58 protein-coding genes (2 of these 58 only partly in view) are annotated in these 52,902 nt (G+C 68.2%); 34 read left to right on the top strand and 24 right to left on the bottom strand.

Going from position 1 to position 52,902, the window contains the following annotated elements:
• From ACIPRI_RS04780 to ACIPRI_RS04770, 3 genes are all read right to left on the bottom strand, one after another.
• Nucleotides 1-539: the 5' portion of a hypothetical protein gene (locus ACIPRI_RS04780; RefSeq protein WP_446620383.1), read on the bottom strand. 388 nt of this gene lie to the left of the window's left edge; only the first 539 of its 927 coding nucleotides appear in the window; it begins with the start codon at nucleotides 537-539; the stop codon falls past the left edge of the window.
• 236 nt (nucleotides 540-775) lie between these two features.
• A complete protein-coding gene (locus ACIPRI_RS04775; protein WP_446620233.1) occupies nucleotides 776-1,132 on the bottom strand; it encodes an SPW repeat protein in 357 nt (118 codons plus the stop codon).
• Between the two features lie 118 nt (nucleotides 1,133-1,250).
• Nucleotides 1,251-2,312, bottom strand: coding sequence for a class I SAM-dependent methyltransferase (locus ACIPRI_RS04770; RefSeq protein ID WP_446620232.1), 1,062 nt, complete (start codon nucleotides 2,310-2,312; stop codon nucleotides 1,251-1,253).
• Between the two features lie 134 nt (nucleotides 2,313-2,446).
• Here ACIPRI_RS04770 and ACIPRI_RS04765 point away from each other — a divergent pair, with 134 nt between their 5' ends.
• The 6 genes from ACIPRI_RS04765 to ACIPRI_RS04740 all read left to right on the top strand — a co-directional run bounded on the left by ACIPRI_RS04765 (nucleotide 2,447) and on the right by ACIPRI_RS04740 (nucleotide 9,983).
• Nucleotides 2,447-2,734 carry a response regulator transcription factor gene (locus ACIPRI_RS04765; protein ID WP_446620231.1) on the top strand — a complete coding sequence of 96 codons (288 nt, stop codon included), beginning with the start codon at nucleotides 2,447-2,449 and terminating at the stop codon, nucleotides 2,732-2,734.
• Nucleotides 2,735-2,814: 80 nt separating this feature from the next.
• Nucleotides 2,815-5,439 carry an alanine--tRNA ligase gene (gene alaS / locus ACIPRI_RS04760; protein ID WP_446620230.1) on the top strand — a complete coding sequence of 875 codons (2,625 nt, stop codon included), beginning with the start codon at nucleotides 2,815-2,817 and terminating at the stop codon, nucleotides 5,437-5,439.
• On the top strand, nucleotides 5,439-6,095 hold the full coding sequence (locus ACIPRI_RS04755; protein WP_446620229.1) for a hypothetical protein: 657 nt from the start codon (nucleotides 5,439-5,441) through the stop codon (nucleotides 6,093-6,095). Before alaS ends, ACIPRI_RS04755 begins: the two co-directional genes overlap by 1 nt.
• A complete protein-coding gene (locus ACIPRI_RS04750; protein WP_446620228.1) occupies nucleotides 6,092-7,315 on the top strand; it encodes a PrsW family intramembrane metalloprotease in 1,224 nt (407 codons plus the stop codon). The genes ACIPRI_RS04755 and ACIPRI_RS04750 overlap by 4 nt, the downstream gene beginning before the upstream one ends.
• Nucleotides 7,316-7,380: 65 nt before the next feature.
• Nucleotides 7,381-8,394: a 2-dehydropantoate 2-reductase gene (locus ACIPRI_RS04745; protein WP_446620227.1), complete on the top strand. Its 1,014-nt coding sequence runs from the start codon at nucleotides 7,381-7,383 to the stop codon at nucleotides 8,392-8,394.
• 17 nt (nucleotides 8,395-8,411) lie between these two features.
• Nucleotides 8,412-9,983, top strand: a complete 1,572-nt coding sequence (locus ACIPRI_RS04740; protein ID WP_446620226.1) for a phospholipase D-like domain-containing protein — start codon at nucleotides 8,412-8,414, stop codon at nucleotides 9,981-9,983.
• 4 nt (nucleotides 9,984-9,987) lie between these two features.
• Here ACIPRI_RS04740 and ACIPRI_RS04735 read toward each other — a convergent pair whose 3' ends face one another.
• Nucleotides 9,988-10,731 (bottom strand): transporter substrate-binding domain-containing protein, encoded by a 744-nt coding sequence (locus tag ACIPRI_RS04735; RefSeq protein WP_446620225.1) that lies wholly within the window; start codon nucleotides 10,729-10,731, stop codon nucleotides 9,988-9,990.
• A 190-nt stretch (nucleotides 10,732-10,921) separates the two neighbouring features.
• On the opposite strand from ACIPRI_RS04735, the gene ACIPRI_RS04730 reads away from it, so the two are divergent.
• Genes ACIPRI_RS04730 through ACIPRI_RS04660 form a run of 15 tightly spaced genes read left to right on the top strand, consistent with a single transcriptional unit; the run spans nucleotide 10,922 to nucleotide 25,367 of the window.
• Entirely contained in the window at nucleotides 10,922-11,905 is a 984-nt protein-coding gene (locus tag ACIPRI_RS04730; RefSeq protein WP_446620382.1) for a Bug family tripartite tricarboxylate transporter substrate binding protein, read from the top strand.
• A gap of 1 nt (nucleotide 11,906) precedes the next feature.
• Nucleotides 11,907-12,725: an SDR family oxidoreductase gene (locus ACIPRI_RS04725; RefSeq protein ID WP_446588994.1), complete on the top strand. Its 819-nt coding sequence runs from the start codon at nucleotides 11,907-11,909 to the stop codon at nucleotides 12,723-12,725.
• 33 nt (nucleotides 12,726-12,758) lie between these two features.
• A complete protein-coding gene (locus tag ACIPRI_RS04720; RefSeq protein WP_446588992.1) occupies nucleotides 12,759-13,304 on the top strand; it encodes a cupin domain-containing protein in 546 nt (181 codons plus the stop codon).
• Between the two features lie 11 nt (nucleotides 13,305-13,315).
• Nucleotides 13,316-14,242, top strand: coding sequence for an alpha/beta fold hydrolase (locus tag ACIPRI_RS04715; RefSeq protein ID WP_446588990.1), 927 nt, complete (start codon nucleotides 13,316-13,318; stop codon nucleotides 14,240-14,242).
• A complete protein-coding gene (locus ACIPRI_RS04710; protein WP_446588988.1) occupies nucleotides 14,239-15,081 on the top strand; it encodes an IclR family transcriptional regulator in 843 nt (280 codons plus the stop codon). Before ACIPRI_RS04715 ends, ACIPRI_RS04710 begins: the two co-directional genes overlap by 4 nt.
• 19 nt (nucleotides 15,082-15,100) lie before the next feature.
• Nucleotides 15,101-15,946, top strand: coding sequence for an SDR family oxidoreductase (locus ACIPRI_RS04705; RefSeq protein ID WP_446588984.1), 846 nt, complete (start codon nucleotides 15,101-15,103; stop codon nucleotides 15,944-15,946).
• Entirely contained in the window at nucleotides 15,939-17,633 is a 1,695-nt protein-coding gene (locus ACIPRI_RS04700) for a thiamine pyrophosphate-binding protein (protein ID WP_446588982.1), read from the top strand. The genes ACIPRI_RS04705 and ACIPRI_RS04700 overlap by 8 nt, the downstream gene beginning before the upstream one ends.
• Nucleotides 17,634-17,641: 8 nt before the next feature.
• On the top strand, nucleotides 17,642-18,442 hold the full coding sequence (locus ACIPRI_RS04695; RefSeq protein WP_446588980.1) for an aspartate dehydrogenase: 801 nt from the start codon (nucleotides 17,642-17,644) through the stop codon (nucleotides 18,440-18,442).
• 1 nt (nucleotide 18,443) lies between these two features.
• Complete coding sequence (locus ACIPRI_RS04690; protein ID WP_446588978.1) at nucleotides 18,444-19,922, top strand: aldehyde dehydrogenase; 1,479 nt, start codon at nucleotides 18,444-18,446, stop codon at nucleotides 19,920-19,922.
• Nucleotides 19,919-20,893, top strand: coding sequence for a VOC family protein (locus ACIPRI_RS04685; RefSeq protein WP_446588976.1), 975 nt, complete (start codon nucleotides 19,919-19,921; stop codon nucleotides 20,891-20,893). The genes ACIPRI_RS04690 and ACIPRI_RS04685 overlap by 4 nt, the downstream gene beginning before the upstream one ends.
• A 23-nt stretch (nucleotides 20,894-20,916) precedes the next feature.
• Nucleotides 20,917-21,918, top strand: coding sequence for a Bug family tripartite tricarboxylate transporter substrate binding protein (locus ACIPRI_RS04680; RefSeq protein ID WP_446620381.1), 1,002 nt, complete (start codon nucleotides 20,917-20,919; stop codon nucleotides 21,916-21,918).
• A 38-nt stretch (nucleotides 21,919-21,956) separates the two neighbouring features.
• Nucleotides 21,957-22,175: a recombinase-like helix-turn-helix domain-containing protein gene (locus ACIPRI_RS04675; protein WP_446588974.1), complete on the top strand. Its 219-nt coding sequence runs from the start codon at nucleotides 21,957-21,959 to the stop codon at nucleotides 22,173-22,175.
• A gap of 20 nt (nucleotides 22,176-22,195) precedes the next feature.
• Nucleotides 22,196-23,218, top strand: a complete 1,023-nt coding sequence (locus tag ACIPRI_RS04670; protein WP_446588972.1) for a Rieske 2Fe-2S domain-containing protein — start codon at nucleotides 22,196-22,198, stop codon at nucleotides 23,216-23,218.
• Between the two features lie 49 nt (nucleotides 23,219-23,267).
• Nucleotides 23,268-24,239: a PDR/VanB family oxidoreductase gene (locus ACIPRI_RS04665; protein WP_446588970.1), complete on the top strand. Its 972-nt coding sequence runs from the start codon at nucleotides 23,268-23,270 to the stop codon at nucleotides 24,237-24,239.
• A gap of 33 nt (nucleotides 24,240-24,272) precedes the next feature.
• A complete protein-coding gene (locus ACIPRI_RS04660) occupies nucleotides 24,273-25,367 on the top strand; it encodes a porin (RefSeq protein ID WP_446588968.1) in 1,095 nt (364 codons plus the stop codon).
• A gap of 43 nt (nucleotides 25,368-25,410) precedes the next feature.
• Here ACIPRI_RS04660 and ACIPRI_RS04655 read toward each other — a convergent pair whose 3' ends face one another.
• Both ACIPRI_RS04655 and ACIPRI_RS04650 read right to left on the bottom strand, forming a co-directional pair.
• Nucleotides 25,411-25,734 (bottom strand): hypothetical protein, encoded by a 324-nt coding sequence (locus ACIPRI_RS04655; protein WP_446588966.1) that lies wholly within the window; start codon nucleotides 25,732-25,734, stop codon nucleotides 25,411-25,413.
• Nucleotides 25,735-25,854: 120 nt separating this feature from the next.
• Nucleotides 25,855-26,889 (bottom strand): RNA methyltransferase, encoded by a 1,035-nt coding sequence (locus ACIPRI_RS04650; RefSeq protein WP_446588964.1) that lies wholly within the window; start codon nucleotides 26,887-26,889, stop codon nucleotides 25,855-25,857.
• A gap of 91 nt (nucleotides 26,890-26,980) precedes the next feature.
• On the opposite strand from ACIPRI_RS04650, the gene ACIPRI_RS04645 reads away from it, so the two are divergent.
• Complete coding sequence (locus ACIPRI_RS04645; protein ID WP_446588962.1) at nucleotides 26,981-27,400, top strand: hypothetical protein; 420 nt, start codon at nucleotides 26,981-26,983, stop codon at nucleotides 27,398-27,400.
• 17 nt (nucleotides 27,401-27,417) lie between these two features.
• On the opposite strand, the gene ACIPRI_RS04640 is transcribed toward ACIPRI_RS04645, so the two are convergent.
• A complete protein-coding gene (locus tag ACIPRI_RS04640) occupies nucleotides 27,418-28,110 on the bottom strand; it encodes an isochorismatase family protein (RefSeq protein ID WP_446588959.1) in 693 nt (230 codons plus the stop codon).
• Nucleotides 28,111-28,144: 34 nt separating this feature from the next.
• The gene (locus tag ACIPRI_RS04635) at nucleotides 28,145-29,014 is read right to left on the bottom strand and encodes a pirin family protein (protein ID WP_446588957.1); all 870 of its coding nucleotides are present in this window, start codon (nucleotides 29,012-29,014) and stop codon (nucleotides 28,145-28,147) included.
• Nucleotides 29,015-29,126: 112 nt separating this feature from the next.
• Between ACIPRI_RS04635 and ACIPRI_RS04630 the strand changes: the two genes are divergently transcribed.
• Nucleotides 29,127-30,038, top strand: coding sequence for a LysR family transcriptional regulator (locus ACIPRI_RS04630; protein ID WP_446588955.1), 912 nt, complete (start codon nucleotides 29,127-29,129; stop codon nucleotides 30,036-30,038).
• A 57-nt stretch (nucleotides 30,039-30,095) separates the two neighbouring features.
• Nucleotides 30,096-30,347 (top strand): hypothetical protein, encoded by a 252-nt coding sequence (locus tag ACIPRI_RS04625; protein ID WP_446588953.1) that lies wholly within the window; start codon nucleotides 30,096-30,098, stop codon nucleotides 30,345-30,347.
• Nucleotides 30,348-30,360: 13 nt separating this feature from the next.
• Here ACIPRI_RS04625 and ACIPRI_RS04620 read toward each other — a convergent pair whose 3' ends face one another.
• Complete coding sequence (locus ACIPRI_RS04620; RefSeq protein ID WP_446588951.1) at nucleotides 30,361-30,780, bottom strand: CBS domain-containing protein; 420 nt, start codon at nucleotides 30,778-30,780, stop codon at nucleotides 30,361-30,363.
• Between the two features lie 47 nt (nucleotides 30,781-30,827).
• Nucleotides 30,828-31,211 (bottom strand): DUF427 domain-containing protein, encoded by a 384-nt coding sequence (locus ACIPRI_RS04615; RefSeq protein ID WP_446588949.1) that lies wholly within the window; start codon nucleotides 31,209-31,211, stop codon nucleotides 30,828-30,830.
• Between the two features lie 274 nt (nucleotides 31,212-31,485).
• On the opposite strand from ACIPRI_RS04615, the gene ACIPRI_RS04610 reads away from it, so the two are divergent.
• Complete coding sequence (locus ACIPRI_RS04610; protein ID WP_446588948.1) at nucleotides 31,486-31,881, top strand: TraR/DksA family transcriptional regulator; 396 nt, start codon at nucleotides 31,486-31,488, stop codon at nucleotides 31,879-31,881.
• Nucleotides 31,882-31,911: 30 nt separating this feature from the next.
• Here the strand turns inward: ACIPRI_RS04610 and ACIPRI_RS04605 are convergent, their stop codons facing one another.
• The 10 genes from ACIPRI_RS04605 to ACIPRI_RS04560 form a co-directional block, all read right to left on the bottom strand.
• Complete coding sequence (locus ACIPRI_RS04605) at nucleotides 31,912-32,490, bottom strand: DUF2894 domain-containing protein (RefSeq protein ID WP_446588947.1); 579 nt, start codon at nucleotides 32,488-32,490, stop codon at nucleotides 31,912-31,914.
• Nucleotides 32,487-33,143, bottom strand: coding sequence for an OmpA family protein (locus ACIPRI_RS04600; protein ID WP_446620380.1), 657 nt, complete (start codon nucleotides 33,141-33,143; stop codon nucleotides 32,487-32,489). The genes ACIPRI_RS04605 and ACIPRI_RS04600 overlap by 4 nt, the downstream gene beginning before the upstream one ends.
• A gap of 2 nt (nucleotides 33,144-33,145) precedes the next feature.
• A complete protein-coding gene (locus ACIPRI_RS04595) occupies nucleotides 33,146-35,161 on the bottom strand; it encodes a DUF802 domain-containing protein (protein WP_446588945.1) in 2,016 nt (671 codons plus the stop codon).
• 18 nt (nucleotides 35,162-35,179) lie between these two features.
• Nucleotides 35,180-35,959 carry a DUF3348 domain-containing protein gene (locus tag ACIPRI_RS04590; RefSeq protein ID WP_446620379.1) on the bottom strand — a complete coding sequence of 260 codons (780 nt, stop codon included), beginning with the start codon at nucleotides 35,957-35,959 and terminating at the stop codon, nucleotides 35,180-35,182.
• Nucleotides 35,960-36,046: 87 nt separating this feature from the next.
• The gene (locus ACIPRI_RS04585) at nucleotides 36,047-36,853 is read right to left on the bottom strand and encodes a class I SAM-dependent methyltransferase (protein WP_446588943.1); all 807 of its coding nucleotides are present in this window, start codon (nucleotides 36,851-36,853) and stop codon (nucleotides 36,047-36,049) included.
• A gap of 70 nt (nucleotides 36,854-36,923) precedes the next feature.
• Nucleotides 36,924-38,075, bottom strand: coding sequence for an ABC transporter substrate-binding protein (locus tag ACIPRI_RS04580; protein WP_446588941.1), 1,152 nt, complete (start codon nucleotides 38,073-38,075; stop codon nucleotides 36,924-36,926).
• A 69-nt stretch (nucleotides 38,076-38,144) separates the two neighbouring features.
• The gene (gene trmB / locus ACIPRI_RS04575; protein WP_446588939.1) at nucleotides 38,145-38,882 is read right to left on the bottom strand and encodes a tRNA (guanosine(46)-N7)-methyltransferase TrmB; all 738 of its coding nucleotides are present in this window, start codon (nucleotides 38,880-38,882) and stop codon (nucleotides 38,145-38,147) included.
• Nucleotides 38,879-39,769: a tRNA glutamyl-Q(34) synthetase GluQRS gene (gluQRS, locus tag ACIPRI_RS04570; protein ID WP_446588937.1), complete on the bottom strand. Its 891-nt coding sequence runs from the start codon at nucleotides 39,767-39,769 to the stop codon at nucleotides 38,879-38,881. Before gluQRS ends, trmB begins: the two co-directional genes overlap by 4 nt.
• Nucleotides 39,766-40,854, bottom strand: a complete 1,089-nt coding sequence (locus tag ACIPRI_RS04565; protein WP_446588935.1) for an NAD(P)/FAD-dependent oxidoreductase — start codon at nucleotides 40,852-40,854, stop codon at nucleotides 39,766-39,768. Before ACIPRI_RS04565 ends, gluQRS begins: the two co-directional genes overlap by 4 nt.
• 56 nt (nucleotides 40,855-40,910) lie before the next feature.
• A complete protein-coding gene (locus ACIPRI_RS04560) occupies nucleotides 40,911-41,864 on the bottom strand; it encodes a LysR family transcriptional regulator (RefSeq protein WP_446588933.1) in 954 nt (317 codons plus the stop codon).
• Between the two features lie 163 nt (nucleotides 41,865-42,027).
• On the opposite strand from ACIPRI_RS04560, the gene ACIPRI_RS04555 reads away from it, so the two are divergent.
• The 5 genes from ACIPRI_RS04555 to ACIPRI_RS04535 all read left to right on the top strand — a co-directional run bounded on the left by ACIPRI_RS04555 (nucleotide 42,028) and on the right by ACIPRI_RS04535 (nucleotide 45,055).
• On the top strand, nucleotides 42,028-42,729 hold the full coding sequence (locus ACIPRI_RS04555) for a pirin family protein (protein WP_446588931.1): 702 nt from the start codon (nucleotides 42,028-42,030) through the stop codon (nucleotides 42,727-42,729).
• A gap of 52 nt (nucleotides 42,730-42,781) precedes the next feature.
• The gene (locus tag ACIPRI_RS04550; protein ID WP_446588929.1) at nucleotides 42,782-43,225 is read left to right on the top strand and encodes a DoxX family protein; all 444 of its coding nucleotides are present in this window, start codon (nucleotides 42,782-42,784) and stop codon (nucleotides 43,223-43,225) included.
• 18 nt (nucleotides 43,226-43,243) lie between these two features.
• A complete protein-coding gene (locus tag ACIPRI_RS04545) occupies nucleotides 43,244-43,792 on the top strand; it encodes a flavodoxin family protein (RefSeq protein ID WP_446588927.1) in 549 nt (182 codons plus the stop codon).
• A gap of 14 nt (nucleotides 43,793-43,806) precedes the next feature.
• Nucleotides 43,807-44,709: a pirin family protein gene (locus ACIPRI_RS04540; protein ID WP_446588925.1), complete on the top strand. Its 903-nt coding sequence runs from the start codon at nucleotides 43,807-43,809 to the stop codon at nucleotides 44,707-44,709.
• A 133-nt stretch (nucleotides 44,710-44,842) separates the two neighbouring features.
• On the top strand, nucleotides 44,843-45,055 hold the full coding sequence (locus tag ACIPRI_RS04535) for a hypothetical protein (RefSeq protein ID WP_446588923.1): 213 nt from the start codon (nucleotides 44,843-44,845) through the stop codon (nucleotides 45,053-45,055).
• 18 nt (nucleotides 45,056-45,073) lie between these two features.
• On the opposite strand, the gene ACIPRI_RS04530 is transcribed toward ACIPRI_RS04535, so the two are convergent.
• Nucleotides 45,074-45,859 (bottom strand): sulfurtransferase, encoded by a 786-nt coding sequence (locus tag ACIPRI_RS04530; RefSeq protein ID WP_446588921.1) that lies wholly within the window; start codon nucleotides 45,857-45,859, stop codon nucleotides 45,074-45,076.
• Nucleotides 45,860-45,958: 99 nt separating this feature from the next.
• Nucleotides 45,959-47,500 carry a hypothetical protein gene (locus ACIPRI_RS04525; protein ID WP_446588919.1) on the bottom strand — a complete coding sequence of 514 codons (1,542 nt, stop codon included), beginning with the start codon at nucleotides 47,498-47,500 and terminating at the stop codon, nucleotides 45,959-45,961.
• A 293-nt stretch (nucleotides 47,501-47,793) separates the two neighbouring features.
• Here ACIPRI_RS04525 and ACIPRI_RS04520 point away from each other — a divergent pair, with 293 nt between their 5' ends.
• The 4 genes from ACIPRI_RS04520 to ACIPRI_RS04505 are packed head-to-tail and all read left to right on the top strand — an operon-like array spanning nucleotide 47,794 to nucleotide 51,198.
• Entirely contained in the window at nucleotides 47,794-48,828 is a 1,035-nt protein-coding gene (locus tag ACIPRI_RS04520; protein WP_446588917.1) for an ABC transporter substrate-binding protein, read from the top strand.
• Entirely contained in the window at nucleotides 48,828-49,634 is an 807-nt protein-coding gene (locus tag ACIPRI_RS04515) for an ABC transporter ATP-binding protein (RefSeq protein ID WP_446588915.1), read from the top strand. Before ACIPRI_RS04520 ends, ACIPRI_RS04515 begins: the two co-directional genes overlap by 1 nt.
• Before the next feature lie 2 nt (nucleotides 49,635-49,636).
• Nucleotides 49,637-50,509 carry an ABC transporter permease gene (locus ACIPRI_RS04510; protein ID WP_446588913.1) on the top strand — a complete coding sequence of 291 codons (873 nt, stop codon included), beginning with the start codon at nucleotides 49,637-49,639 and terminating at the stop codon, nucleotides 50,507-50,509.
• Nucleotides 50,510-50,514: 5 nt separating this feature from the next.
• Nucleotides 50,515-51,198: a cysteine hydrolase family protein gene (locus ACIPRI_RS04505; RefSeq protein ID WP_446588911.1), complete on the top strand. Its 684-nt coding sequence runs from the start codon at nucleotides 50,515-50,517 to the stop codon at nucleotides 51,196-51,198.
• An 8-nt stretch (nucleotides 51,199-51,206) separates the two neighbouring features.
• Here ACIPRI_RS04505 and ACIPRI_RS04500 read toward each other — a convergent pair whose 3' ends face one another.
• Both ACIPRI_RS04500 and ACIPRI_RS04495 read right to left on the bottom strand, forming a co-directional pair.
• Entirely contained in the window at nucleotides 51,207-51,986 is a 780-nt protein-coding gene (locus ACIPRI_RS04500; protein WP_446588909.1) for an SDR family oxidoreductase, read from the bottom strand.
• 8 nt (nucleotides 51,987-51,994) lie between these two features.
• Nucleotides 51,995-52,902, bottom strand: the 3' portion of a protein-coding gene (locus ACIPRI_RS04495) for a 2Fe-2S iron-sulfur cluster-binding protein (RefSeq protein WP_446588907.1). Its footprint extends 103 nt past the window's final position; 908 of the gene's 1,011 nt are visible here — the last part of the coding sequence; its start codon lies beyond the right edge, outside the window; it ends in the stop codon at nucleotides 51,995-51,997.

The raw sequence follows: 52,902 nt of genomic DNA, 5'->3' as shown, positions 1-52,902 counted from the left end.
TCGAGCATGACGGCGCCGCCGAGGCCGTAGGCGTTCATGGTGCCGCCGTCGAGGAATTCGATGTTGCGGTCGAGGCGCTGCTCCAGCAGGAATTCCCCCACCTTCAGGTCGCTCGCCACCTTGCCCAGCGCGATGTCGAAAATCGGCCGGAAGACCAGTTCGTCGGTGATCGGGAAGTCCCAGCCGATGCCGCCCGTGCCGGTCACCGTGTTCCAGCGCGTCGGGATGCGGCGCGATTCGGTGCCGTTGCTGGCGATGAAGGTCGGGTCGTAGCGGCTATAGGCGATCGCGCCTTCCAGGTAGATCGGAATCGATTTGCTGATGGTGTCGCCGCCGCCCAGCTGGGTCATGTAGACGCCGGGGTTGTCGGTTTCGGCGTTCTGGACCGACAGGCTGCTCGAGGCCAGGTCCGGCACCACCGAATAGGCCATCAGCGACAGGATGCCGTTGGCCCGCTGCGAAATGCGGTTGTCGAGCAGGCGGAACTGCTGCGCCGACGCCTCGCTCATGCAGGCAAGTGCCGCGCCGGCCAGGCCCATCGCGGCCAACCAGCGCGCGGACAACAAGCCCGCGGTTTTCCTCCAGCCCAATCTCGCCCGCATCTTGAGTTCGCCCTTCTCGAACGTGTCATTGTCGCCATTCACGACAGCGGGTGATCCTACTGGCAAGCGCAATGCCGGACCGACAATGAACCACCGCACCCTGACACGAGGGCGTCATCTGCGGCGGCTCGGGATTCGGCGCCCCGCCGCGGGCGCCGTGCGGACCTTTCAGTTCAGTGGGCGGCCCGCCAGCCCATGTAGTCCTTGTCGGTGGCCAGCACCCACAGGGCGAGCACCAACACCGCGATGCCGGTCAGCACCGTGCTCATCATCGGGTTGCGCAGGGTCTCGAAAGCCAGTGCCCAGGGCGAGACGATCAGCCACACCCCGATCGCGCCTTCGGTCCATTCCTCCCAGGCGCGCGGCACGAAGGTGGCGCCGATGGCGGTTGCGATCAACGCAATGCCAAACACGACGGCGTTCACCGTGGGCGTGTTTTGCTCGGCAAACCCCAGGACCCAGGGCGAGCAGAGCAGCCACAGGCCCAGCACAGCGCTCAGCGGGTCCTGCCAATGCTTGATTTGCTTCATGGTTCTATGCCTCCTGCCGCCAAATGAAGGGATCGCCTCGCGGCGGCAGGGGTTCGATTGCGCCGGGTGAGGCGCGGTTCCCAGGCAGCCCGTGGCTTAGGGTGGCATGCCTAGAAATTCACACGGCGCGTGCTTCGTAGACCAGGTTGAAGGGCGTCTCCGCAGCGCGCCGGAACTGCGTGAAGCCGCCTTGGGCGGCAATATCGCGCGTGCGCGCCTCGCCTGCCTGCGCGCCCAGGCACATGGCGCCTTTTTGCGCGCGCGAAGCCGGCGTACAGATGAAGGTGGAGGCCGAGAAGAAGACCCGGCCCACCGGGTTGAGGTTGTCTTCCAGCTTGTCGTTGGCAAAGGGCTCGACGATGAGCCAGCTGCCACCAGGTGCCAGGCTCTGCTTCACATGCGCGGCGGCGCCGACCGGGTCGCCCATGTCGTGCAGACAGTCGAAGAAGGCCACCAGGTCGAAGCCCTGGCCGGGATAGTCCTGCGCGCTGGCGACTTCGAAGCGCAGGCGTTCCTCGGGCACGCCGGCCTGGCGCGCCGTGGCCTGCGCCTGTTCGATGGATGGCGCGTGGTAGTCGTAGCCGACGAAGCTCGAGGCCGGGAAGGCCTGTGCCATGAGCAGGGTGGAGGCGCCATGGCCGCAGCCCACGTCGGCCACCTTGGCGCCGGCCTGCAGGCGCTCCTTGATGCCCGTCAGCGCCGGAAGCCATTGGTCGACCAGGTTGGCCGCGTAGGCGGGCCGGAAGAAGCGCTCGGTGCCGTGGAAGAGGGCAGCGTCGTGCTCGTGCCAGCCCAGGCCGAGGCCGGTGCGCATGGCCTGCATCATCTTGGGGATGGTCTTGAACTGGTCGACCGCGATCTGGAAGGCGCCGGGAATGAAGGCCGGGCTGCCTTCCTCGGCCAGCGCAAAGGCCTGCTCCTCGTTCAGCGAGAAGCGCTGGCTGGCCGGGTCGTAGTCCACGTAGCCGCTGGCGGCCTGGGCGCTGAGCCATTCGCGCAGGTAGCGCGCGTCGACCTCCGCACGCTTGGCCAGTTCCTCGGCCGTGCCCGGGCCCTGGGCCAGCGATTTGTAGAGCCCCAACTGGTCGCCCACCACCACGGTGGCCGCGTGCATCACCGCGCCGATATCGCGCACGAACTCGCCCATGAAGGCGTTGAGCTTGTCTTCCTGAATGGCCATGGCGCACCTCCACTCGGCATGCGGCGAGTCGCTGCCGTGCATATACTGAAAAAGGTTTATCGTCCCGCCGGCGCGTAGCGGGGCCAATACGCAAGATTGCGTACAGCAAGCGCCAACAACGCGAGGTGTCCGCCATGAACCACCTGACGCGCAACGACCACTTCCAGGCCCAGGCGCTCGGCCCGCTGACCGCCTTGGAGGCAAAAAGCGCGTGGCCCATTGCACCCGACCTGACGCCGCGCGAGCGCGAGGTGCTGCGTTGGCTGGCCACCGGCAAGACCGACGCCGACATCGCGGCGATGCTGGGCATCAGCGCACGCACCGTGCAAAAGCACCTGGAGCACATGTACGTGAAGCTGGGCGTGGAGACGCGCACCGCGGCCGTGATGCGGACGCTGGGCACGTGGGGGCCAAACCTATAATCGAATGTTCAATCAAATCAAGCAGTTAGCCGGCGCGCCCGCCCGGCGCTTGGCGCCTCGAAGCGCAACCACGCAACACCATGAGCCAGCCCACGTTCACCGTCGCCGACATCCGCAAGACCTTCCTCGACTTCTTTGCCTCCAAGGGCCACACGGTGGTGGCGTCCAGCCCGCTGGTGCCGGGCAACGACCCGACCCTGATGTTCACCAACTCGGGCATGGTGCAGTTCAAGGACGTGTTCCTGGGTGAAGACAAGCGCAGCTACGTGCGCGCCGCATCGGTGCAGGCCTGCCTGCGCGCCGGCGGCAAGCACAACGACCTGGAGAACGTGGGCTACACCGCGCGGCACCACACCTTCTTCGAGATGCTGGGCAACTGGAGCTTTGGCGACTACTTCAAGCGCGAGTCGCTCAAGTGGGCCTTCGAGTTGTTGACCGAGGTCTACAAGCTGCCGGCCGAGAAGCTCTGGGCCACCGTCTACATCGAGGACGACGAGGCCTACGACATCTGGACGAAGGAAATCGGCCTGCCGCCCGAGCGCGTGGTGCGCATCGGCGACAACAAGGGCGGCCGCTACATGTCCGACAACTTCTGGATGATGGCCGACACCGGCCCCTGCGGCCCTTGCTCGGAAATCTTCTATGACCACGGCCCGGAGATCGCCGGCGGCCCGCCCGGCAGCCCGGACGAAGACGGCGACCGCTACATCGAGATCTGGAACAACGTGTTCATGCAGTTCGACATGCAGCCCGACGGCAGCGTGAAGAAGCTGCCGGCCCCCTGCGTCGACACCGGCATGGGCCTGGAGCGCCTGGCCGCCATCCTGCAGCACGTGCACAGCAACTACGAGATCGACCTGTTCGACAAGCTGGTGAAAGCCGCCGCGCGCGAGACCGGCGAGAAGGACCTGGCCAATGGCAGCCTGCGCGTGATCGCCGACCACATCCGCGCCACCGCCTTCCTGGTGGCCGACGGCGTGATCCCGAGCAACGAGGGCCGCGGCTACGTGCAGCGCCGCATCGTGCGCCGCGCCATTCGCCACGGCTACAAGCTGGGCTGCAAGAAGCCCTTCTTCCACAAGCTGGTGCCCGACCTGGTGGCGCTGATGGGCGAGGCCTACCCCAAGCTGGTGGCCGACGAGAAGCGCATCACCGAGACGCTCAAGGCCGAGGAAGAGCGCTTCTTCGAGACCCTGGCCAACGGCATGGAGATCCTGGATTCGGCCCTGGCCGACGGCGCCAAGGTGCTGCCGGGCGAGGTCGCCTTCAAGCTGCACGACACCTACGGCTTCCCGCTCGACCTGTCGGCCGACGTCTGCCGCGAGCGCGGCGTGGCGGTGGACGAGGCGGGCTTTGCGGCCGCGATGGATAAGCAGAAGGCAGCCGGCCGCGCGGCCGGCAAGTTCAAGATGGAACGCGCGGTGGAATACGCCGGCACCGGCAACGTCTTTACCGGCTACGAGCAGCTCGAAGGCCAGGCCAAGGTGGTGGCGCTGTACTTCGAGGGCTCGCCGGTCGAGAAGCTGAGTGAAGGCCAGCCCGGCATCGTGGTGCTCGACACCACGCCCTTCTATTCGGAAAGCGGCGGCCAGGTGGGCGACGCCGGCGTGCTGAGCGCGCAGGGCGTGCAGTTCGGCGTGGAAGACACGCAGAAGATCAAGGCCGACGTGTTCGGCCACCACGGCGTGCAGACGCAAGGCAGCTTGAAGGTGGGCGACACGGTCTTGGCCCAGGTCGACACCGCGCGCCGCGCCGCCACCGTGCGCAATCATTCGGCGACCCACCTGATGCACAAGGCTCTGCGCGAAGTGCTGGGCGGCCACGTGCAGCAGAAGGGCTCGCTGGTCGACGCCGACAAGACGCGCTTCGACTTCGCGCACAACGCGCCGGTCACGCACGAGCAGATCCTCGAGATCGAGCGCCGTGTCAATGACGAGATCCTGGCCAATGCCGCCACGCAGGCGCGGCTGATGGACATGGAGGCGGCCCAGAAGACCGGCGCCATGATGCTGTTCGGCGAGAAGTACGGCGATACGGTTCGCGTGCTGGACATCGGCACCAGCCGCGAGCTGTGCGGCGGCACGCACGTGGCCCGCACCGGCGACATCGGCCTGTTCAAGATCGTGAGCGAAGGCGGCGTGGCTGCCGGCGTGCGCCGCATCGAGGCGCTGACCGGCGCCAATGCGCTGGCCTACCTGCAGGACCTGGAATCCACCGTGCACAGCGTGGCTGCCACCTTGAAGGCGCCCACGGCCGAAGTGCAGGGCCGCCTGACGCAGGTGCTGGAGCAGGTGCGCAGCCTTGAGCGCGAGATCGGCGCGCTCAAGGGCAAGCTGGCCTCGTCCAAGGGTGACGAACTGGTGAGCCAGGCGGTCGACGTGAACGGCATCATGGTTCTCGCCGCCAAGCTCGATGGCGCCGACGCCAAGACCTTGCGCGACACGATGGACAAGCTCAAGGACAAGCTCAAGACGGCCGCCATCGTGCTGGCCGCGGTCGACGGCGGCAAGGTGCAGCTGGCGGCCGGCGTCACCGCCGACGCCATGGCCAAGGTCAAGGCCGGCGAGCTGGTCAACTTCGTGGCCCAGCAGGTCGGCGGCAAGGGCGGCGGCAAGGCCGACATGGCGATGGCCGGCGGCACCGACGCGGCGGCCCTGCCGGCTGCGCTGCAGTCGGTGCAGGCCTGGGTGGCGCAGCGCGCCTGATGAGCCAGGAGCGCGGCGGCACCGTCATGCCGTTGCCACCTGCCAGCACAACCAGCACAGCCGGCACAGCCCCGGCCGAAAGGCGCCGACCGCCGCCGGAACTGCCGCGCCGCGTGCCCTACGGCACCGCCTGGGTGTCGGCACTGATCTTCGCGCTGATCGCGCTCTTCGTCGGCGGCCTGACGGCCTGGAACGACAGCGTGCCGGGCGGGCGCACCATTGCGCCGGGCCTGGAACTGGAAGCGGGGCAGGGCGTGTACTACCAGCCGGCCGAGAAATGGAAGCTGGACGCCGCCAGAAGCCGCAGCGGCAGCATCTCGGCGGTCTTTCGCGACGCCAACCGTTTCACCATTCGTGTCGAGGACTGGCGCGGCGGCCCAGAGGGGCCCCTGGGCCGGCAACTGGCCCGCTTCGAGCGCGGCCGCCGCCTGCAGATCGAGGGCGATCCCGAGCCCTTCCATACCAGGAGCGGCCTGAGCGGCATGAGCTTCGCCTACTACGGCGCCAGCGCGGCGGGTCGCTACTGGCAGATCACGGATGTGGCGCACCAGCTGGTGATCCAGGTCGACTTTCACGGCGCGCCCGAGGGCGCCCAGAACAGCCTGGACGAAGCGGAGGCCATGGTCGACAGCCTGCGCCTGGAGCCCCTGCCGTGAGCGCGCAGCAGCCGACGCTGCAGCAAGCCGGCGAGTGGCCCGTCGGGCTCGACAGCTTCTTCCAGCCGCGCCGCGCCGCCTTCTGGCTGCTGATCTTCTTCCTGGCCAACGGCGCGCTCTACACCTTCAACCTGTTCGCCACCGGCTACCGCGTGGTGCCCACCACCGTGCTGGCCGGGCTGCTGCTGTGGTCGCTCTACACCGTGCCCTTCCTGCTGCTGTTTCGTCTGCTGGACCTGTTCGAGGAGCATCCGCCGCTGGCCTACCTGATGGCCTTTGCCTGGGGCGGGCTGGGCGCGGTCTGGCTGGCGGCCCCGAGCAATGTCGCCATGCTTGGCCTCGCGGCCAAGCTGGCGTCGCCCACCTTCGCGGCCGAATGGGGCGCGGCGCTGGCCGGCCCGACCAGCGAGGAATTCCTCAAGCTGATCGGTGTGGTACTGATCATGCAGATCGCACGCAACCAGTTCCAGACACCGCATTCGGTGCTGATCCTGGGCGCCTTGTCGGGATTGGGTTTCCAGGTGGTGGAGAACCTGGGCTACACGGTCAATTCCGCGGTGCACTTCGCCACCGACAGCCAGCTGGCGCCGGTGGCGCTGAACTTCGTCATGCGCGGGCTGTTCAACGGGCTGTGGAGCCACGCCGCCTACACCACCGTGGCAGCCTTCGGCGTGGTGTGCTTCATGTTCCGGCGCGACCTGTCGCTGACGCGGCGCTGCCTGCTCGCGCTGATGTATTTCCTCCTGGCCTGGGGCCTGCACTTCGTCTGGAACTCGCCGCTGCTCAACGACGCGATCCCGGGCAACGGCATCGCGTCCATGGCGGCGCTCACCTTCCTGAAGGGCCTGCCCGCGCTGGTGGCGGTCTGGCTGATCTGGCGCACCGCCTCGCGGGTGGAAGGCCGCCACCTGCGGGCGCTGGCCGAGCATTTCGTGCCCGAGCGCGAGCTGATCCGCGACGACGAACGGCGCCGCCTGGGCGCACCGCTGCGGCGCCTGGCCAAGCGCCGAGCCCTGGGCCGCGCTTTCGGCCCGCGCGCCGGCCGGCTGAAGGCACGGCTGCAGCGCGTGCAGTTGCGGCTGGTGATGCTGGCCGGCCAGCAGGGGCGCGGCGAACACACGCGAGCGCATGAGGCGGCCATCCGCCTGCTGCGCGTCGAGCTCGACTGGCTGTGCGCGCGCCCTCGCAACGACAAGTTGGACCTGGCGCCTGAGGCATGATCGGCGCCGCGCGGCCGGTGGCGCATCGCCGGCGCGCATCCAGAACAACACGAGGAACTCACTTCATGACCCCAGTCCCCGGTGATGTGCTCGTCATGGGCGCAGGCGCCATCGGCTGCTACCTGGGCGGCAGCCTGGCGGCGGCCGGCGTGCCCGTCACCCTGGTGGGCCGAGCACGCACCCTCGATGCGCTGGCAGCCCATGGCCTGGCGCTGACCGACCTGGATGGCCGCAAGGCCGCGCTGTCTGCCGCTCAATTGCGTCTCGCGCAGGACGTGCCGGCGGGCGCGCGGCCGGCGCTGGTCCTGCTGTGCGTGAAGAGCGGCGCCACGGCGCAGGCGGCAGCGCAGCTCGCGGCCGCACTGCCCGCGGGCACCCTGGTGGTGTCGATGCAGAACGGCATCTCCAATGCTGCCGTGGCGGCGCAGGCCGGTACCGGGCTCGCCGTGCTGCCGGGCATGGTGCCCTACAACGTGGCCGAACTGGCGCCCGGTGCCTACCACCGCGGCACGGCGGGGCGGCTGGTGGCGCAGCAGCATGAGGCGCTCGCGTCCTGGCTGCCCGTGTTCGAGCGCGCGGGCATTCCGCTGGACCTGGTGGGCGACGCGCTGCCGATCCAATGGGGCAAGCTGCTGCTCAACCTCAACAACCCCGTGAACGCGCTGTCGGGCCTGCCGTTGCGCGCCGAATTGATGGAGCGCGGCTACCGGCGCTGCTTCGCCGCGCTGATGGAAGAGGCGCTGGACGTGCTGGCGCGTGCCGGCATCCAGCCGGCGCAGGTGGCGGCCTTGCCGGTGCGGCGCTTGCTCGCCGTGCTGCGCCTGCCGTCGCCCCTGTTTCGCATCGTCGCCGCGCGCATGCTCAAGATCGACGCCAAGGCGCGCTCCAGCATGGCCGACGACCTGGCGCTGGGGCGCCGCACCGAGGTTGACGCGCTGAGCGGCGAGGTGGTGCGGCTGGCCCGTGCCCACGGGATGGACGCGCCGCGCAACGCCAAGATGGTCGAGCTGCTTGACGTCTGGCCGGCTAGGCCGCAGCCGCTGTCGCCCGCGCAGATGCTCGCGGCCCTGGGTCTTTAGGCGGCGCCCTGGGGTCGATGCAAATTCGCGCGCTGTTGCTTCGCGCCTGGCTGCTGGGCGTGCTGCTGGTCCTGGTGGGCTGCGCCTCGCTGCCGCCCTTCGAGGCGCAGCCACCCACGAGCGCGCCTGCCGTCGCCGAGGTGGCGCAGACGCCGCTGGCGCGCATCGCCCGCGCCGACCGGCCCGAGACGCCGGGCCTGTCCGGCTTTCGTCTGCTGGCGCAGGGGCCGACCGCCTTCAATGCGCGGCTGACCCTGGCCGAGCGCGCGCAGAAGTCCATCGACGCCCAGTACTACATCCTGCAGCGCGACGTCACCGGCCTGGCCTTCCTGCGCGGCCTGCGAGAAGCGGCCGCGCGTGGCGTGCGCGTGCGCCTCCTGGTGGACGGCCTCTATGCGCCGATCAGCGAAGACCTGTACGCGGCGCTGGCGGTGCAACCCAACTTCGAGGTGCGCCAGTTCAACCCCTTGCCCGCGCGCAGCGGCCCGCTGCCCTGGCGGCTGATGCGCTCGCTGGGCGAGCTGCGCCACGTCAACCGGCGCATGCACAACAAGCTCTTCGTGGTCGACAACAGCCTGGCGATCACCGGCGGGCGCAACGTGGCGGACGAGTACTTCATGCTCTCGGGCACGGCCAACTTCGTCGACATCGATTTGCTGGTGAGCGGGCAGGCCGTCGGCGAGCTGTCGCAAACCTTCGACGACTACTGGAACAGCGCCGAGGTGCGGCCCATGGCCAGCCTGCAGCCGGTGCCCGAACGCGAGGAGGCAGCGCGCCGCCTCGATGCCGCTTTTGCACCGCTCGCCAGGGATTTGTACGAGCCGGGGCTGGACGTGCTGGGCCTGCCCTCGGTGAAAACACAGCTCGATCAAGGCTGGCTCACCCAGGTCTGGGCCGATGCGCGGGTGCTGGCGGACTTTCCGGCCAAGATCCGGCAGGACGACCCGGAGGCCGCCTTTGCCGACAGCGTCACCCAGCGCACGCTGGCGCAGGTACAAGGCGCACGCGACGAAGTCTTCATTGTCTCGCCGTACTTCGTGCCCGGCGAGCGGGGCCTGGCGCTGGTCGAGGACGCCTCGCGCCGCGGCGTCCGGCTGGTGGTGCTGACCAATGCGCTCAATGCCACCGACGAGACCCTGGTCTACGGCGGCTACTCGCGCTACCGGGAGCGCCTGCTCAAGGCCGGCGTGAAGGTGTACGAGCTTGGCGCCGAGCTGGTGGTGCGCGACCGGCGCCTGGGCAACTTCAAGTCGTCGACCGGGCGCCTGCATGCCAAGGTGGCGGTGATCGACGGCCGACGCATGTTCATCGGCTCGATGAACTTCGACGGCCGTTCGGCCTGGCTCAACACCGAGCTTGGCCTGATCGTGGAGAGCACCGAACTGGCCGCGCAATTTCGCCAGCTGATCGACGAACGCGGCCCCGGTGCCTACGAGTTGCGCCTGGACGAAGCGGACGGCGCCATGCTGTGGGTGGAGCGCGATATCGACGGCGCCGAGACGGTGCGCCGCCAAGAGCCGGGCTTGAATCCGCTCTACCGCTTTCGCGACTGGCTGATGCTGCAGGTGCTGCCGGAAGAAATGCTCTAGGAGCTCAAGCCGCCGGTGCCACGCTGGCACCCTGCACCTTGTGCCGCGCCAGCGCATCGGCCACATAGCCTGAAGCCTTCATCTCCTCGACAAAGGCGCCCAGCGCAGCCGCGGCTTCAGCGCCGCGCGAGGCGGGCAGGCCCATCGCCTGCTGGATCACCATGAATCGGCCCGGCAGCAAGCGCAGGCCGATCGCGTCGGCTTGCGCTTCGGCTTGCAGCACCTGGCGAATGCCGGCGGCCACTTCGACGTGGCCGGCACGCAAGGCTTCCATCACGCCCTTGGCGCCGGCCACGCGCTCGATCTGCGCCTTCTTCAATTCGCGCGTCAGGAAAAGGTCGTAGGCGCTGCCGCTGCCCACGGCCACGCGCAGGCCCTCGCGGTCCACTTCTTCATTGCGCTTCAGCGCCGAGCCGGCTGGCACCAGGTAGCTGCCTTCGATCAGCACATAGGGCGCGGTGAACGACAGGCCTTCGCTGCGCGCCGGGTCGATCGCGAAGAAGCCGATGTCCGCCTCTTCCTTGCGCACCGCCTCGACCGAGGCGGCGGCTTTCTCGAACACCTTCAGCTCGACCCCGACCCCCAGTCGACCGGCGAAGGCGCGCGCCAGGTCGACCGAGACCCCTGCAGGTTCGCCGGTGCTCGCGTCGCGGCCGGCCAGGATGGGGTTGCCGAGGTTGATGGAGGCGCGCAAGACGCCGGTGGGGGCAAAGACGGCGACCAGCGCCGGGGGCAGGGAAGTCTTCATGGCGGAGCGATTCTGCCCGTGTAAGCGCAGGTAAACCAAGGGTTTTTACCTAATTGCGCCGGCCCCTTCGCGAAATATCCTTCGTGGGTCGTTTCAAGAATAAAACCGCGTTTCGTATATGGAACATCAAGATTCGAAGAAGCGACCCAAGAACTCCTTCCAACTTCGATCGCAAGAGTCCCACATCATGATGAACATCGCACGTCGTCGCGCGCTGGCCTTCGGCCTTGGCCTTGCGGCCGCGACGCTGGCCGGCCCGGCCCTGGCCCAGGCCAGCTATCCCGGCAAGCCGGTGACCCTGGTGGTTGCCTATCCCGCCGGCGGCGACACCGACGCGCTGGCGCGCGTCTATGCCGAAAAGCTCGCTGCCCGCATCGGTCAGCCGGTGGTGGTGGACAACAAGCCGGGCGCCAGCGGCGTGATCGGCTCCAGCTATGTGGCCAAGGCGCCGGCCGACGGCTACACGCTGCTGCTGGCGCCCAGCACCTTCTCGATCGCGCAACTGGTGCTCAAGACCAATGGCTCGGCCAGCTACGACGTGCTGAACGGCTTCACGCCGGTCATCCAGACCGGCACGCTGCCGCTGTTGCTCGTGGCAGGCCAGGCTTCGGGTCTGAAGAGCTTCAAGGACGTGCTGGCGGCCGCCAAGGCGCAGCAGCTTTCCTACGCCAGCCCGGGCGCCGGCTCGCCCATGCACATCCTGGGCGAGATGGTGAACAAGGCTGCCGGTGTGAAGATCAACCACGTGCCCTACCGCGGTGTCGCGCCGGCCGTGAACGACGTGCTGGGCGGCCATCTGCCGCTGACCTACATCACGTTGGGCCCGGTCGCGCCCTACCTGCCGAACGGCAAGATGCTGCCCCTCGCGGTGGCCGACCGCCAGCGCTCGCCGCTCGCGCCGAATGTGCCGACCCTGCTGGAGCTGGGCTACAAGGATCTGGAAGTCAGCGCCTGGCATGGCCTGTTCGCACCCAAGGGCACGCCGGCCGAGGTGGTGAAGCAGCTCAATGGCCATTTCAACGAGATCCTCAAGATGCCCGACGTGGTGGCCCGCATGGCGACCTTGGGCGCCACGCCGCTGGGCGGCGCGCCGGACGTGCTGGCCAAGACCAATGCGGCCGACTTCGAGCGCTTCGGCAAGATCATCAAAGAGCTCGGCATCCAGGCGGATTGAGATGAGCGCACCCAAGTCGACCCCCGACGCGCAGAGCCTTTCGGCCCTGCTGGCCGAGTTGCCTGCCAACCTGCTGGCCGGCCGCCGCGTGCTGGTGACCGGCGCGGCGCGTGGCCTGGGCCTGGCCTTTGCCAAGTGCATCGTGCAAGCCGGTGGCCGCGTGGTGCTGGCCGACATCCTGGCCGAGCTGGCGCAGGCCGAGGCAAGTGCGCTGCGCGACGCGGGCTTCGACGCGCAGGCCCTCCGCATCGACCTGTCGGACCCGGACTCCATCGAGGCCGGTGCCGCCGAAGCGATCCGCATGCTCGGCGGGCTGGACGGCCTGGTCAACAACGCCGCCATCACCAACTCCGGTGGCCGCGATGCGCATGCGCTGGACATCGACACCTGGGACCGCGTGATGAACGTCAACGTGCGCGGCACCTGGCTCATGAGCCGGGCCTGCCAGCAAGCGCTGGCCGCATCGGGCCGCGGCGCCATCGTCAACCTGGCGTCCGACACGGCCCTCTGGGGCGCGCCGAACCTGCTGGCCTATGCATCGAGCAAGGGCGCCGTCATCTCGATGACGCGCTCGCTGGCACGCGAGTGGGGCGGCCAGGGCGGCATCACGGTGAATGCCGTGGCGCCCGGCCTCACGCTGGTGGAAGCCACCGAGTACGTGCCCGCTGCACGCCACCAGCACTACATGGACGGCCGCGCGCTGCCGCGCGAGCAGCAGGCGGCCGACGTCTGTGGCGCGGTGCTGTTCGGCCTGTCGGGTCTTTCGCGCTTCGTCACCGGCCAGCTGCTGGCCGTCAACGGCGGCTTCGTGCTGCACTGATTTTTTTCCTATCGCCAACAAGGAGTCCATTCGATGAGCGACATGTCCGAACAACAAAAGATCGAAGGCGCGGGCAGCACCCTGGCGCAGCCCGAGGGCACGACCCTCGCGCAGTGGATGAACACCCGCATCGCCCGCTACGCGACCCGCAAGTACGACTGGGACGCGCTGAAGTTCCAGGCCGACCACGACGCCAAGTTCCGCCGCGCGCAGATGCGCTACGTGGGCACCGGCGGCACCGGCGTGATGGCCGACGTCAACACCGTGCCGGCCGAGCACTTCACCTTCTCGACCATGGTGATTCCGGCCGGCCACGAAGGCCCGCCGCACCTGCACACCGACGTGGAGGAAGTGTTCTTCCTGATCCGCGGCAAGCTCAAGGTGGTGATCGAGAAGGACGGCGAGCGCTTCGAGACCATCATGACCGACCGCGACCTGATCTCGGTGCCGCCGGGCGTGTACCGCGAAGAGATCAACATCGGCGACGAAGACGCGCTGATGTGCGTGATGCTGGGCGCCCAGAAGCCCATCACGCCGACCTATCCGGCCGACCACCCGCTCGCCAAGATCAAGCGCTGAGGCCTGACGCGATGAGCCACGCCGCTGCTCCGCTGCCCGATGCCGAACTGGCACGCCTGGACACACGCTTTGCTGCGCGCGGCGTGGCCGTGCGCGGCGGCGCCACGGTGTCGATGCGCGAATGCGGCTTGGGTAACGGCGGGCCGGTGTTCGTGTGCCTGCATGGCATCGGCTCCGGTGCGGCCTCCTGGCTCGATACGGCCTTGCGGCTGGAAGAAGAGGGCGCCCGCGTCATCGCCTGGGATGCGCCGGGCTACGGCACCTCGACGCCGGTTGAAGCAAGCCAGCCGAGCGCGGCCGACTATGCCGATCGCCTGCAAGGACTGCTCGAAGCACTCGGCATCGAGCGCTGCGTGCTGGTCGGCCATTCGCTGGGCGCCATCACCGCAGTGCATGCGGCGCGCCGGGGCTCGCCGATGGCCGATCGCGTTGCCAGGCTGGTGCTGATCAGCCCGGCCGCCGGCTACGGTGCGCCCGGGAAGGAGGAAGCCCGCCATCGCGTGCATGCGCAGCGCCTGGACGCACTGGCGCAGGACGGCATTGCCGGCATGGCGGCCAAGGCCGACCAGCGGCTGCTGTCGCCGGATGCGAACGAGCTGGCGCGCCAATGGGTGCGCTGGAACATGGGCCGCTTGAACGCGGCCGGCTACACGCAAGCGGTCGCGTTGCTGTGCGGCGCCGACCTGCTGGCCGAGCTGCCGCCGGCCATGCTGGTGCACGTGGCATGCGGCGCACTCGACGTGGTCACCACGCCGCAAGCCTGCGAAGAAGTGGCGCGCCGCTGCGGCGTGCAACTCGAGCTGCTGCCCGATGCGGGCCACGCCAGCTACGTGGAGCAGCCCGCGCTCGTGGCTGCGCTGCTGCTGCAGCGCCAGGTGGGCCTGAAGAACAGCGCCAACAATCGGGCCATCGCAACAACTGGAGAGCCAAGGCAATGAGCAACAACGAGATCACCGAAGAAGGCGCCGACCGCTACAACGTGCCCGCGCTCGAGCGCGGCCTGCGCGTGCTGTGCGAATTCAGCCGAGAGCACCGCACCCTGTCGGCGCCCGAGCTGGCGCGCCGCTTCGACCTGCCGCGCTCCACCGTCTTTCGCCTGCTCACCACCCTGGAGAACATGGGCTTTCTGGAGCGCGCCGAAGGCGGGCGCGACTACCGCCTGGGCCTGGCCGTGCTGCGCCTGGGCTTCGAATACCTGGCCTCGCTGGAGCTGACGCAGCTGGGCACGCCGCTCTTGCAGCGCTTGTCGGAAGAGCTGCACACCTCCTGCAACCTGGTGGTGCGCGACGGCCGCTCCATCGTCTACGTGGCCAAGGTCGCGCAGGCCACGCCCTTTGCCAGCTCGGTCACTGTGGGCACCCGCCTGCCGGCCCATGCCACGGTGCTGGGTCGCATCCTTCTGGAAGACCTCACGCTGCCGCAGCTGCGCGCGCTATACCCGGAAGACAAGCTCGAGACCTTCTCGCCGAGCACGCCCAAGAACGTCAACGAGCTGTTCGACATGGTGCAGGCCGACCGCCAGCGCGGCTACGTGCTGGGCGAAGGCTTCTTCGAAGCCAACATCTCCAGCATCGCCGCGCCGGTGCGCGACCACAGCGGCCACATCGTGGCGGCGCTGGGCGTGACCATTCCCTCGGGCCACATCGAGGAAGGCCGCATCGACGAGATGGTGGGCCGCGTGCGCGAGACGGCCGATGCCATCTCCGGCCTCCTGAACTACGCGCCCGCTGCCGCCAACGGCAAGGTGGTGCCGCTGCGCGGCGCCGGCCGCGCCTGATCGCATTTCTTTCATTGCCATGAGCTCGCAAGCCGCCTTCTCCAGCAACAACTTCCTGGCCGCCGATGCGCTGGCCGGCCGCGTGGCCGTGGTCACCGGCGGTTCCTCGGGCATTGGCCTGGCCACGGTGGAACTGCTGCTCGACTGCGGCGCCGCCGTGGCCCTGTGCGGCCGCGATGCGCAGCGCCTGGAGCAGGCGGTAAGCGGCCTGCGCGCCAGCCGGCCGCAGGCCAAGTTGTTTGCCCGCACCTGCGACGTGCTGGATGCCGGCGCGGTGCGCAGCTTCGCCGCCCAGAGCGAGGCCGCGCTGGGCCCGGCCTGCATGCTCATCAACAACGCCGGCCAGGGCCGCGTCTCCACCTTTGCCAATACCGAGGACCAGGCCTGGACCGACGAGCTGCACCTGAAGTTCTTTTCGGTGATCCATCCCACACGCGCCTTTTTGCCGCAACTCGTGGCGCAGCGCGCCGCGCTGGGCGATGCAGCCATCGTGTGCGCCAATTCGCTGCTGGCACGCCAGCCCGAGCCGCACATGGTCGCCACCTCGGCGGCGCGCGCCGGCCTTCTGAACCTGGTGCGCTCCATGGCCACCGAGTTCGCGCGTGAGGGCGTGCGCGTCAACGGCATCCTGATCGGCCTGATCGAGTCGGGCCAATGGCGTCGCCGCTTCGAGGCGCGCGACGACAAGTCGCTGGACTGGCCCACCTGGAGCCGCCAGCTCGCGCAAGACAAACACATTCCGCTGGGTCGCCTGGGTCTTCCGATGGAAGCCGCACGCGCGATTCTTTTCCTCGCCTCGCCCCTGTCCTCGTACACGACGGGCAGCCACCTCGACATCTCCGGAGGCCATTCCCGCCATGCCTGACAACAACAGACCCACCGTGACCGTCGGCGCCGTCGTCGCCGCTTTCCTCGAACAGTGCAACGTGAAGGCGGCCTTCGGCGTCATCTCGATCCACAACATGCCGATCCTCGATGCCTTCGCGCAGCGCGGCGCGATCCGCTTCGTGCCGGCGCGTGGCGAGGCGGGGGCCGGCAACATGGCGGACGCCTACGCGCGCTCCACCTCCAGCCTGGGTGTGTGCCTCACCAGCACCGGCCCGGCGGCCGGCAACATCGCCGGCAGCATGGTCGAGGCCCTGACGGCCGGCGCGCCGGTGCTGCACATCACCGGCCAGATCGAGACGCCCTACATCGACCAGGGCATGTCGTACATCCACGAGGCGCCCGATCAGCTCACCATGCTCAAGGCGGTGTCGAAGGCGGCCTTCCGCGTGCGCAGCATCGACAACGTGCTGGGCACGCTCAAGCGCGCCGTGCAGGTGGCGATGACGGCACCCACCGGCCCGGTGAGCGTGGAGATCCCGATCGACATCCAGTCGGCGCTGACCACCCTACCCGACGACCTGTCGCCGCTGCCGGTCGACGTGGCCGTGCCTTCGGCCTCCGGCCTCGATGCGCTGGCCGCGCGCCTGGCGCAAGCCAAGCGACCGATGCTGTGGGTGGGCGGCGGCGCGCGCCATGCCGGTGCCGCGATCCGGCGCCTGCAGAAGCTGGGCTTCGGCGTGGTTACCACGACCCAGGGCCGCGGCACGGTGCCGGAAGACGATGCCGGCTCGCTGGGCGCCTACAACATCCAGAAGCCGGTCGAGGCCTTCTATCAGACCTGCGACGCGATGCTGGTGGTGGGCTCGCGCCTGCGCGGCAACGAGACGCTCAAGTACGAGCTGAAACTGCCGCGCCCGCTGTTGCGCATCGACGCCGACGGCGCTGTCGAAGGCCGTTGCTACGCCACCGACGCGTTCATTTGCGGCGACTCGGCCCTGGCCCTCGAAGGCCTGGCCGATCGCCTGGAGGCGGCGAAATACCAGGCCGACCCGGCCCTGCTGAAGGACCTGCGCGCCGCCCATGACCAGGCGGTGGCCAGCCTGCGCGACGGTCTCGGTCCGTATGCCGAGCTGGTGCGCCAGATCCAGGCGATCGCGGGCCGCAACTTCAACTGGGTGCGCGACGTCACCGTCTCCAACAGCACCTGGGGCAACCGTGAGCTGCGCGTGTTCGAGCCCAACGCCGGCGTGCACGCCACCGGTGGCGGCATCGGGCAGGGCATGCCCATGGCCATCGGCGCAGCAGTCGGCGCCGCGGCGACCGGATCGGGCCGCAAGACCTTCTGCCTGGCGGGCGACGGCGGCTTCATCCTGAACCTGGGCGAGCTCGCCACCGTGGTGCAGGAGAAGACCAACCTGGTGATCGTGCTGATGAACGACCAGGGCTACGGCGTCATCAAGAACATCCAGGACGCGCAGTACGGCGGCCGGCGCTGCTACGTGGACCTGCACACGCCCGACTACGCGCTGCTGTGCAAGTCGCTGGCGCTGCCGCATGCGCGCGTGTCGCGGCTGGAAGACCTGGCGGATCGACTGGGCGAGGCGACTGCTGCCGAAGGCCCCTTCCTGCTGGAAATCGACATGCTGTCCATCGGCAGCTTCAAGAGCACCTTTGCCGGCCCGCCGACCAACACGGTGACGCAGATCCCGGCACTGGCCAAGTGAGTCGAACCATGTTGCGCATTGCACTCATCGGCTGCGGCGCCATCGGCGCATCGATGCTGGAACTGCTGCAAGGCGACGCCGGCCTGTCGGTCGCCGCCGTGGTCGTGCCCGAAGAGGGCATGGCCGCCGCCCGCGAGAAGGCCGCCCGTCTGGCGCCGCGTGCCGCGGTGCTGGCCAGTGTGCCGCTGGCCGGCATCGACCTGGTGGTGGAAGCCGCCGGCCACGCCGCCATCGAGGCGCACGTGCTGCCGGCGCTGCGCCGCGGCACCCCCAGCGTGGTGGCCTCGGTGGGCGCGCTGTCCGCGCCCGGCCTGCTGGAAGCGATCGAGCGTGCCGCCGCCACCGGCAAGACGCAGGTGCAGCTGATCGCCGGCGCCATCGGCGCCATCGACGCACTGGCCGCCGCCCGCGTGGGCGGCCTGGATGCGGTGCGCTACACGGGCCGCAAGCCGCCGCGCGCCTGGAAGGGCACGCCGGCCGAAGAGGGCCGCGACCTCGATGCGCTCGCCGGCGAAACCGTGATCTTCGAAGGCAGCGCGCGCGAAGCCGCTGCGCTCTATCCGAAGAACGCCAACGTGGCGGCCACCGTGTCGCTGGCCGGCCTGGGCCTGGACCGCACCTTCGTGCGCCTGGTGGCCGACCCGGCCGTCACCGAGAACGTCCACGTGGTCGAGGCCGAAGGCGCCTTCGGCCGCTTCGAGCTGACCATGCGCAACAAGGCGCTGGCGGCCAATCCCAAGACTTCTGCGCTCACCGTCTACAGCGCCGTGCGTGCATTGCGCAATCGCGTCGCCACCGTGGCCATCTGACATGATTTCCAACGAACTCCTCCCCATCAACATCGCCGGCGAATGGCGCCCGGGCGGCGGCGATGTGTATGAAAGCCTGTACCCCGCCAACGGCGAGCCGATCGCGCGCCTGAAGGCTGCCAGCCTGGCCGACGTGGAAGAAGCCATCGCCGGCGCCGATCGGGCCTTTCGCACCAGCGGCTGGGCGCAAAAGTTGCCGCACGAGCGCGCCGCCGTACTGCACCGCGTGGCGCAACTGATTCGCGACAACGCAGAAGAGTTGGCGCACAAGCAGCGCCTGGACAACGGCAAGCCGATCAGCGAGACGCGTGCCCTGGTGGCCAGCGCCGCCGGCACCTTCCAGTTCTTTGCCGCGGCGCTGGAAACGCTGGAAGAGAGCATCACGCCCTCGCGCGGCCCCTTCGTCACGATGAGCGTGCACGAGCCCATGGGCGTGGTGGCGGCGATCACGCCGTGGAACTCGCCCATCGCCAGCGAGGCGCAGAAGCTCGCGCCGGCACTCGCCGCCGGCAACGCAGTGATCGTCAAGCCGGCCGAGGTCACGCCGCTGATGGCGCTCGAGCTTGCCCGCATCTGCGAGCAGGCCGGCGTGCCCAGGGGAATCATCAGCGTGCTGCCGGGCAAGGGCTCGGTCATCGGCGACGCCATCACCCAGCACCCGCTGGTCAAGCGCGTGTCCTTCACCGGCGGCACCACCACCGGCAAGCACATCGCCCACATCGCGGCCGACAAGATGATGCCGGTGTCGCTGGAGCTGGGTGGCAAGTCGGCCACCATGGTGCTGGAGGACGCCGACCTCGACCACGCGGTGGCCGGCGTGCTGTACGGCATCTTCAGCTCGTCGGGCGAATCGTGCATCGCCGGCTCGCGCCTCTTTGTCGCGCGCAGCATCTACGACGAATTCCTCACCCGGCTGGCCGAAGGCGCGAACGCGCTACGCGTGGGCGACCCGGCCTCGGAGCGCACGCAGATGGGTCCGCTCATCACCGCCAGGCATCGCGAAAGCGTGGAGCGCTACGTGGAGCTCGGCGTCTCGGAAGGCGCGCACATCCGCACCGGCGGCGTGCGGCCGCACGGCGAGGGGCGCGATGCGGGCTACTACTACACGCCCACCATCCTCGAGGGCCTGACGAACCAGAGCCGTACCGCGCAGGAAGAGATCTTCGGCCCGGTGCTGGTGGCCATGCCCTTCGACAGCGAAGAGATGCTGATCGGGCAGGCCAACGACAGCATCTACGCGCTGGCCGCCGGCGTCTGGAGCCGCGACTTCAAGCGCGCCTGGCGCATCGGCCGCGCAGTGCAGGCCGGCACCGTCTGGGTCAACACCTACAAGCAGTTCTCCGTCTCCACGCCCTTTGGCGGCTGGCGCGACAGCGGCCTGGGCCGCGAAAAAGGACGCGAGGGCATCTTCCAGTACATGGAGCAAAAGAGCATGTACTGGGGCACCAACGAACAACCGCTGCCTTGGAGCAAAACATGAGCGTGCTGGGCATCGACCAGATCACCTATGCGGCGGACGACCTGCCGACCTGCCGCAAGTTCTTCGCCGACTGGGGGCTGGCCCTCAAGTCCGAAGCGGCTGACGAACTCGTCTTCGAATGCCTCAACGGCTGCCGCGTCGTCGTTGCCTCGCTGGCCAAGCCCGGCTTGCCGCCAGCCATGGAAGAAGGCCCGACCTTGCGCGAAGTGGTGTGGGGCGTGCAGGGCAACGAAGACCTGGACCGCTACGCCGCCGCCATCGCCGGCGAGCCGCAGTTCTTCGACCAGCCCGACGTGGACGGCGCGCGCCGCATCGGCTGCATCGACCCGAACGGCCTCGCGGTGCGCCTGCAGGTGAGCCGCAAGCGTGAGGTCGACCTGCAGTGCGGCGCCATGAACACCTGGAACGCCAAGCCGCGCATCAACCAGCCGGCGCCCGTCTACGAGCGCGCCACGCCGATCGAGGTGGGCCACGTGGTGTTCTTCGTGGCGGACGTGCACGCCACCAGCGCCTTCTACCGCGAGCGCTTCGGCTTCGTCGCCTCCGACAGCTACCCGAATCGCGGCGCCTTTATGCGCTGCGCGCCCGAGGGCGGCCACCACGATCTGTTCCTGCTTCAGCTGCCCTCGGGCAAGCGCGGCCTGAACCACGTGGCCTTCACCGTGCGCGACATCCACGAGGTGTTCGGCGGCGGCCTGCACTTCTCGCGCCAGGGCTGGGAAACGCAGCTCGGCCCGGGGCGCCATCCGGTGTCATCGGCCTACTTCTGGTACTTCAAGAACCCGGCCGGCGGCCTGATCGAGTACTACGCCGACGAAGACCAGCTCACCGCCGACTGGCAGCCGCGCGAGTTCGAGCCCGGGCCCACGGTGTTCGCCGAATGGGCGGTGGACGGCGGCCTCGATGGTCACACGCGCCGCCAGAAGAACGCCGAAGGCCCCAAGGGCGCCTTCCTGACCGAAAAGAAATGAACCGCAAGAACCCGACCATCGCCATGAATCGCTTCCCGCAATTTCTTCTGAAGAATTTTTCTGCCGCAGCGCTGGCCCTGGCGGCCACGCTCGGCCCCTCGCATGCCCAGACCGATGCGCACAAGCAGCTCGCCTCCGAGCGCTTCACCCTGGTCGCGCCTTTCCCGCCGGGCGGCCCGATCGACACCTTGGCGCGCGTGCTGTCCGAGGGCCTGGCCAAGCGCTACGGCCAGGCGGCGGTGGTGGAGAACGCAGCCGGCGCGGCCGGCAACATCGGCATGGACAAGGTCAAGCGCGCCAGGGGCGACGGCCACACGCTGCTGGTGGTGCCGGCCGGCAACCTGACCATCAATCCGACCTTGATGCCGAACTTCCCGTTCAAGATCGAGCAGGACTTCGTGCCCGTCACCATGCTGGCCAAGGCGCCCAACGTGCTGGTCGCTGCGCCGGCTTCCGGCATCAAGAGCGCCAAGGAACTGGTGGCCATGGCCAAGGCCAAGCCGGGCACCTTGTCCTACGCCTCGCCGGGCGTGGGCAGCGGCCTGCACCTGGCGGGCGAGCTGTTCAAGCAGCAGGCCGGCATCGACCTGCTGCATGTTCCGTACAAGGGCACCGCGCCCGCGCTGAACGATGTGCTGGGCGGCTCGGTGCCGCTGATGTTCTCCAACCTGCCGGCCACCTTGCCCTTCATCAAGAACGGCAGGCTGGTGGCGCTGGGCATCACCGAAGCCAAGCGCAGCCCGGTGGCGCCGGAGATCCCGACCCTGGCCGAGCAGGGCATCCAGGGCGTCAACGTCACCTCGTGGTATGGCCTGCTGGCCCCGGCCGGCACGCCGCCCGCAGTGGTGGAGCAGCTCGCCAAGGACGCGGCCGAGTTCCTGTCCAAGCCCGACGTGGCCGAGCGCCTGAAGGCCCAGGGCATGACCAACGCCACCATGACGCCGGCCGCCTTCTCCGCCGCGATGCGCGACGAGACGGCGGTGTGGGCCCGAATCATCAAGGCCCGCAACATCGTTGCCGAATAGGCAAGCAGCTCGTTTGTAGAAATCCGAAGGAGGCCCCCATGACCGATCGCTTTCTGAACCCGCACCAGGCGCGCCAGCGCACCCCAACCACCTACGAAGACCTGCTGGGCGACGCCATCGAGCGCGCCTTTGCTGCCGGCATCCACGACCTGCCTGGCCTGGTGCAGGCGCTCAACGACAGCGGCCTGGCCAGCCCCACCGGCGAACCCTGGACCGAGGCCAACTACCGCGAAGCCATGGCCGCGCTGGCCGCCTGAACGCACACGAGGAAATCCAAATGACCACCCCCCACGCTGACCCGGTCGACCAACTTTTGGAAATCGGCCTGAAGGATCTCTGGTACCCGATTTGCCCATCGAGCTTCATCAAGGAGTCGCCAGTGTCGCTGCGCCGCCTGGGCCGCAAGTTCGCCTTCTGGCGCGATCAGGCCGGCAAGCTGCATGCGCTGGAGGACCGCTGCCCGCACCGCGGCGCGCCACTGTCGCAGGGCGTCATCCTGGGCGACCGCCTGTCCTGCCCCTATCACGGCGTCGAAGTGCGCTGCGATGGCGTGGTGACCCGCGTGCCCGGCAGCCCTGGCTGCAAGCTGGAAGGCTCGCAGGCCACGCGCTTTTTCCACGTGGAAGAGAAGGCCGGCGCGGTGTGGCTCTACAACAGCAGCGAATCGGTCGCCACGCCGCCGCCGCTGGTGCTGCCCGAGGAGCTGACCGACGACGCGCAGTACGCGCACTTCCTGTGCTACGCCGAATGGAAGGGCGACTACCGCTACGTGCTGGACAACGTGATGGATCCGATGCACGGCACCTTCCTGCACAAGCAGTCGCATTCGATGGCCGAGGGCGACTCCACGGCCAAGTTCGGCGTTCGCCAGACCGACACCGGCTTCGTCTTCGAGAAGGAAGGCCAGCGCAACGTCAACTTCGACTGGACCGAGTGGGCCGATACCGGTGTGCACTGGATGCGCCTGGAGATCCCCTACCCGAAGACGGGCGGCCCCGGCGGCAACTTCATCATCGTCGGCAGCTACACGCCGGTCTCGCCCACGCTGTCATGTGCCTTCCACTGGCGCGTGCGCAAGCTCGCCAAGGGCTGGGAGCGCGACACCTGGCGCTTTCTGTACAAGAACCGGCTGGAGGCTCGTCACTGGCATGTGCTGGAGCAGGACCGCGTGCTGATCGAGAACATGGAGCTCGATGCCAACCAGCACGAACAGCTCTACCAGCACGACCTGGGCATCGTGCGCCTGCGCCGCCACCTGAAGGGGCTGGCGCAGCAGCAGCTGCAAGGCACGGCCATCTGACAGGCCGCTTCGTTTTTCGTCTTTCTCTTGTGTCTCTCCGAGGTTCGCCATGTCATCCCCCACGCTGACCGCCCTGGTTCACACCATGCGCCATGAAGCTCAAGGTATCGTCAGCGTCGAGTTCCGCCCGGCCACGCCGGAAGTGGATTTCCCCGCCTTCGAGGCCGGCTCGCACATCGACCTGCACCTGCCCAACGGCCTGGTGCGCAGCTATTCGCTGTGCAACCCGGCGAGCGACCGGCAGCGCTACGTGGTGGGCGTGCTGAACGACCGCAAGAGCCGCGGCGGTTCGCGCTACGTGCACCAGCAGCTGCGCGTGGGCAGCACCATCCAGATCTCGCATCCGCGCAACAACTTCAAGCTGGAGGAGGACGCCAGCCGCTCGGTGCTGGTGGCCGGCGGCATCGGCGTCACGCCCATCTGGTGCATGCTGCAGCGCCTGGCCGCGCTGGGCCGGCCGGTGGAGATGATCTACTGCGCGCGCAATCGCCAGGAAGCGGCCTTTGTCGACGCGATTGCGACGCTGGCCGCGGAGAAGTCGATTGCGCTGAGCTGGCACTTCGACGAAGAGAAGGGCGCCCCCCCCGATCTGGCCGCCATGCTGGAAGGCAAGGGCGCCGACAGCCACTACTACTGCTGCGGCCCCACGCCCATGCTCGACGGCTTCGAGAAAAGCTGCGAGCAGCTGGGCTACCCGCATGCCCACATCGAGCGCTTCGCCGCGGTGCATGTCGAGGCGCCGGCCGCCACCGAAAGCTACGTGGTCGAATGCGCCAAGAGCGGCAAGAGCGTGGAAGTGCCGCCCGGCAAGTCGATTCTCGACAGCCTGATCGAAGCGGGCCTGAACCCCGACCACAGCTGCAAGGAGGGCGTCTGCGGCGCCTGCGAGACCGTCGTGCTGGAAGCCGGCGAGATCGAGCATCACGACGGCATCCTCACCAAGCTGGAACGCGAGTCGAACAAGACCATGATGATCTGCGTGTCGCGCTGCAAGCGCGGCCCGCTGGTACTGGATATCTAGCCTCCCTTTCTCACCCCCCCAAAAGAAAATCAGATGAAGAAGACCCTTGTGGCTGCGGCCGCATGCATGGCCGTGGCCGGCGCTTGCGCGCAATCGAGCGTGACGGTGTTCGGCGTGCTCGATGCCGCCATCACCTACACCACCGGCTCCGGCCCCGTTTCAGCCAGCAAATGGCAGCTCACCAACAGCGCCAACAGCTTCAGCCGGCTGGGTTTTCGCGGCACCGAGGATCTGGGCGGCGGCCTGGGGGCGGGCTTCTGGCTGGAAGCGGGCGTGCAGAACGACACCGGCACCGGCTTTCCGACCAACACCAACAACCAGCTGAGCGGCAACGTGCCCTCCGGCGGCCTGACCTTCAACCGGCGATCCACCGTCAGCCTGTCGGGGCGCTTCGGCGAATTGCGGCTGGGCCGCGACTACACGCCCGGCTTCTGGAACACGGCGATCTTCGATCCTTTCGGCACCGGCAGCGGCATCGGCGCCAACCAGATCTACTTCAGCGGCCTGGGCGGCGTCATCGCACCCACCGGCACCCGCGCGTCGAACAGCGTGGGCTACTTCCTGCCGGCGGGCCTGGGCGGCTTCTATGGCCAGGCGATGTACGCGATGGGCGAGAACCCGTCGAACACGGTTCCGGCCGCGGCGAAGGACGACGGCGACTACGCCGGCCTGCGCGTGGGCTACCAGAGCGGGCCCTTCCACGCGGCCATCGCCACCGGCACCACGCAGTACGCCAGCGGAGACCTGCGCGTGTCGAATCTGGGCATCTCCTACACCTTCGACGCGCTGATGAACCTGAAGCTGATGGGCGAGTACTACGACGAATCGCTGGGCCCACTCGGTGGCAAGGGTGCACTGCTCGGCTTCATCCTTCCGCTGGGCGCAGGTGAAGTGAAGTTTTCCTACGCGCGCTACGAGCGCGAGCTGGCCGACGCGGCGCTGCCCAAGCCGACCACCTCGAAGCTGGCGCTGGGCTACGTGCACAACCTGTCCAAGCGCAGCGCGGTCTACGCCACGGTGGCGCGCATCGCCAACAGCAACGGCGCAGCGCAGGCGCTGACTGGCGCCATCACCTCGCCCGGCGGCTCGTCGACCGGCACCGAGTTCGGCATGCGCCACGCCTTCTGATGACGAAGACGAAGACGAAGGCGCCGGCGTTGCGCTGCGCGTGCTACTGCTGCCTGATGTGCTTCGAGGCCGCAGCGTCCTTCGCAGTGCGCCACCATGCCAGCAGCAGCTCGAAATTGCCATCGAATGCGCGTTTGAGCAGCGCTTCGCTCACGTAGGAGCAATGCGCCGCGGTTGCCATATCGAGCAACTGGCGAGATGCCGCCAGATCGCACGCCAGATAGACATGCTTGAGTTCGTCGATGGGCGGCGCAGGGAGATCGCTCGACGTCGCGGCCTGCGCAAATGCCATCGAAGCGCAGATCGCCAGCGCTGCCATCGGTGCCATCGCCACAAGACTTTGGCCGTGTCGATTCGAATGCATCATCACCTCCTGTCGAGGGACTTCCGCGAACCATGACAAGCACGCCCACCATAGCCGAATGCGCTGGCCGCGGCGTCCTCAGGATCGATGAATACAAAAGCTGGTGACCGCCGTGCCGCCGCCTCATGCCAGCGAATGCGCCACCCGGACGGGTATTCGAATTTCCGCGGCTCTTGCGCGCAACTGTCCACAACCGCCGTCGACATCCTGGCCAGCGGATTGCCGAAGCTTGGTCAATATGCCGCGCTGGAGCAGGGTGCGGGCGATTTGCGCGCAGCGCTCGCCTGAAGGGCGACGGAAGGCCACGCCATCCACCTTGTTGAAGGGGATCATGTTCAGCACGCCGTACTTGTCGGAAAGCAGCTTGACGATGCCTTCGATTTCGTCATCGCCGTCGTTCACGCCTTCCAGCAGCGTCCACTGGTACTGGATGGGGTATCCCGAAATCCGGGCATAGCGCTCGCCGGCGTCCACCAGTTCTTCGGGCGTCATCGCCGGTGCACGCGGGAGCAGCTGCCGCCGCAGGTCCGCCTTGGTGGTGTGCAGCGAAAGCGCCAGCGCCGGCTTGACGCGTGCCAGCGGCAGGCGCTCGAACGCGCGCGGATCGCCCACGGTGGAGAACACCAGATCCTTGTGGCCGATGTTGCCGGCCGTACCAAGAAGATCGATGGCCTCCAGCACGTTGTCGAGGTTGTGGGCCGGTTCGCCCATGCCCATGAACACCACCTTTCGCACCGGGCGGCGCGACCGGGCGAGAGCGACTTGCGCAATCATCTCGGCGCTTCCCAACTGGCGCACCAGCCCGCCCTGGCCGGTCATGCAGAACTGGCATTGGACGGCGCAGCCGACCTGGGACGAGATGCAAAGGCCAGCCCGCGGCAGCAGGACGCTTTCGACCGTCTGGCCGTCGGCCAGGGCCACCAGCAGGCGTTCCGAGCCGTCGGCGCCGGGATGGATGGCGTGAATGCGCGCCAGGCCAGCCAGGTCGGCCTCGATGGAGGGCAGCGCAGCCAGCAGCGATGACGGGAAGAAGGTCTCGGGCTTGCGCTTGCCGGCGTCTCGCGCAAGGGCATTGGACCAGAGCCGCAAGACCCGGTGCTCGTGGCTGGGACCGGCGCCGGCTTCCCGCAGACGCAGTTTGAGTTCGTTGATTCGCATGTGCAGGCCAGGTCGGTGCATCGGATTTTCTCATCCCCGACATGCGTCGGCTGTGCGAGGATGGCGACCGTGCTTTGCGGGGGGCCGCCTGATGCTGATTCCATGGCGACGTCGAGTCATCCTGTTCGTCCAGCGCTTCTGGCAGCCGACCAGCGCCTGCATGACCTGCATGCCCGGGAGCCTGGGCAACATCCTGAGCATCCCCCACTGGGCATTGGCGCTGCAGACGGGCTTGTTCACCGGCATCCTCGCGCTGCTCCTGAGCTTCACGCCGGCCAGGAAGCTCTTTGCGAATCGCCATGGCAATGCAACGCTGGTCGGCCTGCTGACGATGGCCGGCGACACCTTCTCGCACCCCGGGCACTACGGCATTCCGGGCCTGGAGGCGGTGGCGACGGGCATCGTCTCGGGCCTGATCGCCCTGGCCGGCTCGTATCTGTTCGAGGACCGTGCCCGCAGGCTGCGGGCACTATGGGCGAGGATGCGCGGGCGCGAGCAAGCCGACCTTTAGACGTTTGCTCGCACGGATCACTGGCGCTGGGAATCCAGCTGTTCGTCGCTCTTGGCCACCGCCTGCGCTTTGCCGTAGCTTTCGATCAGCAACTGGTACTCGGGGAAGATGCGCGTGTAGACCTCGGCCCATTGCTGCGCGTCGGGACGGTGCCAGGTGCGCTGGATCTCGGAGGCGACGGCGGCGGTGTCCATGGGCACCACGCCGGCCTGCACCACGCGGGCCAGCGTGATCTCCTGGGCCATCTTCGAGTAGGTGCCGGATGCGTCGACCACCGCGAAAACCTTGTAGCCCTCCTGCACCGCGCTGATCGCCGGAAAGGCCATGCAGACGCTGGTGATGGTGCCGGCAATGATCAGCGTCTTGCGGCCGGTGGCCTTGACCGCGGCCACGAAGTCCGGGTTGTCCCACGCATTGATCTCGCCTTTTCGTGCCACGTACTGCGCATGCGGCGCGTTCTCGTGGATCTCCGGAATCAGCGGGCCGTTGGGGCCCTGCGGCACCGAGGCTGTGGTGATTACCGGCATCTTGGCCAGCGTGGCCATCCTGGCCAGCGCCGCGGCGTGGGCGCGCAGCTTCGGCATGGGCATGTCGTTGACGGTCTGGAACAGGCCGCTCTGGTGGTCGATCAGCAGCATCACAGCATCATCGGGGTCGATGACGGGACGCGCACCGTTGAAGTTGGCGATGTTGTTGGCGGGCAAGGTCATGGTGCTCTCCTGGGTTGATAAAAAGTAGAAAGGTTCAGGCGGCGATGCGCCCGAAGCGTCCGCTGCGGAAGTCGGCGTAGGCCTGCGCGATCTGCGCATCGCTGTTCATCACGAAGGGGCCGCTGCCGACGATGGGCTCTTCGATCGGCTCGCCGCCCAGCAGCAGCAGCACGGCATCGGTGGCGGCTTCGATCTCCAGCGTGTCGCCCTCGCGCGCCAGGTGGGCCATCTGCGCGTCGTGCAGCGGCTGCCCATTGACCGTGACCGTGCCGCGCAACGCCACCAGGGCGGTGGTATGGCCGGCCGGCAGGAGCAGCTGCGCCTTGCCGCCCTGCACCAGGCGCAGGTCCCAGACGTTGATGGGCGTGTGCGTTCTCGCCGGGCCTGCATGGCCGTCGAACGCGCCGGCGATGACGCGCACGCGGCCAGCCCCCTGCGGCAGCTCGACGCTGGGAATCTGCGCATCCAGCAGGGTCTGGTAGCCGGGCTCGCCCATCTTGTCGCGCGCCGGCAGGTTGACCCACAGCTGCACCATTTCCAGCTGTCCGCCGCGGCGCGTGAAGTCCCGCGAATGGAACTCCTCATGCAGGATGCCGGAGGCGGCCGTCATCCATTGCACATCGCCCGGACCGACGAGGCCGCCGGCGCCGGTCGAGTCGCGATGCTCGACCTCGCCCTCGTAGACGATGGTCACGGTCTCGAAGCCGCGATGCGGATGCACGCCCACGCCGCGCGGCTGCTCGGCCGGCTCGAAACGGGCCGGCCCTGCGTGGTCCAGCAGCAGGAAAGGGCTGAGCTCTTGCGCGCCCTGGCTGCCGTAGCTGAACAGCGAGCGAACCGGAAAACCGTCGCCCACCCAATGCGGCCGGGGGGCGCTGTACACACCAAGAATCTCTTTGCGCATCTGCTTCTCCTTGTTGCCAAGCCCCGGAAATGAGGCATGGGAGAAGCATAAAAATAGAACGACAACTGCGGTAGTGGGCAATAATTGTCCGCAGAGTTCTACGAATGGAACGATGAGCGTGCCCGACCTGAATGACCTGTACTACTTCGCCCAAGTGGTCGACCACGGCGGCTTCGCGCCGGCAGGCCGCGCCCTGGGCGTGCCCAAGTCCAAGCTGAGCCGCCGCATCGCCCTGCTGGAACAGCGTCTGGGCGCCCAGCTGATCCTGCGGTCCACTCGCAGCTTCGCGGTGACCGAGGTCGGGCGCAGCTACTACGCGCACTGCCGCGCCATGCTGACCGAGGCCGAGGCCGCCGAAGAGTCGGTCGCCATGACGCACGCCGAGCCGCGCGGCGTGATCCGCATGAGCTGCCCGGTGGCGCTGCTGGCGACGCGCGTCGGGGAAATTCTGGCGGGTTTCCTGGCGCTGTACCCGCGCGTGGAACTGCATCTGGAAGAGACCAACCGCCGGGTCGACGTGGTGGCCGAAGGCATCGACCTGGCCGTGCGCGTGCGCCCGCCGCCGCTGGAGGACAGCGAACTGCTGCTGCGCGTGCTGTCGGACCGCGGGCAATGCCTGGTCGCCAGCCCGAAGCTGCTGGCGCAGTTCGGCGCGCCCACCGGCCCGGCCGACCTGGCGCGCCTGCCCAGCATGGACCTGGGCCAGCCGCAGGACGAGCATCACTGGGTCTTGAACGGACCTGGCGGCGCGCGCGCTGAAGTCCGGCACCGCCCGCGCTACGTCACGGGCGCCATGCTGGCGTTACAGGCGGCGGCAGTCGCGGGCGTGGGCATCGTGCAGCTGCCGCGCATGATGCTCGGCGAAGCCTTCGGCCGCGGCGAACTCGTGCCCGTGCTGGGGCAATGGGAACCACGGCGCGAGATCATCCACCTCGTCTTTGCTTCGCGCCGGGGACAGTTGCCGGCGGTGCGGCTCTTGATCGACCACCTGGTGGAGCAGTTCGGCGCGCTGGAGGAAGATTGATGGATGCTGCGATCATCGAGGCAGCCCCCACCCACCGATCACGAGATTCATCAAGCCATGGCCGCCGCCTTCGACACCGCCGACTACAAGCTCTTTCCCTCGCCGCGCAACGTGCACCGCGTGGTGTTCGAACACCAGGTGTTCGTGCCGTACCCCTATGCGCTGATCGACCTGCCCAGCTACGACCTGAAGGGCCGCTATTCCCTGTTTGCCGCCTGCCGCCTTTCCGACGGCAAGATGGGGCAGCTCGTCACGCTCGAGCAGGCGGACGACGCCGTGAAGTTCCAGGCGAAGTTCGTGCCGGACTGAACCCGGCCGCCGCTCAGGCGTGCTCCGAGATCTCGCCCAGCGCCTTGGCCGTTTGAACCGGCTTTGCCTTCTTGGCGGCGAGATCCCCCAGGGCCACGATGCCCACCAGCCGCTTGTCGCGATTGACGATCGGCAGGCGCCGGATCTGGTGCTCGCCCATGATGGCTGTGGCGCGTTCGACCGGCTCGTCTTCATAGGCCCAGCGGATGCCGTCGGACATCACGTCGCGCACCTTGACGTCGACACCGCGGCCCTCGGCCACGGCTCGCACGACGATGTCCCGGTCGGAGATGGAACCGACCATGCGGTCGTTCTCGCCCACCGGCATCATGCCGAAATCGCCGTCGCGCATGCACCGCGCCGCCTCGGTGATTGGCGCGTCCGGGCTGATCACTTGCACATCGCGGCTCATCACATCCTTGATCTTTTGCATGGCAATTTCTCCTGGTCGGTTAAACACGTTTGCGTGGGTTGAGAGAGTCAGGCCTTCGGCCTGACGCGGATCTCCGGAAACTTGTCGTCGTAGAAGGCGAGCCTGTCCTTCAGCGCCAGATGCTCGTCGAAGGGGTCGCGGTAGGTCCACACCGCATCCTTCAGGCGCCTTTCGCCGAGCTTCAGGCTGTAGTAGCTGGCCGTTCCCTTGAAGGGGCACTCGGTGGTGGTGTCCGAGCTTTCCAGCTTGTCCATCATCACGTCCGAAGGCGCGAAGTAGTAGCGTGCGGGATACCCGTCCTCTTCGAGCTTGATGGCGCTGTTCGCGCTGGCGACAACGACGCCCTCGACTTCGACTTCCAGCGGCTGCTGAAGCTGCTCTTCCCGGATCTTGTGGTCGGGCATCTTTTGGTGCCCAGGTGACTTGCTCATTTCGCTCTCCTGTTTGAATGCCGCCCCCGATTGGCCAGCAGGCAGCCTGCCGCCGGGCCGGCGTCGTGGTCGAACTCCTGATCGAAGTGAACAAATGGTGCGCGCCCGATGAATTCCGTGCGTGTGAGCCGGCACGCCTATTTGCGTAGGTCTTTTTCCATGCCTTCGCTCGCCAATTTCTTGCGCGGTGCCGGCGTCAAGAGCCGGCCTTGTCCTACCCGCAAGTGCTCCGCTGCGTACAGCGGGGGGTGCGGCTGCGTGCCAAGGTGGGAACATGAACCAAGCGCTGAACCATGAGCAGCTGGCCAGCCTGCGCGCGCAGCTGGACGCGCGCGAGGTGCAACTGCGCGCCGAGGTCCGCACCTTGGCGCAGGAAGCCGCCGAGGCCACGCCGACGACGCGCATCCCACGCGAGATGGTCGGCGACATCGGCGATCAGGGCGAAGAGCGAATGCGCGACGCCCTGCGCCATGCCGAGCGGGAGCGGGACGTCATGGAGCTGCGCCAAATCGCCGATGCCAAAGCGCGCATGGACCAGGACCGGTACGGCGAGTGCATCGACTGCGGCCAGTCGATCCCGCTGGCGCGCCTGCAGGCGCAGCCCTTCAGCGAACGCTGCCTCGCCTGCCAGCAACGCTTCGAGAAAAGCCGGCAGACGCAGGCTCTCTGAACGCCGTGGGCGAGGGCCTGTTCACAGGCCCTACTTACCGCGCGCGCTCTTGCGCTGTCGCGTCGAGGGTGCCTGCGATGCCTTCTCCGCCGCGGCCGAAGCAGGGCCAGCGCTGTTCAGCGGGTCCAGGCCCATCAGGGCATCGACGTACGACACGAAATGGTGGAAGTAGTCCGGCGACGCATCGCGCATGGCGCTGAGCGCGCGGTGCACCAGCTGGTGCGAATTCAGGGGGCCGGCCTTGTCCGGCACCTTGGCCAGCGATTGCGTCAGGCGCTTGTCGGCGCTGAGCCTGGACCAGGTGCTGCGCAAATAGCGCAGCGCTTCCGGCTCGCCGGCGGCATCCAAGGGGGTGGTTGCCGTCGCCGCGTTCTGCGCGATGTAGTGGGCGAGCTGGGCCAGGGGACCGCCGGTCCGGGTGGGCGTTGGGGCCGTCATGGTGGCGCCTGCCTGCGCGGCGCCCGCATGTTCCACTGCCTGCTCGTGGGCCGCCTTCAAAGCAGCCAGCCGGGCGTCCAGGATGCGGCGCGCTTCGCCCTCGTGCGCCTGCGCGCGCCGGGTCATCGCTTCGATCATTCGAAGACGCACCGGGGCGCTGTTGCCTGTCATGCCGCCTTCTTGGCCGGCGTGCGCGAAGGCCGCGGCGTGGGCGCCATTTCCACGCGCCGGTTCTTCGAACGCCCCTCGGCATCGGCGTTGGACGCCACCGCCTGCTCGGCGCCGAAGGCCGCGGCAAAGACCGAGGATGCGGGAACGCCTTCCTCGATCAGCGTGCGCGTCACCGTCAGGGCGCGTTGCGCCGACAGCTCCCAGTTGTCGGCAAACTGGCGGCTGCTGCCGCGCACCTGCCGGTCGTCGGTGAAGCCACTCACCATCAGGATGTCGTCGCGCGCTTCAAGATAGGCAGTCAGTGGTGCGGCCAGGCTCTTGAGCAGCTGCCGCCCTTCGGGCTGCAGTTCGGCCGAGCTGGAGGCAAAGAGCACACTGCCGCTGATGCCGATGCGCCCGTTGTCCAGGGTGACGCGGCCGGCGGCCAGCGGGCCGGCCAGGGCCTGCTCCAGCGTCTTCAGGCGCTGCGCCGCAGCCTCGCGCTGCTTGACCTCCGCCTCCAGCTTTGTCGCGAGGTCCAGTTGCATGCCGATCACGCACACCAGGATCAGCACGAAGGCGCCCAGCAGACCCGACATCAGGTCGCCGAAGACGGCCCAGACGGGCGCGTTCGCCTCGCTGCCGGCGTCCAGTTCGTCGCTGCTGCCGGGCATCGTCATGCCACGCTGCCTGCCGCCGCCTTCTGGCCGGCGATCTGCTGCAGGTCTTCGACGATCTGCTTTTGCGAGCGGATGCTCAGGTCGACCACTTCACGGGCCTGCGCCACGTAGTAGTCGAGCTGTTCGTCGCTGCGGGTCATGACCTTGGTCAACGCCCCTTCGATGCGCTGCAGATGCGTCGCCAGCTTGTCGTTCGACTGGCTGAACAGATCCACAGCCGCGCCGAAGGCTTCGCCCAGGCTGGCCACCTCGACGGCGCTGGCCGAGACTTGCGCAGTCACGCCGGCCAGTTTGCCGGCCTGCGCGTCCGCCACTTCGGCCAACTTGCCGGTCTGCGCATCAGCCGCTTCGGCGAAGCGCGTGCCCACGCGCTCCATCAGGTCGGCCGATGCCGCCACCAGCGCGTCGATGGCGGCGCGCTGCTCGGTGGCGGCGTGGTTCACCGCGCCGAGCAGGGTGTCCAGCGTCGTGAGGATGCGCTCGCGTTCTTCCAGGAGGCTGTTGTCGCGCGCCATGCTGTCCGACAGCTTCTGGCGCAGCTCGGCCATCACCTCGGCGGCGGCGCGAGGCGCCTCGGACGCGGCCTGCACCAGCTGCGCAATCTCGGCGATGGTGCCGCGCGCATGCGCTTCGGTCTTGGCCGAGATGTCATCCGCCGTCTGCGCCAACGTCTGGCAGATGGCCTGCTGCTGGCCCAGGCTGCGCTCGCCGGCCTGCTGCCATTCCTGCTGCAGCGATGCCGCCATGGCTTGCAGCGAATCGGACCAGGCGGCCAGGCGCTGCTGGTCTTTGGCGGCGATGTTTTCATGCAGGCTGGCGTGCGCCGTGCCCAGGGTTTGCAGCAGCGAAGCCGCGTGTTGTTCCAGGCTGGCGGTCGCCGCCACCAGGGCCTGCTGCGTGCTCGCCGACAGTTGCCCGCTCACCTGCTCGTGCTGAGTGAGGGCCGCGCGCCAGTTGGCCGACAACTGCTCGACAGTGGATCGCAGTTGCGACGACACCTCGCCCATGGTGGCCTGCATCTGCGACGACACATGGTCCATGGTGTGCTGCGTTTGCGCCGACACCTTGTCGACCAGCGTGGCCGACCGGCGTTCGAAGGTGTCGGCGACGGCGTTCATGGTGCTTTCCACCACCGGCTGGATGGTGGCGCCGGCGGCGCGGGCGCTTTCGGTGAGGCTCTCCTTGAGCGACTGGCCGACAGACGCGGCCAGGCTGGAATAGGCCTGCTCGGCCTTGGCATGGAAGCCGTCCTGGTTCGCGAGCAGGCGCTCGTTCAGGCTTTGGCCCTGCCGCTCCAGCGCCGTCATCATGGCGTGCAGTTTGTCGATCAGCGCGGGCATCAGCTGGCTTTGCTGCTGCAAGAGCCTGAAGGATTCGTCCCGCTGATGCGCCTGCGAGAACACGCGCAGGTCGGTGGCGATGCGCGCGTCGAGCAGTTGCGCCACCTGCAGCCGGTCGCGCCGGCAAAGCGCCGCCATCAGGCCCAGCATGGCCGAGGCGGCGATGCCTGCCAGCGAGGTGCCGAAGGCCAGGCCCAGGCCCTGCACCGGGGCCGCCAGCGAGGAGCGCACCGCCTGCATGTCCGACGCGCTGGCCAGTGCCGTGCCGGTGCCGCTCAAGGTGACCACCATGCCCAGGAAGGTGCCCAGCATGCCCAGCAGCACCAGGAGGCCCGTGAGGTAGGGCGTGAGGGCCGGGCCGGGCAGGCCGACGCGCTCGCCTTCGATGCGCAGGCGCACGGCGTTGCGCAGCGACGGGTGCAGGCGATCCAGCCACGCGCCCAGGCTCGCCGGCGGCGAGGCCGGCACGTCAGACACGGCGCCTTGCAGCGAGGCGGTGGCCAGGTGGAAGCGCCGCAGTTCCAGCGCACCCATCAGGAAGAAGGCGCCGATGACCAGCGTGACGGCCAGGGCCAGCGGGTTGGAGGCGATGTAGCCGGCGCCGGCCCAGCCGATGGCGACCAGGCCCAGGACGAAGGCGAAGATTTGGAGAGGAAGAGAAGATCGGTTCATGGAGCTTGAGGCGCAGCTCTAGGCGCGAAGGGCTTGAAGCAGCCCTTCGACCGGTTGATATCGGAGTTCCAGTTCGGCCAGCAGCACGCCTTGGGCGTCCTTGCCGAATCGCTGCAGCCAGGGGGCTGCTTCTGAGGTGGAAGCGTCTGGGTTGTCGGCCTGCTGCGCCTCATGCTGGCGGCGCAGGCGTTCGAAATACTTTTCCAAGAGGGCGGGCAGTCCGGCCAGCAAGCGGCGCTCCTGCTCACCCAGCGCCTGTTCCATCACGGCATCGATGGCTGCAAGCCGGCCCAGGGCGGGGGACTTGCGGGCCGCCAGCCTGGACCGCAGCTTTTCGCGCAAGGGGCCGATGGCGGCGTCCATGGCTTGCTGGCGGGCGTGGTAGCGCAGGCGGTAGGGGGTGAAGTCGGTGAAGTCGGGTGTGGCATCGGCCGGCAGGGGCGCCGGTGCCTGGGTTGGCGTTGCTGCCGCCTTGCCGGCGGGCCGGCGGCTGATGGCAGTTGCGAGTGGCGCGAACACGCTGTCCTCGGCGATGGACTTCGTCAGGGCGGCCCGTACGCGCGCGCATTCGCCTTCCTCGGCGTTGGCCGGGGAGACGCGTGCGTCGGCGGACGGCGCTGTCGCAGGAGCAGGACTGCCATTCAATGCCGTCGAAAGGGCAATGGCATTCGTCCAGCCGAGCCATTGGCTCAGTCGATCCGCGAAAGCTTGAGGGGATTCGGGAACCTCGACCTCGGTGAGTCGAGCGAGCAGGCGAATCAGCGCCGGGCCGGTGAAATCTGTGCGTCGCTGTAACACTTGCACCAATACCGCCAGGTGGGAAAACCCAGCAGTTTACCCGGCCGGGCGTCCTCGACCGGAGGGCTCCATGTCCGGCTGTGGCCCTCAGCGCGCCTGAGCCCGCGTCAACAGGTAGTCCTGCCGCACGAAGTTGTCGGCGAAATAGGGCTCGATCAGTGCATCGAACTCGGCGCGCAGTGCGGCCAGCCTGTCGGGCGTGCCTGAATTGGCTTCCATCAGCTTCTGGATCGGGCCGACCGAGCGTTCCATGAACAGGCGGTAGTGCGCCAGGCTGAGCGCCGGAAAAGCCATGATGCCGCGCTCGAAGAAAGGCACGCCGAAGCGCTCGCCCAGGCGCTCCGCCACGGTGGGCGGATGGCCCCATTGCGGCGGCGGCGCGGCGCCGGGCGGCGGAGGCGGCGAGTTGCGGCCGACGAAGGCGAACATGCGGCCGATGACGTGCTCGGGCGGCCAGGTGGCGAAGGCGACGCGCCCGCCCGGCTTGAGCACGCGGCGCATCTCGGCCACGACCACCTCGGGACGCGGCGCGAACATGTGGCCGAACTGGCTCAGCACCACGTCGAAAGAGGCGTCGGCGTAGGGCAGCTGCTCGGCATCGCCTTCGGTCCAGACGATGTTCTCCTCCTGCTGCGCGATGCGGGCGTTGTCGCGCGCCTGCTCCAGAAGCTCGGGTGTGAGGTCCAGGCCGGTCACCTTGGCGCCTGCCCGGGCGGCGGTGAGCGCCACGACGCCGGTGCCGGTGCCAACGTCGAGCACCGTTTCACCGCGGGCGATGCCCGCGAATTTCACCAGGTGGCCAGCCACCGGCGTGGTGAACATGGCCGTGGGCGTGAAGGAGGCCCACATCTCGCGTTGCTTGGCCTTCAACTCCGCAAAGGGATCCTGGGTCATGGCGTTCTCCATGCTTTGGCTGGGAGAGCACTTTAGTCCTCGTGGCGCCAAAGACAAGGCGGCTTAGGCCCTAGCGGATCACCCGCCCGTCCGCCGTCACGGTCACCAGGTCGATGGTCCAGGCCGGATCACGCACGCCGGCGCGCAGATGCAGGCGAAAGCCGCCCACGTCGAAATCGCCCAGGCCGGCCAGCGCCTTCTGCAGCCCGGCCCGGTTCAGGCCCGGTCCGGCGCGGCGCACCGCTTCGCCCAGGGTCTTGGCGGCGATGAAGCCCTCCAGGCTCTCGTAGCTGGGCGACTGGTCGGAGTTGTCGATGGCGGCGAGGTACTCGCGCACGATCGGAATGGCTGCGCTGCGCGGCGAGGGCACCACCTGGCTGATCACCACGCCGCGAATGTCCTTGCCCAGGGCGACGAACAGCGGGTCCATTCCGACCACCGAGAAGTTCATGAAGGTGCCGCCGTAGCCGCCCTTGCGCATGGCGCGGATGAAGGCGGCGGTGGTGTTGAACAGCGATGCCTGGATCACCACCTGCGGCTTGCTGGCACTGATGGCGGCCACCGCGGCGTCGACCTTGGTGCTGTTGACCGGCACGAAGGCGCTGGCCACCGGCGGCGCCAGCTTCAGCTCTTTCATCGCCTGCTCGACGGCCGCCAGGCCGGCGCGGCCCATGGCGTCGTCCTCGCCCAGCACCGCGATGCGGGTGTGGCCGATGGTGGCGCAGTGCTGCACCATCTTGAAGGCCTCGTCGGCCATGCCGGGGCGCACGTGAAAGACCTGCGGGTTGGAGGCGTCGCGCAGCGAATCCGCGGCGGCGAAGGGCGCCAGCAGCACCGCGCCTTGCTCCTTGGCGGCGGCGGCGGCGGCGCTGCAGCTGGCGGTGCCGACAAAGCCGAACAGCAGGTCGGCGCCGTCGGCCAGCAGCTTTTTCGCGTTGGCGGCGGCGCGCGCCGGGTCGTAGCCGTCGTCCAGCTGGCGCAGTTCCAGCTCCAGTGGCGCGTCCTTCTTCTCGTTGAAGGCGTCCACGTACAGCTTGGCGCCGGCAGCAAAAGCCAGGCCGATCTCGCTGGCGGCGCCCGTCAACGGCACCGACTGGCCGATCACCAGCTTGCGGCCGCCCGGCGCAGCCAGCGCGACGGTGCTCCAGCCGGCGCCCAGGGCGCTCAAACCCAGCCCGGCGGCTGCGTTGATCAACAGATTGCGGCGCCTGGCGCTGTGCATGGTGGCCCTCCTGACATTTTGTAACCTTTACATCCTACGCAAAGGTGATGCCACGGGGCGCCAAACGCGTCAGGTTTTCGTGAACAAAACGTCGTAAACGCCGTGTCCGAGCTTGATGCCGCGGTTCTCGAACTTGGTCAGGGGCCGATAGAAGGGCTTGGGGGCGTAGCCCTCGGGCGAGGCATCGGGGCTGATGCGCAGCAAGGGCTCGGCGCGCAGCACCTCCACCATCTGCTCGGCGTAGGGCTTCCAGTCGGTGGCGCAGTGCAGGTAGCCGCCCGGTGCCAGGCGCTCGGCCAGCTTCTTCACCAGCGGCGGCTGGATCAGGCGGCGCTTGTTGTGGCGCGTCTTGTGCCAGGGGTCCGGAAAGAACACGTGCACGCCGGCCAGCACGCTGGGCGCCAGCATGTGGTCGATGACGTCCACCGCGTCATGCGCGCAGATGCGGATGTTCGTCAGGCCCTGTTCGCCGATGCGCTTGAGCAGCGCCCCGACGCCCGGCTCATGCACCTCGCAGCACAGGAAATTGTTCTCCGGCATCAGGCCGGCGATGTGGGCCGTGGCCTCGCCCATGCCGAAGCCGATCTCCAGCACGGTGGGCGCCACGCGGCCAAAAGCGGCCGCCAGGTCCAGCCGCTCGGCCCGATAGGGCAGCAGGAATTGCGGGCCATACAGCGCGTAGGCGCGGGCCTGCCCCTCGGTGGTGCGGCCGGCGCGCTTGACGAAGCTCTTCAGGCGGCGGTGCAGGGGATGGGGCTTGTCGTCTTCAGGCGCGGGCGCCGGATCGGTTTCACGGGGGGGATTCATAGAGGCCCGGGATTGTAGAGATCGCGCCATTGCGCCACCCAGCCGCTGCGCTCATCACCCCGCAGGCCAAGCGCCCGGGCGGCGGCGATCAGCGCCGCCTGGGCGGCTGCTGGCGTGGCAGTGTCGATCGCGGTCGCCCCGCTCTGTTTGGACAGCTTGCTGCCATCGGCGGCCAGCACCAGCGGCGTGTGCAGGTAGCGCGGTGTGGGCAGGCCCAGCGCGCGCTGCAGCAGGATCTGGCGGGCGGTGTTGTCGGCCAGGTCCTCGCCGCGCACCACGTCGGTGACGCACTGCTGGCCGTCGTCCACCACCACCGCCAGCTGGTAGGCCCAAGGGCCGTCGGCGCGCTTGAGGACGAAGTCGCCCACCTCTCGCGCCACGTCCTGCAGCCGCGGGCCCAGGCGGCGGTCGGTCCAGGCGATCGGGCCCTGGGCGCCCTGGAATTTCGTCGCGGCAAAGCGCCAGGCTCGCGCCTTCTTGCCATGCAGCCCGTCGCGGCAGGTGCCAGGGTAGACGCGCTCGACATGGCGCGTATGCGCGACACCCTGCCGCGCCAGCGCCTCTTCGATGTCCTTGCGTGAACAGCCGCAGGGGTAGACCAGGCCGCCCCGCTGCAGCTGCGCCAGGGCACCGACGTAGAACGGCGTGCGCTGCGTCTGCCAGGCCGGGGGCTCGTCCGGCAGCAGCCGGCAGGCCGCCAGCTGCCGCAGGATCAGCGCGTCCATGCCCGGCAGGCAGCGCTCGGTGTCGGCATCCTCGATGCGCACCAGCCAGCGCGCCTTGGGCCCGTGGGCGCGCACGTCCAGCCAGCTGGCCAGTGCGGCGACCAGCGAGCCGGCATGCAGGGGGCCGGTGGGTGAGGGAGCGAAGCGACCAGTCGGAATCAATGCACGGCAAGGGCCAGAGAGAGGCCGGAGAGAAAAGCTTCTTCCACGCGGTGCCCGGTGCACCAGTCGCCGGCGGCGCCCAGGCCGGTCTTGGCGTCCCACAGGTGCGGCTGACCGGCCGGCACCAGGGTCTGGGCTTCGGGCCAGCAGCGGGTGTGGGCATAGCTGGGCTCGGTGCGGATGCCGGTGATCTCGGCGAAGGCACGCAGCAACTTGGCCTGCACGCGCGGGGCGTCGTCCTGCAGGTGTTCCTGCGACCAGTCGGCGCTGGCTTGCAAGGTCCAGCGCTCGATCACCTGGCGCCCGGGCTTGGAGGATTCGCGCGCCAGCCAGGCCACCCGGTGGTGCGTGCTGCGCGCCGCGTTCCATTGCGGGCCCAGGTGCGACAGGGTGGGCTGGTTGGCGTTGGGGAAGGCAATCATCAGGCTCCAGCACGGCGCCACCTTGACCGGCGCCAGATGCTGGCTCAGGGCGGGCGACAGCTTGCCCAAGAGGCGGCGCGCCGGATTGGGCGGCGTGGCCAGCAGCACCGCGTCGAAGCCGGAATAGACGTGGATGGACTCGTCCTTCTCGGCCAGGGTGCGCAGCTGCCAGCGGGCCGGGTCGAGCGCGTCGCGCTCGATGTGCGTGACCTGGGTGCCGGTCTGCAGCGACTCGCCCAGCGGCCGCGCCCAATAGGCGACCAGCGCGTTCATGCCGGGCTGGGCGACGAAGTGCGGCTCCGGCCGGGGCAGCGAGGCTTCGGCCACCCGGCCCCGGGCGTCCAGCACCCGCACCGCGTTGGCGCTCCAGGGGCGGCACAGTTCGGGCGTGGTCTGCAACACCCGCTTGAAGCGCGGATCGCGTACGGTGAAGTACTGCGCGCCGCTGTCGAAGCTGCCGAAGGGCGAGACCTCGCTGGCCATGCGCCCGCCCGGCTGCGCGCCACGCTCGAACACGGTCACACGGTGGCCCGCCTGCACCAGGGTGCGCGCGCAGGCCACGCCGGCAATGCCGGCGCCGATGACGGCAAAGTGCTTGCTGGCGGACGCGGATGCCGGCTTCGCCTTTTTCGGGCGCTTCTGAGCGGTCGTGCGGAGGGTCATGCTTTGTCTCTCGTGATGGGTGTGGCAGTCCGACGGACTCTAACCGGCTTGCGCGATCAACGGCCCCGATGGTTTTCCAGCAAGGCGCGGCGCGTGCCTTCGTGTTCGAAACGCGCCAGCCACCACTGCAGTGCGTGGCCGGGGCTGCCGCTGGCCGGCACGCGCCAGGCGCAGTGCATTTGCCCCAGCGGCGGGGCGCGCTCGGTCGTGCATTGCACCAGGTGCCCAGCCTCGATGTAAGGGCGCGCCATCGGCTCGGGCAGGAAGCCACCCCCCAGGCCGTGCAACTGCGCCGCCAGCTTGGCGTGCATGCTGGGCACGGTGAGCACGTCCTGTCCGCTCACCAGGTTCACCGTCATGCGTTCGCCGGTACGCGAGGAGTCGGCGGCGGCGACCGCGCGATGGCTGCGCAGCAGCTCGTCGCTCAGCGGCACACCGGCCTTGGCCAGCGGGTGATGCGGCGCCACGCAATAGACGAAGCGCAGCTCGCCCAGGGAGCGGCTGCGGATGCCGGCGGCGGTGAAGGACAGGCCGGCCGCATTCACCACCGTGCCGATCGCCAGGTCGGCCTGCCCGCTGGTGAGGGCCTGCACGGTGCCCAGCAGGGTTTCGTCCAGCAGCTTCAGGCGCGTCGGCGGGTTCTGGGCGTAGAAAGCGCTCACCAGTTCCAGTACCGGGTCGCGCGCGATCACCGTGTCGATCGCGATGGTCAGCTGCGCCTCCCAGCCGGTGGCCACGCGGCGCACCCGGTTGGCCACCGCGTCGATCTCGCCCAGCAGCCACGCGCCCTCGCGCAGCAGCTCGGCGCCGGCTTCGGTGATGCGGGCCTGGCGCGCGCTGCGGTCGAACAGCAGCACGTCCAGCGCGTCCTCGATCTGCCGGATGCGGTAGGAGAGGGCGCTGGGCACCAGGTCCAGCGCGCGCGCCGCGCCGGCAAAGCTGCCGTACTGAGCCACGGCCTGCAGCATGGCCAGGGCGTCGGGGGTGAGGGCATCGCGGGCGGTGGTCATGGCGGCTGACGGTTCAATCGTTCAAAAGATTTGAATGATGCCTTCAAATGTGCCCGCTCGCGAGGCCTATGGGCCGCCCTAAAGTTCCACCCATCGCGGCGCATCCGGCGCGGCTTACGAGAGAGCCCAGGGCCAAGGGGCCTGATGGGCAAGGAGTGAAACGATGCTTCAAATTCGCAGATCGCAGGAACGCGGCTACGCCGACCACGGCTGGCTGCGCTCGTACCACAGCTTTTCCTTTGCCGGCTATTTCGACCCGGCCCACATGGGCTTCGGCAACCTGCGCGTCATCAATGAAGACCGGGTGGCGGCCGGCGCCGGCTTTGGCACGCACGGCCACCGTGACATGGAAATCATCAGCTACGTGCTGTCGGGCGAGCTGGCGCACAAGGACAGCATGGGCAATGTCGAATCGATCCCGCCGGGCGACGTGCAGCGCATGAGCGCCGGCCGCGGCGTGATGCACAGCGAGTTCAACCACAAGCCCGACCAGACCACGCACTTCCTGCAGATCTGGATCGAGCCCAAGGTGAAGGGCGTCGCCCCCGGCTATGAGCAAAAGAGCTTTGCAGAGGACGAAAAGCGCGGGCGCCTGCGCCTGGTGGCTTCGCCGGACGGCAGCGATGGCTCGGTCAGCGTGAATGCCGATGCGCGCCTGTATGCCGGGCTGTTCGACGGCGCCGAGGAGGCCACGCTGGCACTCGATCCGAATCGCAAGGCCTACGTGCACCTGGTGCGCGGCGAGCTCGAGGTCAATGGCCAGAAGCTCAGCGGTGGCGACGCCGCCAAGCTGGAAGGGGAATTGCAAGTGCGTTTGTCGGCGGGCAAGGACGCCGAAGTGCTGGTGTTCGATCTCCAGTCTTGAAGTCCCTGTCGCCTTTCTCTTTTCAACTATTTTTTCAACCAGGAGTTCATCCATGTCCAACTCGATCACCGCCACCGCTTCCAACAACAAAGCCGATGCGCTGCCCGGCAGCGACCTGCTCGCGCTGGCGGGCCGCCTGCTGCTGGCCTACCTCTTCATCCCGGCTGGCTTCGCCAAGCTGATGGGTTTTGCCGGCACGGTGGGCTACATCAGCTCGGTCGGCCTGCCGCTGCCGTCGCTGGCCGCCGCCGTGGCGATCGTGGTCGAACTCGGTGCCGGCATTGCACTGCTGTTGGGCTACAAGACGCGCATCGCCGCCATCGTGCTGGCGGCGTTCACGCTGGTTGCCTCCTTCTTCTTCCACGCTTTCTGGGCCGCGCCGGAAGCCATGAAGATGGTTGCCACGCTGCTGTTCAACAAGAACATCGCCGTGGTGGGTGGCCTGCTGGCCCTGGCTGCCTTCGGCCCCGGCCGCCTGTCCATCGACAAGAAGTGATGGACCTACACTTCGCCGATGCCTGACATCGTCGTCGTCTTTCATTCCGGATACGGCCACACGCAGCGCCTGGCGCAGGCGGTGGCCGATGGGGCCGGCGCTCACCTGATCGCCATCGACGCCGAGGGGAACCTTCCCCCCGGCGGCTGGGAGGCGCTGGCGGCGGCCGACGCCATCATCTTCGGCGCGCCCACCTACATGGGTGGCCCAAGCTGGCAGTTCAAGAAATTCGCCGACGCTTCTTCCAAGCCCTGGTATGTGCAGACCTGGAAGGACAAGCTCTTTGCCGGCTTCACCAACAGCAGCGCGATGAACGGCGACAAGCACGCCACCATCGCCTACTTCTGGACATTGGCCATGCAGCACGGCGGCCTTTGGGCCGGGCTGGGCATGCTGCCTTCCAACGACAAGGCGGCCACCCGCAACTCGCCCAACTACGTGGGGGGCTATGCCGGCGCGCTGGCCACGTCGCCCACCGACGCCAGCTCCGCGGAGATGGCCAAGGGCGACCTGGAGACGGCGCGCGCCCTGGGCGAACGCGTGGCGGCACTTGCCGCGAAGTTCTAAGAACGGAGTCCACGATGGAACTGCTGAAAGCACACGACAAGGACCTGGGCGGCGGCTTCATGGTGCGGCGCCTGCTGCCCGCAGCGGCCAAGCGCTCGGTCGGGCCCTTCGTCTTCTTCGATCATTTCGGTCCCGCGACCGAGCACCCGGGCCGCGTGCACGACGTGCGCCCGCATCCGCACATCGGGCTGGCCACCGTCACCTACCTGTTCGAGGGCGCGATGATGCATCGCGACAGTCTCGGCAGCGAACAGGAGATTCGACCCGGCGCCATCAACTGGATGACCGCCGGGCGCGGCATCGTGCATTCCGAGCGCAAGCCCGAGCGCTTGCTGAACGCCGAGTACGTCAACCACGGCCTGCAGCTATGGGCCGCGCTGCCCAAGGAATTCGAGGAGATCGAGCCCAGCTTTTCGCACACCGGGGCCGAGGCCATCCCCGAGGTGCAGGCGCAGGGCGCCCAGGTGCGCGTGCTGATCGGCGAGGCCTTCGGCGTGCGATCGCCTGTCAAGACTTTTGCGCCCACCCTCTACCTCGACATCGCGCTGCCCGCCTTCGGCAGCCTGAAGCTGCCCGCGCTGGCGCCGGAACTGGCGCTCTACGTGGTCGAAGGCCTCATCGCGGTGGACGGCGAAGTGGTGCCGCCCTTTGCCATGGTGCTGCTGCAGGAAGGCCAGGAGGCCGAATTGTCCGCAGTGGGCGATGGCGCGGTGCGCGCGGTGATCCTCGGTGGCGACCCGCTCGACGGCCCGCGCTTCATGGCCTGGAACTTCGTCTCCAGCAGCCGCGAACGTCTCATGCAGGCCGGCGCCGACTGGTCGGCCCAGCGCATGGGCCAGGTGCCGGGCGAAACGGAATTCATCCCGCTGCCCGAGCATCCCTTCTCCGATCGCACGGCGCCCTCGGCCGTGAAATAGGCCAGTTCGGTCTACCGCGCGACGGCGTGGCGTTGGTAGTACGGCGCTACTACTTGGTCAAGGTGCTGCAGCGCCGCCACACCGGGCCGCGCGCGCGACACGATCGCTTCATCAGCGCGCGAAAATTCGCGCAATGGATCTTCAGTCTTTGCCCGATGAGGTGTTGGCCGCCCAGGCAGTGCAATGGCGCACCCGTGCCCTGCATGGCGAGAAAGGTGCGAACGGCCTCGCCCACGAAATGGAGCGCGAGCTGCGCCGCCGTCATGGCGTGCCGCCCACTTTGAGCGCGGACGCGCGGTCGCCAGGCAAGGGGCTGGCCCCTCGATGGGCGTTCTGGCGGCGCTGACGTCCGCGTACGCTGCCGCTACTGCTTGATCGCGATATCGGGATCGTCCGAGGCGCGCGCGCTGATGCCGTTCTTGCGCGCGCGAAGGTCGGGCGCCAGCGCCTCGCGGCCGTCGAAGACGAAGCAATCGCCGCTGTAGTGGGCGCCGCCCACTTCCTCGAAATACTTCAGGATGCCGCCTTCGAGCTGCAGCACGTCGGGCAGGCCCTGCTCGTGCATCAGGATGGCGGCCTTCTCGCAGCGGATGCCGCCGGTGCAAAAGCTCACTACGCGCTTGCCCTGCAACTGTTCGCGGTGCTCGGCCAGCGCCTTCGGGAATTCGGTGAACTTGCCGATGCGCCAGTCGATGGCGTTGTCGAAGGTACCGAAGTCCACCTCGAAGGCGTTGCGGGTGTCCAGCAGCACCACCGGCTTGCCCTCGTCGTCATGGCCCTGGTCGAGCCAGCGCTTGAGCGTCCTGGCTTCCACGCCGGGCGCGCGGCCGGCGGCCGGCTGGATGGCGGGGTGGTCCATGCGGATGATTTCGCGCTTGAGCTTCACCAGCATGCGCCGGAAGGGCTGCGCCAGCGACCAGCTTTCCTTGACCTCCAGGTCGGCAAAGCGCGCGTCGGCGCGCAGGAAGGCCAGGAATTCGCCGATCGCTTCCGGTGCGCCGGCCATGAAGAGGTTGATGCCTTCGCCGGCCACCAGAACGGTGCCACGCAGGTCCAGGGCCAGCGCTCGGGTCAGCAGGCGTTCGCGCAGTTCGTGGCCATCCTCGATGGCGACGAACTTGTAGACGGCAATGTTGAGTACTTCGATCACGGGGCCGTCATTCTAGGCGGCGCCCAGGCGGGCCCTTTCCAGTACGCCTTGAAGTTGGCGACGACCCGTTGGTTCGGAGATAGTCGCCGGCCTGCAAGCTCAGGGCCAGAGGAACACGGCGCAGCCGGTGGCCACCACGAGGCCCGTGATCACCGGCAGCATCAGCGCCCGGACGGCCGACAGCACCGGCACCCGGGCAAAGCCGGCCACGGCGATCAGCGAAGACCAGGCGATCAAGGTGCCGCCGCCGGTCCAGACGGCGCCCATCTGGCCTACGGCGGCGAGCGTTGCGGGATCCATGCCCGCGGCCGGTGCCAGTGCACCGGAGAGCGTGCCGGTCAAGGGTAGGCCGGCAAAACCGGAGCCGTCGATGCCGGTGATCATTCCCACCACCAGCACGCCGAAGGCGACGAAGGCATGGCTGTTGGGGATCAGGTGCTGGGCGTCCTGGATCAGTTCGAACAGCAGGTGCGGCGGCTTGGCGTCGGCTGTCAGGCCCAGGATGGGGCCGGCGGTCTCGCCGGCTCCGATGAAGAAGAAGCCGGCGATCGGCAGCACCGAGCCCATGGCCTTGAAGGCAAAGACGAAGCCGTCGGTGATGTGCTCGGCACTCACGTCGAGCATCTTGCGCGGGCCTTCCGCGGCCAGCGTGGCCAGAATCATCAGCCCGGCCGCCATGCCGCCGACCAGCGTAGCCGCGGTACCGCCTTTCAGCTCGGGCAGCGCGGGCCACATCTTGGGCAGCACCATCGTCGCGATGACTGCCAGAAAGGCCAGCGGCGTCACGATGGCGAACACCTTGGACCAGACGACGCGGCGCGCCTCGACCGTCGAGAGTTCTTCCCGGATCTGCGCCTGCGTCAGCAGCGGCGCATCGCCGCGACTCATGCCGCGCGCGATCTCGGCCTTGTCGAAGGTGCCGGCCGCTTCCAGCTCCTGGGTCTTGCCGTTGGTCGACTGAGCCTGCCAGCGCGTCAGCAGCTCATTGCTGGCGGGCACGATCTGCCGGCGCAGCGCCAGGTAGGCCATCAGCAGCGCAATGGCGCCGACGATCAGCGACAGCACCAGCGTACGGTCGGCCACGATGGCCGCCGAGGCGCCCGCCGCCTTGGCACTGATGCCGGGCGCCACACCGATCACGTAGTCCGAGGACAGCGCCATGCCCTGGCCCGCGATGGCGATGGCGACGGCGGCGGCCAGCGGTGGCAGGCCGGCAGCGATGGCCGCCGGCAACAACACGGCGGAGACCAGCGGCACCGCCGGCGTCGGCCAGAAGAACAGCGAGATCACATAGGTGATGCCCGCCAGCACGAAGTAGGCGACGTGGCCGTTCTTCATGACCGCGCGAAAGGGCTTGACCATGCGCACGTCCGACTGCAGGGACTGCAGCGAATTCAGCAGCGCCGTCATCAGCGCGATGACCAGGAAGATGTTGAACAGCTCCTTGGCTGCCACGAAGCTCGCATTGAAGATGGCCCCCAGGGCCGAGATCGGGCTGTGCGTCCAGGCCAGCGCGACGCAGAAGGTGGCAACGATCGAGGGCACGACGACATTGGCGCGAAAGATCATCGTCAGGACGATGGCGCCGACGCCCAGCAGGTAGACCCAGTGAGCGGCGTTGATGGGAACGGTGGAATCCATGCGAGGCCTCGTTAGGAATGGCTGAGTATGTGGGGATGCAGACTGACTAAACGGTATACAGTATTCCAAACGTGCAAGAACTGAGCCATGGGGTAAACACCGCAAGCGCTAATCACCGACTGCCTCGGCGCGGTGCATCGCTTTCGATTTCCCTATGGAGAATGCCCAAATACGGACTGCGTGCGCGCCATCCCGGTGCGTGGTCACCACGCATTTGCCGATTGACCAGTGGCCTATGTTTTGCATACTGTATTGCTTGTTGACTCAAACCCCACATTTCGAGGAGCGCTCAGATGTCCCAACACGCGTGTCGATTTCCTGCCTTCGCCCGTCGCCTGGCGCCGGCCCTGGTTGCAGTGGCTGGCCTGATCGGCCTGGCTTCCGACGCCCTTGCGCAGGCCGCCGCCAAGGCGCTCGTCAAGGTGCGCTACGAAGAGGTCGTTCGCTCGGTGCTGTATGTGCCCATGTACGTCGCCTTGAATCAGGGCTACTTCAAGGACGCCGGCCTGGACGTGGCCATGAAGACCTCCCAAGGAACCGACAAGGGCATGGCAGCGCTGCTGTCCGGCAGCGCGGACATCGTGCTGATCGGGCCGGAGGCCTCCATCTACGTCGCCAACAGCGAGTCGCCAGCCAAGCCGAAGATCTTTGCCGGCCTCACGGCCACTGACGGTTTCCTGCTGATGTCGCGCAAGCCGGCGGACAAGTTCGACTGGAACCAGCTCAAGGGCAAGTCGGTGATGGCCTTCCGGCCCGGCTCCAATCCGGACGTCTTCCTGGAGGCGGCGCTGCGCAAGCACGGCCTCGATCCGAAGAAGGATCTGAAGCTGGTCAACAACGTCGGCCCGGCTGCGCGCACCGGCGCCTGGCTGGCCGGCCAGAACGACTACGCGATCTTCCTGGAGCCCGAGGCCGGCAATCTGGAGAAGGACGGCAACGGCCATGTGATGGCCTCCATCGGCAGCGAAGTGGGGCAGGTGGACTACACCGTGTTCACCAGCACCGATGTGTTCATGCAGAAGAACCCGGCGGTGCTGCAGGCCTGGACGGCCGCCGTGGCACGCGCCCAGAAGTACGTGCAGAGCGCCCCGCCCGCCGATCTCGCCAAGCAGGTCGCCGAGTACTTCCCGGGCCTGTCGCAGGCTGAACTGACGAAGGCGATCGAGCGCTACCGCGGCCTCAAGCTGTGGAAAACCTCGCCGCTGGTGGAAAAGGCTGCCATCGAGCAGTTGCAGGACATGCTCATCGCCAGCGGCGTCCTCGAGGCTGCCAAGCGCGTGAAGTACGAGCAGGTCGTGGTGACGGACTTCGCTGCCAAGGCCAAGTGATGAATGCCGTGACCGCAGCGGCCGGGCGGCCGCGCATCGACGTGCGCAACGTCTCACTGCGCTACTTCACGCCGCAGGGCGAGACGCAGGCGCTCGACAACATCTCGCTGGCGGTGGCGCCGGGCGAGTTCGTCAGCATCATCGGCCAGTCGGGCTGCGGCAAGAGCACGCTGCTGTCGATCGTCGCGGGCATCCTCGAGCCTTCCGGCGGCAGCGTTACGGTGGACGGCCAGCCGGTGGCCGGCCCTTCGCCCAGCATCGGCTACATGCTGCAGCAGGACTACCTGTACGAATGGCGCAGCATTCTCGACAACGCGCTGCTGGGCGCGCAGATCCAGCGGCGCAACATGCGCGAAGCGCGCGAACGCGCGATCCACCTGCTGCACAAGTGCGGCATGGGCGATTTCCTGCATCACTACCCGCGCCAACTCTCCGGCGGCATGCGTCAGCGCGTTGCGCTGGCGCGCACGTTGGTCACCGATCCCGACGTGGTGCTGCTGGACGAGCCCTTCTCGGCGCTCGACTCGCAAACCCGCCTGGCGATTGCCGACGAGGTGGTGGAGGTGCTGCGCAGCGAGGGCAAGTCGGTGATGCTGGTCACGCACGACATCGGCGAAGCCATCGCGATGACCGACCGCGTGATCGTCCTGTCGCGCCGGCCCGGGCGCATCAAGTCGGAGCACCGGATGGCGTTTCCCAGCCTCGGCGGCCGGCGGCCCACGCCCTTCGAGGCGCGCGGCCTGCCGGAATTCAATACCTACTTCAGCACGCTCTGGGACGAGCTCGACGTGCACGTGGAGGGCTGAGCGTGAACAACGAATCCAATGTCATCCTTGCCGGGCCTCCGGTGATCGCGACAAGCGCGCCGGTGGCCTCTGCGCCGGCCAAGGCGCCGACCCCGGCCTACGTCCAGTGGCTCGCCCGCCAGCGCCGCGAGCGCCACTGGGTGCTGGCCAGCCGCCTGCTGCTGCTGGTGCTGTTCTTCGGGCTGTGGGAACTGCTGGCCAAGACCAAGGTGGTGAACCCCATGCTCACCAGCTACCCCAGCGCGCTGTGGCCCACCTTCGTCGAACTGATGCGAAGCGGCAACCTGCTGACCCACACCTGGGCGACCTTCATGGCCACCTTGGTCGGCTTCGCCCTCAGCATGGTGTTTGGCGTGGCGATCGCGGCGGGCCTGTGGTGGTCGAGTTTCGCCAACCGGGTGCTCGAGCCCTTCCTGGTAGTGGCCAATGCCATGCCAAAGATTGCCTTCGTGCCGATCTTCTACATCTGGCTGGGCTCCAACTACTCGATCTACGGCATGGCCGTGGCCATCGCGATCTTCGTGACCATCATGGTGGCCCTCGAAGGCTTCCAGGCCACCGACCCGAACAAGATCAAGCTGGCCAGGACGCTGGGCGCCAGCCGGGCGCAGGTGCTGCGCCTGGTGGTGCTGCCCGGCAGCGTGCCTACACTCATCGCGGCGCTGAAGATGAACATCGGGCTGTCGCTGGTGGGCGTGATCGTCGGCGAATTCCAGTCGGCCAACGAGGGGCTGGGCTTCCTGATCGTGAACGGCAGCCAGGTTTTCAAGCTCAACATCGTGATGACCGCCATCGTGGTGCTGGCGCTGATGTCGGCCCTCATGTACCTGGTGGTCGCCCGCATCGAGCATGCGCTGGCGCGCCGCTATTCTTGATGGCCATGGAATTTCCCGCATGGATCGTCGAGCGCGTGCTGGCGCGCCAAGGCTGCCTGCATCCCTATGCCGCCTTCGACGCGCGGCGCACCGCCTTCGTGGTGGTGGATTTGCAGAACTACTACACGCAAAGCGGCTTCATGGGCGAATGCGCGCCTGCGCGTGCCACCTTCGGCAGGGTCAACCAGTTGGCGTCCGCCGTGCGAGGGGCGGGCGGCACCGTGATCTGGGTGCAGACCAGCGCCGAGGGGGCCGACAGCTTCTGGTCGCATCACCACGCCTACATGCTGACGCCCGAGCGCAGCGCGCGCCGCCTGCGCGAGCTCGATCCTTCGCACGCGGGCTTCGCCCTGGTCCCCGGGCTGGATGCACGGCCGGAGGATCCTCGCGTGGTCAAGCGCTGTTACAGCGCGCTGGTGCCGGGCTCGTCCTCGCTGGACGTGATGCTGAAGGCGCGTGGCATCGACACGGTGTTGATCGGCGGCACGGTCACCAACGTGTGCTGCGAATCCACCGCGCGCGACGCGATGATGATGAACTACGCCACCGTCATGGTGGAAGACGCGCTTTCTGCCGTCACGCAGGAAGAGCATGTGCAGGCGCTGCACAACTGGATGCTCTTCTTCGGTGACGTGCTGTCGGTGGAAGAGGTCGCTGCGCGCCTGGTGGGCGCGGCCGTGCCGGCCTGATCCAGTGACTAGAAGGTGCCGGGGTAGGCCCCGCCGTCGATCAGCAGGCTCTGCCCCGTGATGTAGCCGGCCTGCACCGAGCAGAGGAAGGCGCACAGTGCGCCAACTTCCTCTGCGCGGCCGAAGCGGCCGGCCGGATTGCTGCGGCCGCGCTCTTCCCAGAGTTGCTCGAAGGACCTGCCCTCGGCCCGCACCAGGCCTTCGACATGGTGGCGCTGCGCATCGGTCGCGAAAACGCCGGGCAGGATGTTGTTGATCGTCACGTTGTGGCGCACGCTCTGGCGCGCCAGACCGGCGACGAAGCCGACCAGGCCCGAGCGCGCGCCGTTCGACAGGCCAAGCTCCGCCTGCGGCGTCTTCACGCTGCGCGACACGATGTTGACGATGCGCCCGAAGCCGCGCGCCATCATCGGGTCGATGCTGCGGCGGATCATCTCGATGGGGCCGAGCATCATGGCGTCCAGCGCCTGGTGCCAGTCCTGCGTGCTCCAGTCGCGGAAGTCGCCCGGCGGGCTGCCGTCGGCATTGTTGACCAGGATGTCGGGCGAAGGGCAGGCGCCCAACGCCGCGTCGCGGCCCGCAGGCGTGGTGATGTCTGCCACCACCCAGGCGACGGCGCGCCCGCACTCGGCCGACAGCGCTGCCGCCGCTTCACGCAAGGTCGCTTCAGTGCGCGCTGCAATGACCACTTGCACGCCGTCCAGCGCGAGTTGCCGGGCGCAGGCCCGGCCCATGCCGCGGCTGCCTCCGAAGACAAGTGCGCTGCGGCCGAAGATTCCGAGGTCCATCGTCGCGCTCAGGCCAACGCCGCCTCGGATTGGAAGGTGAAGGCGTCGGCATAGACGTGGTCGATGCTGGCGCCCCGCGCCAGCAGGGCCTTCTTGGCGTCGCTGATCATGGCAGCCGATCCGCACATGTAGATGGCGTACTCCGACAAGTCCTCGATGTCCTCCAGCACCGCCTGCTGTACGTGGCCGCGCCGGCCCTTCCATTGCGCGCCGGCGCGCGACAGCACCGGCACGTAGCGGAAGTCGCACAGGCGTTCCGCCCAGCGAAGGATCTCCTCGTGCAGGTAGAGCTCGGCCTCGGTGCGCATGCCCCGGTAGAGCCTGACCGGTGGACAGTCCTCGTCGTCCATCAGCGATTCGAGGATGCTCTTGATCGGTGCCAGCCCGGTGCCGGTCGCCAGCATGAGCAGCGGCCGGTAGTCGTCCGCGTGGTAGCAGAAGCCGCCCAGTGGCAGTTCCACCAGCAGCGTGTCGCCGGGCTGCAGGCGCGGCGCATCCTCGCTGGTGAAGCGGCCCTGCGGCACCCGGCGGATGTGGAACTCGAGCGAGCGCGGGTTCGGCCGCGATGCCATCGAGAAACTGCGATGGCTGCCGTCCGGCAGCAGGATGTTGACGTACTGGCCGGCGCGGTAGAGCAACCCGGCTTCCGGCGGCAACTCGAGCGCAAGGTGCAGCACGTCTTCGGCCAGCGCCTGCACCGCTTTCACCGTCGCCACATGGCGCGCCGGTGCGGAGCAGGGCGGCAGGCGCCGCTCCGGGCTGATGACGAGGTCGCTGGCGGCCCGTGCCTGGCAGGCCAGGGCGAAGCCTTGCTGCGCCTCCTCGCTCGTCAGGCCGACGGGAAAGTCCTCATAGAAGACGGTCCCCTCGACCAGCCTGATGCGGCAGGTGCCGCAGCTCCCCAGGCGGCATTCGT

It is taken from the genome of Variovorax sp. LARHSF232, assembly GCF_052871435.1.
This window is presented reverse-complemented; position numbering and strand designations above follow the sequence as displayed.

Excerpts from the sequence above, each read along its gene's own strand:
- ACIPRI_RS04550 (WP_446588929.1), top strand. The coding sequence starts at position 42,782 with ATGTCCAACTCGATCACCGCCACCGCTTCCAACAACAAAGCCGATGCG.
- ACIPRI_RS04665 (WP_446588970.1), top strand. The coding sequence starts at position 23,268 with ATGTCATCCCCCACGCTGACCGCCCTGGTTCACACCATGCGCCATGAA.
- ACIPRI_RS04735 (WP_446620225.1), bottom strand. The coding sequence starts at position 10,731 with ATGAAGACTTCCCTGCCCCCGGCGCTGGTCGCCGTCTTTGCCCCCACC.
- trmB (WP_446588939.1), bottom strand. The coding sequence starts at position 38,882 with ATGAATCCCCCCCGTGAAACCGATCCGGCGCCCGCGCCTGAAGACGAC.
- ACIPRI_RS04745 (WP_446620227.1), top strand. The coding sequence starts at position 7,381 with ATGACCCCAGTCCCCGGTGATGTGCTCGTCATGGGCGCAGGCGCCATC.
- ACIPRI_RS04625 (WP_446588953.1), top strand. The coding sequence starts at position 30,096 with ATGGCCGCCGCCTTCGACACCGCCGACTACAAGCTCTTTCCCTCGCCG.
- ACIPRI_RS04500 (WP_446588909.1), bottom strand. The coding sequence starts at position 51,986 with ATGGACCTCGGAATCTTCGGCCGCAGCGCACTTGTCTTCGGAGGCAGC.
- ACIPRI_RS04720 (WP_446588992.1), top strand. The coding sequence starts at position 12,759 with ATGAGCGACATGTCCGAACAACAAAAGATCGAAGGCGCGGGCAGCACC.
- ACIPRI_RS04770 (WP_446620232.1), bottom strand. The coding sequence starts at position 2,312 with ATGGCCATTCAGGAAGACAAGCTCAACGCCTTCATGGGCGAGTTCGTG.
- ACIPRI_RS04600 (WP_446620380.1), bottom strand. The coding sequence starts at position 33,143 with ATGCCCGGCAGCAGCGACGAACTGGACGCCGGCAGCGAGGCGAACGCG.
- ACIPRI_RS04670 (WP_446588972.1), top strand. The coding sequence starts at position 22,196 with ATGACCACCCCCCACGCTGACCCGGTCGACCAACTTTTGGAAATCGGC.
- ACIPRI_RS04555 (WP_446588931.1), top strand. The coding sequence starts at position 42,028 with ATGCTTCAAATTCGCAGATCGCAGGAACGCGGCTACGCCGACCACGGC.
- ACIPRI_RS04630 (WP_446588955.1), top strand. The coding sequence starts at position 29,127 with ATGAGCGTGCCCGACCTGAATGACCTGTACTACTTCGCCCAAGTGGTC.
- alaS (WP_446620230.1), top strand. The coding sequence starts at position 2,815 with ATGAGCCAGCCCACGTTCACCGTCGCCGACATCCGCAAGACCTTCCTC.
- ACIPRI_RS04730 (WP_446620382.1), top strand. The coding sequence starts at position 10,922 with ATGAACATCGCACGTCGTCGCGCGCTGGCCTTCGGCCTTGGCCTTGCG.
- ACIPRI_RS04615 (WP_446588949.1), bottom strand. The coding sequence starts at position 31,211 with ATGAGCAAGTCACCTGGGCACCAAAAGATGCCCGACCACAAGATCCGG.
- ACIPRI_RS04655 (WP_446588966.1), bottom strand. The coding sequence starts at position 25,734 with ATGATGCATTCGAATCGACACGGCCAAAGTCTTGTGGCGATGGCACCG.
- ACIPRI_RS04680 (WP_446620381.1), top strand. The coding sequence starts at position 20,917 with ATGAATCGCTTCCCGCAATTTCTTCTGAAGAATTTTTCTGCCGCAGCG.
- ACIPRI_RS04515 (WP_446588915.1), top strand. The coding sequence starts at position 48,828 with ATGAATGCCGTGACCGCAGCGGCCGGGCGGCCGCGCATCGACGTGCGC.
- ACIPRI_RS04675 (WP_446588974.1), top strand. The coding sequence starts at position 21,957 with ATGACCGATCGCTTTCTGAACCCGCACCAGGCGCGCCAGCGCACCCCA.
- ACIPRI_RS04640 (WP_446588959.1), bottom strand. The coding sequence starts at position 28,110 with ATGACCTTGCCCGCCAACAACATCGCCAACTTCAACGGTGCGCGTCCC.
- ACIPRI_RS04765 (WP_446620231.1), top strand. The coding sequence starts at position 2,447 with ATGAACCACCTGACGCGCAACGACCACTTCCAGGCCCAGGCGCTCGGC.
- ACIPRI_RS04620 (WP_446588951.1), bottom strand. The coding sequence starts at position 30,780 with ATGCAAAAGATCAAGGATGTGATGAGCCGCGATGTGCAAGTGATCAGC.
- ACIPRI_RS04565 (WP_446588935.1), bottom strand. The coding sequence starts at position 40,854 with ATGACCCTCCGCACGACCGCTCAGAAGCGCCCGAAAAAGGCGAAGCCG.
- ACIPRI_RS04610 (WP_446588948.1), top strand. The coding sequence starts at position 31,486 with ATGAACCAAGCGCTGAACCATGAGCAGCTGGCCAGCCTGCGCGCGCAG.
- ACIPRI_RS04520 (WP_446588917.1), top strand. The coding sequence starts at position 47,794 with ATGTCCCAACACGCGTGTCGATTTCCTGCCTTCGCCCGTCGCCTGGCG.
- ACIPRI_RS04705 (WP_446588984.1), top strand. The coding sequence starts at position 15,101 with ATGAGCTCGCAAGCCGCCTTCTCCAGCAACAACTTCCTGGCCGCCGAT.
- ACIPRI_RS04650 (WP_446588964.1), bottom strand. The coding sequence starts at position 26,889 with ATGCGAATCAACGAACTCAAACTGCGTCTGCGGGAAGCCGGCGCCGGT.
- ACIPRI_RS04635 (WP_446588957.1), bottom strand. The coding sequence starts at position 29,014 with ATGCGCAAAGAGATTCTTGGTGTGTACAGCGCCCCCCGGCCGCATTGG.
- ACIPRI_RS04580 (WP_446588941.1), bottom strand. The coding sequence starts at position 38,075 with ATGCACAGCGCCAGGCGCCGCAATCTGTTGATCAACGCAGCCGCCGGG.
- ACIPRI_RS04585 (WP_446588943.1), bottom strand. The coding sequence starts at position 36,853 with ATGACCCAGGATCCCTTTGCGGAGTTGAAGGCCAAGCAACGCGAGATG.
- ACIPRI_RS04525 (WP_446588919.1), bottom strand. The coding sequence starts at position 47,500 with ATGGATTCCACCGTTCCCATCAACGCCGCTCACTGGGTCTACCTGCTG.
- ACIPRI_RS04660 (WP_446588968.1), top strand. The coding sequence starts at position 24,273 with ATGAAGAAGACCCTTGTGGCTGCGGCCGCATGCATGGCCGTGGCCGGC.
- ACIPRI_RS04685 (WP_446588976.1), top strand. The coding sequence starts at position 19,919 with ATGAGCGTGCTGGGCATCGACCAGATCACCTATGCGGCGGACGACCTG.
- ACIPRI_RS04715 (WP_446588990.1), top strand. The coding sequence starts at position 13,316 with ATGAGCCACGCCGCTGCTCCGCTGCCCGATGCCGAACTGGCACGCCTG.
- ACIPRI_RS04755 (WP_446620229.1), top strand. The coding sequence starts at position 5,439 with ATGAGCCAGGAGCGCGGCGGCACCGTCATGCCGTTGCCACCTGCCAGC.
- ACIPRI_RS04540 (WP_446588925.1), top strand. The coding sequence starts at position 43,807 with ATGGAACTGCTGAAAGCACACGACAAGGACCTGGGCGGCGGCTTCATG.
- ACIPRI_RS04725 (WP_446588994.1), top strand. The coding sequence starts at position 11,907 with ATGAGCGCACCCAAGTCGACCCCCGACGCGCAGAGCCTTTCGGCCCTG.
- ACIPRI_RS04545 (WP_446588927.1), top strand. The coding sequence starts at position 43,244 with ATGCCTGACATCGTCGTCGTCTTTCATTCCGGATACGGCCACACGCAG.
- ACIPRI_RS04605 (WP_446588947.1), bottom strand. The coding sequence starts at position 32,490 with ATGACAGGCAACAGCGCCCCGGTGCGTCTTCGAATGATCGAAGCGATG.
- ACIPRI_RS04775 (WP_446620233.1), bottom strand. The coding sequence starts at position 1,132 with ATGAAGCAAATCAAGCATTGGCAGGACCCGCTGAGCGCTGTGCTGGGC.
- ACIPRI_RS04710 (WP_446588988.1), top strand. The coding sequence starts at position 14,239 with ATGAGCAACAACGAGATCACCGAAGAAGGCGCCGACCGCTACAACGTG.
- ACIPRI_RS04645 (WP_446588962.1), top strand. The coding sequence starts at position 26,981 with ATGCTGATTCCATGGCGACGTCGAGTCATCCTGTTCGTCCAGCGCTTC.
- ACIPRI_RS04695 (WP_446588980.1), top strand. The coding sequence starts at position 17,642 with ATGTTGCGCATTGCACTCATCGGCTGCGGCGCCATCGGCGCATCGATG.
- ACIPRI_RS04690 (WP_446588978.1), top strand. The coding sequence starts at position 18,444 with ATGATTTCCAACGAACTCCTCCCCATCAACATCGCCGGCGAATGGCGC.
- ACIPRI_RS04535 (WP_446588923.1), top strand. The coding sequence starts at position 44,843 with ATGGATCTTCAGTCTTTGCCCGATGAGGTGTTGGCCGCCCAGGCAGTG.
- ACIPRI_RS04740 (WP_446620226.1), top strand. The coding sequence starts at position 8,412 with ATGCAAATTCGCGCGCTGTTGCTTCGCGCCTGGCTGCTGGGCGTGCTG.
- ACIPRI_RS04700 (WP_446588982.1), top strand. The coding sequence starts at position 15,939 with ATGCCTGACAACAACAGACCCACCGTGACCGTCGGCGCCGTCGTCGCC.
- ACIPRI_RS04595 (WP_446588945.1), bottom strand. The coding sequence starts at position 35,161 with ATGAACCGATCTTCTCTTCCTCTCCAAATCTTCGCCTTCGTCCTGGGC.
- ACIPRI_RS04560 (WP_446588933.1), bottom strand. The coding sequence starts at position 41,864 with ATGACCACCGCCCGCGATGCCCTCACCCCCGACGCCCTGGCCATGCTG.
- ACIPRI_RS04505 (WP_446588911.1), top strand. The coding sequence starts at position 50,515 with ATGGAATTTCCCGCATGGATCGTCGAGCGCGTGCTGGCGCGCCAAGGC.